Origin of the sequence: Salmonella sp. NW1250 (genome assembly GCF_051812965.1) — a bacterium.
GTDB classification, from domain to species: domain Bacteria; phylum Pseudomonadota; class Gammaproteobacteria; order Enterobacterales; family Enterobacteriaceae; genus Salmonella; species Salmonella enterica.
In genome coordinates, this window is record NZ_JAMNDD010000005.1 from 228684 (window position 1) to 284775 (window position 56092).

General features: G+C 50.7%; 60 protein-coding genes, 6 tRNA genes and 4 pseudogenes. 34 read left to right on the forward strand and 36 right to left on the reverse strand.

Annotated features, from left to right (window positions below):
- Positions 1-134 precede the first annotated feature (134 nt).
- The 9 genes from NBA72_RS11075 to uvrY all read right to left on the reverse strand — a co-directional run bounded on the left by NBA72_RS11075 (position 135) and on the right by uvrY (position 6450).
- A complete protein-coding gene (locus NBA72_RS11075) occupies positions 135-461 on the reverse strand; it encodes a glucose-6-phosphate dehydrogenase (RefSeq protein WP_000240837.1) in 327 nt (108 codons plus the stop codon).
- Between the two features lie 212 nt (positions 462-673).
- Entirely contained in the window at positions 674-2113 is a 1440-nt protein-coding gene (locus tag NBA72_RS11080) for an SH3 domain-containing C40 family peptidase (RefSeq protein ID WP_077917567.1), read from the reverse strand.
- A gap of 213 nt (positions 2114-2326) precedes the next feature.
- Positions 2327-2659, reverse strand: coding sequence for a hypothetical protein (locus NBA72_RS11085; protein ID WP_052324018.1), 333 nt, complete (start codon positions 2657-2659; stop codon positions 2327-2329).
- Between the two features lie 249 nt (positions 2660-2908).
- A tRNA-Leu gene (locus NBA72_RS11090) sits at positions 2909-2995 on the reverse strand.
- 11 nt (positions 2996-3006) lie between these two features.
- Positions 3007-3080 (reverse strand) — tRNA-Cys (locus NBA72_RS11095).
- 52 nt (positions 3081-3132) lie between these two features.
- Positions 3133-3208, reverse strand: a tRNA-Gly gene (locus tag NBA72_RS11100).
- Positions 3209-3359: 151 nt separating this feature from the next.
- On the reverse strand, positions 3360-3908 hold the full coding sequence (gene pgsA / locus NBA72_RS11105; protein WP_001160192.1) for a CDP-diacylglycerol--glycerol-3-phosphate 3-phosphatidyltransferase: 549 nt from the start codon (positions 3906-3908) through the stop codon (positions 3360-3362).
- 56 nt (positions 3909-3964) lie between these two features.
- Positions 3965-5797: an excinuclease ABC subunit UvrC gene (gene uvrC, locus NBA72_RS11110; protein ID WP_001289468.1), complete on the reverse strand. Its 1833-nt coding sequence runs from the start codon at positions 5795-5797 to the stop codon at positions 3965-3967.
- Complete coding sequence (gene uvrY, locus NBA72_RS11115; protein WP_000611323.1) at positions 5794-6450, reverse strand: UvrY/SirA/GacA family response regulator transcription factor; 657 nt, start codon at positions 6448-6450, stop codon at positions 5794-5796. Before uvrY ends, uvrC begins: the two co-directional genes overlap by 4 nt.
- 311 nt (positions 6451-6761) lie before the next feature.
- Here uvrY and NBA72_RS11120 point away from each other — a divergent pair, with 311 nt between their 5' ends.
- Complete coding sequence (locus tag NBA72_RS11120) at positions 6762-6917, forward strand: hypothetical protein (protein ID WP_000546186.1); 156 nt, start codon at positions 6762-6764, stop codon at positions 6915-6917.
- Positions 6914-7138: a DUF2594 family protein gene (locus NBA72_RS11125; protein ID WP_000106483.1), complete on the forward strand. Its 225-nt coding sequence runs from the start codon at positions 6914-6916 to the stop codon at positions 7136-7138. Before NBA72_RS11120 ends, NBA72_RS11125 begins: the two co-directional genes overlap by 4 nt.
- Before the next feature lie 66 nt (positions 7139-7204).
- Here the strand turns inward: NBA72_RS11125 and sdiA are convergent, their stop codons facing one another.
- From sdiA to NBA72_RS11175, 10 genes are all read right to left on the reverse strand, one after another.
- A complete protein-coding gene (sdiA, locus tag NBA72_RS11130; protein ID WP_042949103.1) occupies positions 7205-7927 on the reverse strand; it encodes a transcriptional regulator SdiA in 723 nt (240 codons plus the stop codon).
- Between the two features lie 233 nt (positions 7928-8160).
- Entirely contained in the window at positions 8161-8913 is a 753-nt protein-coding gene (tcyN, locus tag NBA72_RS11135; protein WP_001273033.1) for an L-cystine ABC transporter ATP-binding protein TcyN, read from the reverse strand.
- Positions 8910-9578, reverse strand: a complete 669-nt coding sequence (tcyL, locus tag NBA72_RS11140; RefSeq protein ID WP_001158234.1) for a cystine ABC transporter permease — start codon at positions 9576-9578, stop codon at positions 8910-8912. Before tcyL ends, tcyN begins: the two co-directional genes overlap by 4 nt.
- A gap of 20 nt (positions 9579-9598) precedes the next feature.
- On the reverse strand, positions 9599-10585 hold the full coding sequence (gene dcyD / locus NBA72_RS11145) for a D-cysteine desulfhydrase (RefSeq protein WP_001128188.1): 987 nt from the start codon (positions 10583-10585) through the stop codon (positions 9599-9601).
- A 153-nt stretch (positions 10586-10738) separates the two neighbouring features.
- On the reverse strand, positions 10739-11539 hold the full coding sequence (gene tcyJ, locus NBA72_RS11150) for a cystine ABC transporter substrate-binding protein (RefSeq protein WP_000761634.1): 801 nt from the start codon (positions 11537-11539) through the stop codon (positions 10739-10741).
- A gap of 146 nt (positions 11540-11685) precedes the next feature.
- The gene (fliZ, locus tag NBA72_RS11155; protein WP_000218080.1) at positions 11686-12237 is read right to left on the reverse strand and encodes a flagella biosynthesis regulatory protein FliZ; all 552 of its coding nucleotides are present in this window, start codon (positions 12235-12237) and stop codon (positions 11686-11688) included.
- A 58-nt stretch (positions 12238-12295) separates the two neighbouring features.
- Positions 12296-13015, reverse strand: coding sequence for an RNA polymerase sigma factor FliA (locus NBA72_RS11160; RefSeq protein ID WP_001087453.1), 720 nt, complete (start codon positions 13013-13015; stop codon positions 12296-12298).
- Positions 13016-13211: 196 nt separating this feature from the next.
- Positions 13212-14417, reverse strand: coding sequence for a flagellin lysine-N-methylase (gene fliB, locus NBA72_RS11165; RefSeq protein ID WP_042949096.1), 1206 nt, complete (start codon positions 14415-14417; stop codon positions 13212-13214).
- A 78-nt stretch (positions 14418-14495) separates the two neighbouring features.
- A complete protein-coding gene (locus NBA72_RS11170; protein ID WP_023253743.1) occupies positions 14496-16013 on the reverse strand; it encodes a flagellin N-terminal helical domain-containing protein in 1518 nt (505 codons plus the stop codon).
- Between the two features lie 17 nt (positions 16014-16030).
- The gene (locus tag NBA72_RS11175) at positions 16031-16270 is read right to left on the reverse strand and encodes a hypothetical protein (protein ID WP_042949093.1); all 240 of its coding nucleotides are present in this window, start codon (positions 16268-16270) and stop codon (positions 16031-16033) included.
- Between NBA72_RS11175 and fliD the strand changes: the two genes are divergently transcribed.
- From fliD to amyA, 4 genes are all read left to right on the forward strand, one after another.
- Entirely contained in the window at positions 16269-17675 is a 1407-nt protein-coding gene (gene fliD / locus NBA72_RS11180) for a flagellar filament capping protein FliD (RefSeq protein WP_023137969.1), read from the forward strand. The two genes, NBA72_RS11175 and fliD, sit on opposite strands and share 2 nt — an antisense overlap.
- A 14-nt stretch (positions 17676-17689) precedes the next feature.
- Complete coding sequence (gene fliS, locus NBA72_RS11185; RefSeq protein ID WP_000287764.1) at positions 17690-18097, forward strand: flagellar export chaperone FliS; 408 nt, start codon at positions 17690-17692, stop codon at positions 18095-18097.
- Positions 18097-18465: a flagella biosynthesis regulatory protein FliT gene (gene fliT / locus NBA72_RS11190; protein WP_000204899.1), complete on the forward strand. Its 369-nt coding sequence runs from the start codon at positions 18097-18099 to the stop codon at positions 18463-18465. The genes fliS and fliT overlap by 1 nt, the downstream gene beginning before the upstream one ends.
- 71 nt (positions 18466-18536) lie before the next feature.
- Positions 18537-20021: an alpha-amylase gene (gene amyA, locus NBA72_RS11195; protein WP_042949088.1), complete on the forward strand. Its 1485-nt coding sequence runs from the start codon at positions 18537-18539 to the stop codon at positions 20019-20021.
- A 39-nt stretch (positions 20022-20060) separates the two neighbouring features.
- On the opposite strand, the gene yedD is transcribed toward amyA, so the two are convergent.
- Positions 20061-20474 carry a lipoprotein YedD gene (yedD, locus tag NBA72_RS11200; protein WP_000754694.1) on the reverse strand — a complete coding sequence of 138 codons (414 nt, stop codon included), beginning with the start codon at positions 20472-20474 and terminating at the stop codon, positions 20061-20063.
- Between the two features lie 185 nt (positions 20475-20659).
- Here yedD and yedE point away from each other — a divergent pair, with 185 nt between their 5' ends.
- The 3 genes from yedE (at position 20660) to NBA72_RS11215 (ending at position 22747) form a co-directional block, all read left to right on the forward strand.
- Positions 20660-21865 carry a selenium metabolism membrane protein YedE/FdhT gene (gene yedE / locus NBA72_RS11205; protein ID WP_001531105.1) on the forward strand — a complete coding sequence of 402 codons (1206 nt, stop codon included), beginning with the start codon at positions 20660-20662 and terminating at the stop codon, positions 21863-21865.
- Positions 21862-22095 carry a sulfurtransferase-like selenium metabolism protein YedF gene (gene yedF, locus NBA72_RS11210; RefSeq protein ID WP_000790504.1) on the forward strand — a complete coding sequence of 78 codons (234 nt, stop codon included), beginning with the start codon at positions 21862-21864 and terminating at the stop codon, positions 22093-22095. Before yedE ends, yedF begins: the two co-directional genes overlap by 4 nt.
- A gap of 265 nt (positions 22096-22360) precedes the next feature.
- Positions 22361-22747: a hypothetical protein gene (locus tag NBA72_RS11215; protein WP_077917566.1), complete on the forward strand. Its 387-nt coding sequence runs from the start codon at positions 22361-22363 to the stop codon at positions 22745-22747.
- A gap of 119 nt (positions 22748-22866) precedes the next feature.
- Here the strand turns inward: NBA72_RS11215 and fliE are convergent, their stop codons facing one another.
- Positions 22867-23181: a flagellar hook-basal body complex protein FliE gene (gene fliE, locus NBA72_RS11220; RefSeq protein WP_000719039.1), complete on the reverse strand. Its 315-nt coding sequence runs from the start codon at positions 23179-23181 to the stop codon at positions 22867-22869.
- Between the two features lie 216 nt (positions 23182-23397).
- Here fliE and fliF point away from each other — a divergent pair, with 216 nt between their 5' ends.
- The 14 genes from fliF (at position 23398) to rcsA (ending at position 34915) form a co-directional block, all read left to right on the forward strand.
- Positions 23398-25080, forward strand: coding sequence for a flagellar basal-body MS-ring/collar protein FliF (gene fliF / locus NBA72_RS11225; protein ID WP_001276828.1), 1683 nt, complete (start codon positions 23398-23400; stop codon positions 25078-25080).
- Positions 25073-26068: a flagellar motor switch protein FliG gene (gene fliG / locus NBA72_RS11230; RefSeq protein WP_042949081.1), complete on the forward strand. Its 996-nt coding sequence runs from the start codon at positions 25073-25075 to the stop codon at positions 26066-26068. The genes fliF and fliG overlap by 8 nt, the downstream gene beginning before the upstream one ends.
- On the forward strand, positions 26061-26768 hold the full coding sequence (gene fliH, locus NBA72_RS11235; RefSeq protein WP_000064158.1) for a flagellar assembly protein FliH: 708 nt from the start codon (positions 26061-26063) through the stop codon (positions 26766-26768). The genes fliG and fliH overlap by 8 nt, the downstream gene beginning before the upstream one ends.
- The gene (gene fliI / locus NBA72_RS11240; protein ID WP_000213257.1) at positions 26768-28138 is read left to right on the forward strand and encodes a flagellar protein export ATPase FliI; all 1371 of its coding nucleotides are present in this window, start codon (positions 26768-26770) and stop codon (positions 28136-28138) included. Before fliH ends, fliI begins: the two co-directional genes overlap by 1 nt.
- A gap of 21 nt (positions 28139-28159) precedes the next feature.
- Entirely contained in the window at positions 28160-28603 is a 444-nt protein-coding gene (gene fliJ / locus NBA72_RS11245) for a flagellar export protein FliJ (protein ID WP_023254644.1), read from the forward strand.
- Positions 28600-29823, forward strand: coding sequence for a flagellar hook length control protein FliK (fliK, locus tag NBA72_RS11250; RefSeq protein ID WP_042949077.1), 1224 nt, complete (start codon positions 28600-28602; stop codon positions 29821-29823). The genes fliJ and fliK overlap by 4 nt, the downstream gene beginning before the upstream one ends.
- A gap of 104 nt (positions 29824-29927) precedes the next feature.
- Entirely contained in the window at positions 29928-30395 is a 468-nt protein-coding gene (gene fliL / locus NBA72_RS11255; RefSeq protein WP_000132169.1) for a flagellar basal body-associated protein FliL, read from the forward strand.
- Between the two features lie 4 nt (positions 30396-30399).
- Entirely contained in the window at positions 30400-31404 is a 1005-nt protein-coding gene (gene fliM, locus NBA72_RS11260) for a flagellar motor switch protein FliM (RefSeq protein ID WP_000502811.1), read from the forward strand.
- Positions 31401-31814, forward strand: coding sequence for a flagellar motor switch protein FliN (fliN, locus tag NBA72_RS11265; RefSeq protein WP_001282111.1), 414 nt, complete (start codon positions 31401-31403; stop codon positions 31812-31814). Before fliM ends, fliN begins: the two co-directional genes overlap by 4 nt.
- Entirely contained in the window at positions 31814-32191 is a 378-nt protein-coding gene (gene fliO / locus NBA72_RS11270; protein WP_001648874.1) for a flagellar biosynthetic protein FliO, read from the forward strand. The genes fliN and fliO overlap by 1 nt, the downstream gene beginning before the upstream one ends.
- Complete coding sequence (gene fliP, locus NBA72_RS11275) at positions 32191-32928, forward strand: flagellar type III secretion system pore protein FliP (RefSeq protein WP_001253411.1); 738 nt, start codon at positions 32191-32193, stop codon at positions 32926-32928. The genes fliO and fliP overlap by 1 nt, the downstream gene beginning before the upstream one ends.
- A 9-nt stretch (positions 32929-32937) precedes the next feature.
- Complete coding sequence (gene fliQ / locus NBA72_RS11280) at positions 32938-33207, forward strand: flagellar biosynthesis protein FliQ (protein ID WP_000187355.1); 270 nt, start codon at positions 32938-32940, stop codon at positions 33205-33207.
- Between the two features lie 8 nt (positions 33208-33215).
- Complete coding sequence (gene fliR, locus NBA72_RS11285; RefSeq protein ID WP_000616953.1) at positions 33216-34010, forward strand: flagellar biosynthetic protein FliR; 795 nt, start codon at positions 33216-33218, stop codon at positions 34008-34010.
- Between the two features lie 281 nt (positions 34011-34291).
- A complete protein-coding gene (gene rcsA, locus NBA72_RS11290; protein WP_000103971.1) occupies positions 34292-34915 on the forward strand; it encodes a transcriptional regulator RcsA in 624 nt (207 codons plus the stop codon).
- 38 nt (positions 34916-34953) lie between these two features.
- Here rcsA and dsrB read toward each other — a convergent pair whose 3' ends face one another.
- The gene (gene dsrB, locus NBA72_RS11295) at positions 34954-35148 is read right to left on the reverse strand and encodes a protein DsrB (protein ID WP_042949072.1); all 195 of its coding nucleotides are present in this window, start codon (positions 35146-35148) and stop codon (positions 34954-34956) included.
- Between the two features lie 128 nt (positions 35149-35276).
- On the opposite strand from dsrB, the gene yodD reads away from it, so the two are divergent.
- Together yodD and NBA72_RS11305 are read left to right on the forward strand one after the other, a co-directional pair.
- Positions 35277-35504, forward strand: a complete 228-nt coding sequence (yodD, locus tag NBA72_RS11300) for a YodD family peroxide/acid resistance protein (RefSeq protein WP_000844798.1) — start codon at positions 35277-35279, stop codon at positions 35502-35504.
- 309 nt (positions 35505-35813) lie between these two features.
- Positions 35814-36629, forward strand: coding sequence for a mannosyl-3-phosphoglycerate phosphatase-related protein (locus tag NBA72_RS11305; protein ID WP_000948794.1), 816 nt, complete (start codon positions 35814-35816; stop codon positions 36627-36629).
- On the opposite strand, the gene dgcQ is transcribed toward NBA72_RS11305, so the two are convergent.
- From dgcQ to NBA72_RS11320, 3 genes are all read right to left on the reverse strand, one after another.
- Entirely contained in the window at positions 36608-38320 is a 1713-nt protein-coding gene (dgcQ, locus tag NBA72_RS11310; protein ID WP_001119828.1) for a cellulose biosynthesis regulator diguanylate cyclase DgcQ, read from the reverse strand. The two genes, NBA72_RS11305 and dgcQ, sit on opposite strands and share 22 nt — an antisense overlap.
- Before the next feature lie 164 nt (positions 38321-38484).
- Positions 38485-38670 carry a YodC family protein gene (locus tag NBA72_RS11315; RefSeq protein WP_000232161.1) on the reverse strand — a complete coding sequence of 62 codons (186 nt, stop codon included), beginning with the start codon at positions 38668-38670 and terminating at the stop codon, positions 38485-38487.
- 76 nt (positions 38671-38746) lie between these two features.
- Complete coding sequence (locus tag NBA72_RS11320) at positions 38747-39664, reverse strand: DUF808 domain-containing protein (RefSeq protein ID WP_085920526.1); 918 nt, start codon at positions 39662-39664, stop codon at positions 38747-38749.
- Between the two features lie 168 nt (positions 39665-39832).
- Here NBA72_RS11320 and yedA point away from each other — a divergent pair, with 168 nt between their 5' ends.
- On the forward strand, positions 39833-40753 hold the full coding sequence (gene yedA / locus NBA72_RS11325) for a drug/metabolite exporter YedA (RefSeq protein ID WP_001212264.1): 921 nt from the start codon (positions 39833-39835) through the stop codon (positions 40751-40753).
- On the opposite strand, the gene NBA72_RS11330 is transcribed toward yedA, so the two are convergent.
- From NBA72_RS11330 to drpB, 4 genes are all read right to left on the reverse strand, one after another.
- Positions 40742-41212 (reverse strand): very short patch repair endonuclease, encoded by a 471-nt coding sequence (locus tag NBA72_RS11330; RefSeq protein ID WP_000785978.1) that lies wholly within the window; start codon positions 41210-41212, stop codon positions 40742-40744. The genes yedA and NBA72_RS11330 overlap by 12 nt on opposite strands.
- Positions 41193-42623, reverse strand: coding sequence for a DNA cytosine methyltransferase (locus NBA72_RS11335; protein WP_042949068.1), 1431 nt, complete (start codon positions 42621-42623; stop codon positions 41193-41195). The genes NBA72_RS11330 and NBA72_RS11335 overlap by 20 nt, the downstream gene beginning before the upstream one ends.
- Before the next feature lie 73 nt (positions 42624-42696).
- The gene (locus tag NBA72_RS11340) at positions 42697-43392 is read right to left on the reverse strand and encodes a phosphohydrolase (RefSeq protein ID WP_000377038.1); all 696 of its coding nucleotides are present in this window, start codon (positions 43390-43392) and stop codon (positions 42697-42699) included.
- Positions 43393-43471: 79 nt separating this feature from the next.
- On the reverse strand, positions 43472-43783 hold the full coding sequence (gene drpB, locus NBA72_RS11345) for a cell division protein DrpB (RefSeq protein ID WP_000107439.1): 312 nt from the start codon (positions 43781-43783) through the stop codon (positions 43472-43474).
- Positions 43784-44432: 649 nt separating this feature from the next.
- Here drpB and ompS1 point away from each other — a divergent pair.
- Entirely contained in the window at positions 44433-45611 is a 1179-nt protein-coding gene (gene ompS1, locus NBA72_RS11350) for a porin OmpS1 (protein WP_001080668.1), read from the forward strand.
- A 260-nt stretch (positions 45612-45871) separates the two neighbouring features.
- Here ompS1 and ymcF read toward each other — a convergent pair whose 3' ends face one another.
- The 7 genes and pseudogenes from ymcF to NBA72_RS11385 form a co-directional block, all read right to left on the reverse strand.
- Positions 45872-46060 carry a cold shock small protein YmcF gene (gene ymcF, locus NBA72_RS11355; protein ID WP_024131109.1) on the reverse strand — a complete coding sequence of 63 codons (189 nt, stop codon included), beginning with the start codon at positions 46058-46060 and terminating at the stop codon, positions 45872-45874.
- 10 nt (positions 46061-46070) lie between these two features.
- Positions 46071-46283: a transcription antiterminator/RNA stability regulator CspE gene (gene cspE, locus NBA72_RS11360; protein ID WP_000208509.1), complete on the reverse strand. Its 213-nt coding sequence runs from the start codon at positions 46281-46283 to the stop codon at positions 46071-46073.
- Between the two features lie 454 nt (positions 46284-46737).
- Complete coding sequence (locus NBA72_RS11365; protein ID WP_042949062.1) at positions 46738-48006, reverse strand: Y-family DNA polymerase; 1269 nt, start codon at positions 48004-48006, stop codon at positions 46738-46740.
- Positions 48007-48008: 2 nt separating this feature from the next.
- Entirely contained in the window at positions 48009-48428 is a 420-nt protein-coding gene (locus NBA72_RS11370) for a translesion error-prone DNA polymerase V autoproteolytic subunit (RefSeq protein ID WP_000394197.1), read from the reverse strand.
- A 749-nt stretch (positions 48429-49177) separates the two neighbouring features.
- Entirely contained in the window at positions 49178-49996 is an 819-nt protein-coding gene (locus NBA72_RS11375) for a hypothetical protein (RefSeq protein ID WP_042949060.1), read from the reverse strand.
- A 481-nt stretch (positions 49997-50477) separates the two neighbouring features.
- Positions 50478-50723, reverse strand: a pseudogene (locus NBA72_RS11380) (hypothetical protein); the annotation flags it as partial.
- Positions 50724-51013: 290 nt separating this feature from the next.
- A tRNA-Ser gene (locus tag NBA72_RS11385) sits at positions 51014-51103 on the reverse strand.
- An 88-nt stretch (positions 51104-51191) separates the two neighbouring features.
- Between NBA72_RS11385 and mtfA the strand changes: the two genes are divergently transcribed.
- The 7 genes and pseudogenes from mtfA to NBA72_RS11420 form a co-directional block, all read left to right on the forward strand.
- Positions 51192-51989 carry a DgsA anti-repressor MtfA gene (gene mtfA / locus NBA72_RS11390; protein WP_000598921.1) on the forward strand — a complete coding sequence of 266 codons (798 nt, stop codon included), beginning with the start codon at positions 51192-51194 and terminating at the stop codon, positions 51987-51989.
- 100 nt (positions 51990-52089) lie between these two features.
- Positions 52090-52165 (forward strand) — tRNA-Asn (locus NBA72_RS11395).
- Positions 52166-52332: 167 nt separating this feature from the next.
- Positions 52333-52638, forward strand: a pseudogene (locus tag NBA72_RS11400) (Arm DNA-binding domain-containing protein); the annotation flags it as partial.
- A gap of 421 nt (positions 52639-53059) precedes the next feature.
- Positions 53060-53135 (forward strand) — tRNA-Asn (locus NBA72_RS11405).
- Between the two features lie 163 nt (positions 53136-53298).
- Positions 53299-53823 carry a peptidase gene (locus NBA72_RS11410; RefSeq protein ID WP_001219023.1) on the forward strand — a complete coding sequence of 175 codons (525 nt, stop codon included), beginning with the start codon at positions 53299-53301 and terminating at the stop codon, positions 53821-53823.
- Between the two features lie 474 nt (positions 53824-54297).
- A pseudogene (locus NBA72_RS11415) lies at positions 54298-55161 on the forward strand (integrase domain-containing protein).
- Positions 55162-55184: 23 nt separating this feature from the next.
- A pseudogene (locus NBA72_RS11420) lies at positions 55185-55463 on the forward strand (transposase); the annotation flags it as partial.
- Between the last annotated feature and the right edge of the window lie 629 nt (positions 55464-56092).

A 56092-nucleotide genomic window follows, 5' to 3' on the forward strand; every position in this document is an offset into this window, starting at 1 on the left:
ATTAACACGAAATGAGGAGGATTCCGGAAGTTAACGCACAAAAGGAGGATCAGGGCGCAGATTTTCCGCCAGGAAGCACTCGCCCCACACAAAAGCGAGAGATGGGTTTCTCGCTATATTATACTCATGCTAACTTATACCACCGCCGCGGACAGATAAAACCGCCCTCTCAAATAGAGCTTATTTTCAGTAAAAAAGTGTTTAATGAGTTCGTCTACCGCTTCTCTGTCAGCAGAAAAGGTTATTTCCATAAACAGCGTATCGTACCCTATTTTGATATTTTTTTTCTTACAGTAAACACGGATCTCATCCTGCACACTCAGCAACGGCAGGCTAAATGTGTATAGCGGTTGCGGTTCTTTTTTCGCCGCTTTCTCAAAAACTTTAGTGACCAGATCCCCAAGATCGCGCTCTGACCGGGCACCGTTATTAAAATGCAATAAATTACGTCTTTTTACCACCCAGCCTCCAGCCAGATACCGCCAACAATAACTCTCACTTCAATGTGTGAGGCACATAATCACATCCAGAATCAGCTCCAGATAGTATTTCAAATAAACAGCCCGCACTATAGCTCATACTTTTTTCAGACACAGTTTACAGGGATACTCTCTTTATATCCACGCGCACGGTTGCCTTAATCATGTCTTCCGCGATAACACAGTTTGTCAACCTATTCTATATAACCAAGCTTAAACAGAACCTTACCAGCCAGCGATATCAGCTCAGGATTTTCAGGATAAAAACGCAGTAACGGCAAAAATACTGCCTCACCGATAATGCTCCGGCTATTAGCATGGTTTGGGCGCAATCCCCAGATATTCTGATAAGTCATCGGTACGACCTGCCCATTCATGGTTGTGTTACCGATATACAGCATAATATGCCCTGGAATATAGACCAGCGTAGTAAACGGTTTTCCGTATCTGGTGAGATAATCGATCCGCATTTGGGGACTTTTATGACTAAGATCGACCACCCGTCCAGCAGCCTCTACCTGCGCGGATGAATGTCTGGGCAGGAATATGCCAAACGGCATTAACAGGCTGCGGACTTCGGCTGAACAATCATTATAAAAGTTAAAATCTCCCCAACCGTAGGGGGCGCCGTGCATTGCTTTCATTAGCACGGCGATATTTTCCGGCGCCATTTTCCACGGCATAGCCGTAAACTCGTTACCGCTTAGCCAGACCCAATGGATAAACGCACGACCATTGCTGTCGCGAACTGGCGCCGCAATCAGGAACTGGCCCGCCCGTTGATGTCGGAACGGTAAAATAGTGCCCGGTCGCCCGGTGAAATAATAGACGCCTGCGGCATGGACAGAAACCGGCGCGTTGATAAATGCCCCCAGTTGCTTATGAGCAAGCAAAACCCACTGTGTTATAAATTTCTGATCCGTACTGGCAATATCTTCACTATGAACCCAGCCAGTTACCGCTGGTGAAACGACATATTGCCAGCGTTGGTCTTTGCTCTTAGTCAGCGTATAGACCGGCGTACCGGGACGCAGCGAAGACATTTGTAAATTATCAAACGGATACCCCTCGCCCGCCTGACGGGGATCGTTAAAGAGCGGGTCGTCCGTTGGCAGCGCTCTGACTAAACTTTCTCTGACCATAATGCCTCGCCGGGAGGCATGATAGATATTGTCAATCTGCGTATCCGTATTCCCTCTAACCTCCTCTTTCCAGCGAGAGGTATAAAGTCTGAAGTTTTCCCCCCAATAAGCACTGCCGTCGCTAAGAAACTGCTTAATACTGGCATCCCGGGCCTGTGCTGCGTTTTTTTTCAGCAATGCGGTAATATAAAAATCATTCCACGGCGAGTGCGTTTCACTGTCCATTCCGAAATAATGAGATTTTAGTGCGTTAAAGTAGCGTTGTTGGGTAGCACTATCAATAACCGGAATAGTGTAATCAGCCGAGTCCGGAGGTATCCATTTATCAACCGACTGTGAATAATCCGCTAACGGAAAGCGTGTTTTTGTCGGGTCAATATAGCTCCCTGTGAGAATTTCATCTTTGGCTGTTGATCGGTTGGTCGTCTGGTGGCAAGCGGTGAGGCACAATGGTATCAATAAAACGGCCCAGGTTTTCTTTTGCATCATCATCTCCGTAAAGCGGGGAAAGCATAATATAGAGACTGACCAAAACCGCCATTCACGAAAACCCGAAATTATCTGTAGTTGACCTGTTATTAAGACAATATTGCAAAACGTGATTAAAGCATGAAGCGGATCACATTACCTAGTGATGAATATTAGTTCGCTATCTACCTTTAATTAAATTGTGCAGAAAACACCCCTGAACAGTTATATACTCGTTTAATTTGCATAAATACTCCACTGGCCCGCCCCTGTTTTTTTCAGACAATACATACTGTAGCGCGTCAGTTCTACTTTTTTTATATACTCTGCAAAGTCATTTTCATCGACGTAGCCAATAAAATTACGCGCATCACATGTCGAAGAGGAAAGCTCACCGGGAAGAGAGTAGGTTACGATTGCACTCTCAGGCTCATACAAAATAAAAAAAAGTAAAAAAACGCAACCTACAATCCCAATATTAATGAAGCTAATAAATAATTTTGCATTATCGGTATATTTCACTGGCAGACCTACTCTCTTTAATAAAGCAGGCATAAAACATATCAGCATTTTTTATAGAGATTAATGGATTTTATCGGCTGATTTACCCGACGTTTAGTATTTACCAGCCATAAGTTCTTGCGGGTCGGTAGCACATAACTGCTGTACTGGCAGAAATGCCGCTACCGATGTTTTTTACTGTGTATCGCGCTGGAAAGTTCACGCTCGCGGTCGGCATACAAACTGAAGGCACAAAAAAACCACCCGTAGGTGGTTTCACGACACTGCTTATTGCTTTGATTATTCTTGTCTTTCCCATGGTACCCGGAGCGGGACTTGAACCCGCACAGCGCGAACGCCGAGGGATTTTAAATCCCTTGTGTCTACCGATTCCACCATCCGGGCTCGGGAAAAATTGGAGGCGCGTTCCGGAGTCGAACCGGACTAGACGGATTTGCAATCCGCTACATAACCGCTTTGTTAACGCGCCAAATTTTTTTGGCTTTTCAGCCAGCATCCGCTTTACGCCAATGCTTTTAAACTGGAGCGGGAAACGAGACTCGAACTCGCGACCCCGACCTTGGCAAGGTCGTGCTCTACCAACTGAGCTATTCCCGCAGTATCAAGCAACTTTGTTAATCACTTGATTTTGTTATCGTCTGGCAATCAGTGCTGCCGTTCGATGCGTTGCATTCTACTTACCTGACGCACTGAGTCAACGATATTTTTCGTCACTCACGATCGTTTGCTGAAATTTGCGGCGAAACGATCACTGATCAAGCAAATCTCCGCGTGCAGCGCTCAAATATTGCAACATGGACCACAACGTTAGCACCGCTGCGACAAAGAAAAGCGCGATCCCGGCATACTCTACCCAGATATTCGGACGCCACAAGAGCCACGCCAGCGCCACCATCTGCGCGGTAGTTTTGACTTTACCGATCCAGGAGACCGCTACACTACTGCGTTTGCCCAGCTCCGCCATCCATTCACGCAGAGCAGAGATAATAATTTCGCGGGCTATCATCGTCGCCGCAGGTAACGTCACCCACCAGCTATGATAATGCTCGGTGACCAGCACCATGGCGATCGCCACCAGCACCTTGTCGGCGACGGGGTCGAGGAAAGCGCCGAAACGCGTACTCTGGTTCCAGCGTCGCGCCAGAAAGCCGTCAAACCAGTCGGTAATAGCGGCAATACAGAAAATCAGCGCGCTGACCATCGGCGCCCAGGCGAACGGCAAATAAAACACCACGACAAAGAATGGAATCAGGATGACGCGAAACAGCGTGAGCAACGTAGGGATATTAAATTGCATAGTGACGGGTAACTATCTGTTGTCAGTGAAATTACCCCTATGTTGCTACAGTGGCCTCAATGTTTCAACGACCAGAAGATCTTTTCTGCCAGACCTTGCGAAATACCCGGCACTTTTGCAATTTCTTCTACGCTGGCGTTACGTAGCCCTTGCAAACCGCCCATATATTTCAGCAGCATCTGGCGACGTTTAGGCCCAACGCCTTCAATAGTTTCCAGCGTACTGGTATTTTTAACCTTCGCGCGTTTTTTACGGTGCCCGCCGATCGCGTGATCGTGCGACTCATCGCGAATATGTTGAATAACATGCAGCGCCGGCGAGTCCGGCGGCAGGCTAAACCCCTCGCCTTCCGGTTCAAAAAAGAGTGTTTCCAGACCGGCCTTTCTGTCCGCGCCTTTGGCGACACCGAGCAGCAAAGGGCGATGCTTATCCCAGGGGACATCCAGCTCAGCGAAAACGGCTTTCGCCTGGGCGAGCTGCCCTTTTCCGCCGTCGATCAGAATAACGTCCGGAATCTTACTTTCTTCTATGGCCTTGCCATAACGCCGGCGTAGCACCTGATTCATCGCCGCGTAGTCATCACCCGGCGTGATGCCCGCGATATTATAACGACGATACTCGGCGCGTAACGGCCCGTTAGCGTCAAATACCACACAGGATGCGACCGTTTGCTCCCCCATGGTATGGCTGATGTCAAAACATTCCATCCGCTTGATCGCAGGAAGTTTTAATACCGCCGCCAGCGCAGTCAAACGCTGCGTGATGGTGGACTGCTGCGAGAGTTTAGTGATTAAGGCCGTTGCCGCGTTGGTCCGCGCCAGCTTGAGATAACGGGCGCGATCGCCGCGCGGTTTTGTCTGGACATGAATACGCCGTCCGGCAAGTTCCGACAACGAATCGGCCAGCAGCGTTTTATCGCTAAGATTAAAATCGAGCAGTATCTCGCCCGGTAGCGTGCGCATCTGGCTACCCTGCAGGTAAAACTGCCCGACAAAGGTTTCCACCACTTCGCCCAGTTCCGTACCGCCAGGTACTTTTGGAAAATAGCTGCGGCTGCCCAGCACCTTACCCTGGCGAATAAACAGCACATGCACACAGGCCATACCCGCATCAAAAGCCACGCCGATAACGTCGAGATCGTCGCCCGCATTGGAGACAAACTGTCTCTCCGTGACCCGGCGTACCGCCTGGATCTGATCGCGAATACGCGCCGCCTCTTCAAATGCCAAATCCTGGCTGGCCTTTTCCATCCGGGCAATCAGTTGTGTTAAGACCTGGTCGTCCTTGCCGGACAAAAACAACCGGACATACTCCACCTGTTGCGCATACTCCTCCTCGCTGACCAGTCCTGCAACGCAGGGGCCTAAGCAGCGGCCAATCTGGTATTGCAGGCAAGGACGCGAGCGGTTGCGATACACGCTGTTTTCGCACTGGCGGATAGGGAAAATTTTCTGTAACAGCGCCAGCGTTTCCCGCACGGCATAGCCATTAGGAAATGGGCCGAAGTACTCGCCTTTCGCATGTTTGGCGCCACGGTGCATCGCCAGACGCGGATGGGTATCGCCGCTCAGAAAAATAAAAGGATAGGATTTATCATCACGCAACAACACGTTGTAACGCGGTTGGTACAACTTGATGTAATTATGCTCAAGCAGCAGCGCTTCCGTTTCGGTATGCGTTACCGTGACATCAATGTGTTGAATTTGCGCAACTAGCGCTTCGGTTTTACGCGAAGCCAGGTTGCTGCGAAAGTAGCTGGAAAGACGCTTTTTCAGGTCTTTTGCTTTACCGACATAAATAACCGTACCGCCGGCGTCATACATACGATAGACACCGGGTTGGCTGGTAACGGTTTTCAAAAATGCCTTTGCGTCAAATATTTCACTCACTGGCTTGTTAACGTCTCCGCATTACACAGGCCATGGCGGATTGCCAGGTGAGTCAGCTCAACATCACCATGAATGTTTAATTTACTGAACATGCGATAGCGATAGCTGTTCACCGTTTTAGGACTGAGATTCAGCTGTTCTGAAATCTCATTGACCTTCTGACCCTTGGTGATCATCAGCATAATCTGCAACTCGCGTTCAGACAAACTGGCGAACGGCGTTTCCGTTTTTGCAGGCTCGATCTGACTGAGCGCCATCTGCTGAGCGATATCGGAGGCGATATAACGTTGTCCGGAATACACCGAACGGATAGCGCTCACCACCTCCTGAGGCGCAGCGCCTTTGCTGAGATAGCCAGCTGCGCCAGCCTGCATCACTTTGGCGGGCAACGGGTTCTCCGTATGGACGGTCAGCATGATCACTTTGATATCCGCTGTCGATCGGGCAATTTTACGCGTCGCCTCAAGGCCGCCAATACCGGGCATGTTCATATCCATCAGCACGACGTCAACGGCGTTAGTACGGCACCATTTTACCGCATCCTCTCCGCAGCACGCTTCACCGACAACTTTAATGCCCTTTATATCTTCAAGAATGCGTCGTATCCCTGCGCGCACCAGTTCGTGGTCATCAACAAGAAGAACGTTGATCAAAGGAATATCTCCAGAATAGGGATAACGCTACTGATAGTTAATCGCCCTTATATTAGCTGGTTTTATCTCAACTTTGAAACGTAAAAAAACACCGGGTATTCGATTTTGCTCTCGTTTTTGGAAATTATGTTGTACGTCGTGTGGCAACTGCCAACGTTGTAGCCCCTTCTGACGGCGCTGTCCCGGGCTGCTATTTCATAATGGTGACAAAAATTTCACGTTCCGCTGTCTAAACACTAATTAGGGAATCAACTTTGTAACAATAATTAACGAGTAAAATACGCGTAATAAACAAAGAATGAAGAAAATATATGCATCACGCGGCAACGTTTATTTTGTGGGTAACCCCTCCGCTTTTTGATCAAAAAACAACCACTGCTATTTTTAGCGTAGCTTATGGTATACTCCGCCGCCTTAACATCTGCTATCGCACATTTTCACTGAAACATAACGAGGAAAATAAATGAGTACGCCTGATTTTTCCACCGCTGAGAATAATCAAGAACTGGCTACTGAAGTCAACTGCCTGAAAGCCATGTTAACGCTGATGCTGCAGGCGATGGGCCAGGCCGATGCAGGGCGCGTGATTCTTAAAATGGAAAAACAGATCGCGCAGATGGATGATGAAGCACAAGCGGCGGTATTTTCCAGTACGGTTAAGCAAATTAAACAGGCTTACCGCCAGTAGTAAAAAACCGGCTGTTAGCATCGCTTTCAGCCGGTTTCGCGTCTGGCGCGAAGCATCGTCAGCACGTCATATCAGACCTGTCGCCGCAGCGTAGCAGGCAATCTGTGTTTTATTTGGCGCATTGAATTTCTTCTGCATGTTTTTCTGATGGAAGTTAACGGTATTTTCAGAAATCGACAGAATAATGGCGATCTCCGATGAGGTCTTCCCTTCCGCCGTCCACTTCAGAATCTCTTTCTCACGTTTACTGAAACGCATCTCAGGCGCCATCACCATGTCGTCTTCAAATCTTGTCAGCGCCGAAAGACTCTCCCGCGCCAGCAGTTGCAACCTCAGCTCCACTTCATCGTAGGTAAACGAGGAGCAGCGTAAACTGCTACGAGAGAAAGATAAAAAGCCCAGCGCCCGGTTCGGCAACATCACACACTGGGTTACGCCTCTGCGTAATCCGAAACGCTGGGCGGCATCCCACATCGCCTGCGCTTCATGAAATAGCACGTCATCCCAATGTAAATGACCCTGTCTGAAATTTTCCGGCTTTAATACTGGATCGATCGCGAAATAGTTTTCGGACTGATAATGCGTTACCCACGCCGGAGGATAAGTGGTACGAAGCGATATTTTAGGCCGGGTAAAGGGGACGGGATGACGAACACACAGGGCATAATAATCAAATTCCAGCCGCTGTGTCTGATATTGCAATTCAGTATAAACATCCTCTGCTGTCGCCATCTCCTGAAAGCGTAACAACATTGCGCGTCGCCAGGTGAAGAAATCATTTTCCTGCATATTTTATGGTCACGCCTTTGATATTGATAATCATTATTATGAATAGCTTAAATTAACACATAAATAGTATTTATATATAAGAAATATCGGACGAAACGTAGAATACTTGAGCGGCATTACAGTTTTTTTGGCTTCCGCCAGAGAGCGAGGTTAATAATCTGGCAGAATGACTTCATAATTATTCATTGCGCTCGCCCGAGGCGCGGCTAATTCGGGCGAGCGTTGAAAAGGTATTATTTCACTAAAAATTTCTCAAGGAACTGGCGGGTACGCGGATGCTGAGGGTCGGCGAACAAGGTTTTCGCCGGCCCCTGCTCGACGATTTGCCCCTGATCCATAAATATTGCCCGGTCAGCCACGTCACGCGCAAAGCCCATTTCGTGAGTAACGATCACCATCGTGCGCTTTTCCTGCGCCAGCTGGCGAATCGTATTAAGCACCTCGCCGACTAATTCAGGATCAAGCGCCGACGTGGGCTCATCAAACAGAATCACTTCCGGGCGCATCGCCAGCGCGCGCGCAATCGCTACGCGCTGCTGTTGCCCGCCCGACAGGCGGCGCGGATAACGGGTCTCTTTACCGGCCAACCCGACTTTGGCTAACAGTTCCCGCGCCAGCGCCGTCGCCTCGGCTTTCGGCTCTCCCTTTACAATCACCGGACCTTCAATGATATTTTCCAGCACGGTACGATGCGGGAACAGGTTAAAACTCTGAAAGACAAAGCCGACATGCTGACGTAGCTGGCGAATCAACCCTTTTTGCTGGCTGAATGGGCGGGCGGTATCGATGATAATATCGCCCACTTTAATGGTGCCCGCTTCCGGTTGTTCCAGCAGGTTAATGCAGCGTAATAACGTTGTCTTCCCTGAGCCGCTCGGGCCGATAATGGCGACGACTTCTCCGGGCTTTACCTCAAGGTCGATACCGTGCAGCACCGTTTGACCATGAAATTTTTTGACCAGGTTGGTGACTTCGATCGCACTCATTTTGGCTCTCTCTCCTGGCGGTTAAGCTGGTTTTCAAAATAGTTTTGCAGTGCCGATAAGACGGTCGCCATTACCCAGTAGATTAACGACGCGGCCAGATACATGGTAAACACCTCCAGCGTTCGCGAGGTAATTAACTGCGCCTGGCGGAACAACTCCGGCACCTGAATCGTCGCGGCGAGCGACGTATCTTTCACCAGGCTGATAAAGCTGTTGCTCAACGGCGGAAGCGCGACGCGAGCCGCCTGCGGCAAAATAGCGCGACGTAGCGTTTGCCACGGCGTCATGCCAATGCTCGCCGCCGCTTCCCATTGTCCCTTGTCGATAGCCGAGATCGCCGCACGCAGCGTCTCGGACGTATAAGCCGCGGTGTTGAGCGATAAACCAATCATCGCCGCCGGGATAGGGTCCAGCTCAATCCCAAATTGCGGCAGGCCGTAATAGATCATAAATAACTGGGCGATAAGCGGCGTACCGCGAAAAATCGAGATATAAAAGCGCGCCAGCCAGCGAACCAGCCATAGCGGAGACATCCGCATCAGCGCCAGCACAAATCCCAGCAGCAGACCAAAAAACATACCGCCAATACTCAGTTGCAGGGTAAAGACGGCGCCTTTAAGCAAATACGGCAGCGATTCAATAACCAGTTGGATACTTTCTTGCATTCGCGTTGATTACCTGGAGGTTATACATGAGGATGGTAGGCAAACAGCGCAGGCGCCCCACCGGTGTGAATAAAGAGAATCGGCCCGTCATCGTTAAAGCGTTTCTGGCTGATGCCGTCTATCAGACCCGCCATCGCTTTGCCGGTATATACCGGATCCAGCAACACCCCCTCCAGGCTCGCCAGCAGTTTCACCGCCTCCATCCCCGCGTCATTTGGCACGCCGTAACCCGGGGCAAAATAGTCATCCCATAAATGGATATCCGCCGTCGCCGTCAGCGCCAGCTGACCGGCAATAGCCTGCTGCAAGGCAATCACTTTGGGTTTCTGCTCGGCGACAGAACGTGAAACGGTCACGCCAATCAGTTCGACATCCGGCATCAGATGTTCCAGCCCGACAGCTAACCCGGCGTGCGTTCCGGCGCTGCCGGAGGCCACCACCACCGAAGAGAGCCCGACGACCTCTTCACACTGCTGGGCGATTTCCAGGGCGCTCTCTACGTATCCCATTGCCCCCAGCGCGCTGGAGCCGCCGACCGGAATCACATAGGGCCTGAACCCTTGCGCTTCAATGCGCGTCGCCAGCGTTTGCAGCTGCGCATCCGGATCGGTTAGCGCATCGCACATCTCAATTTGCGTATTAAATAAATCCAGTAACAGGCGATTACCATTCGTCAGGTAATTTTCCGCGGTGGTACCGATTGGATTTTCCAGCAAGGCGACGCAATGTAGTCCCAATTTGGCCGCGACCGCCGCCGTCTGACGGACATGGTTCGACTGAATCGCCCCTGCGGTTATCAGCGTATCCGCCCCTTCTCGCAGCGCGTCGGCCACCAGAAACTCCAGCTTGCGCAGTTTATTGCCGCCCATTGCAATGGGCGTAACGTCATCGCGCTTAATGTAAATCTCACGGCCAAGATAATCAGACAATCGCGGCAGGTATTCGAGCGGGGTCGGCGCGCCGATAAGCTCCAGGCGAGGGAAGCGCGTTAAGTGATGTAGTGGCATTGAGCCTCCGGTAACGTTGTGGTGTGTTCTTTTTATTATGCACGTTGATCTAACGGAAATAAAAAAGGCGCCGATTCACGCGCCTCCGTTTGCTGACATAGTATGAGGTTGATATTGCCCGGCGGCGCACTGCCTGCCGGGCAACGTAGAGCATTATTGGGTCACGTCAGCGCCAAACCATTTTTCAGAGAGCGCTTTTAAGGTGCCATCTTTTTGCATTTCCGCAATGGCGTTATCTACCGCCTTCAGCAAGTCTTCGTTGCCTTTACGTAACGCAACGCCGGACTCCTGACGCGAAAACGCATCACCGGTGACGGCCAGCGTACCTTTGGTTTTTTTCACCAGATCCAGCGCCGCCAGACGATCGACTAAAATCGCGTCAATACGGCCTACGCGCAGATCCTGATATTTTGTAGGATCATCGTCATAGGTACGGATATCCACGCCCTGCACATGTTGACGTAGCCACTCTTCATAGTTAGTCCCCAGCCCAACGCCGACTTTTTTGCCCTGCAGATCGGCAGCCGTTTTGATCGTGCCTTCATTGCCTTTTTTCACCAGCGCCTGAACGCCGGAGACAGTATAAGGCGTAGAGAAATCATATTTTTTCTTGCGGACGTCTGAAATCGTGACCTGGTTTATCACCACATCAATGCGTTTAGCGTCCAGCGACGCCAGTATTCCGTCCCATTTGGTCGGCTTCAACGACGCTTTAACGCCCAGATGTTTTGCCAACGCCTCGGCGAAATCGACTTCAAAACCGGTTAATTTGCCGTCTTCGCCCTGAAAACTAAACGGCGGATAGGTACCTTCCAGCCCTACCAGCAGCGTGCCACGTTCTTTAACTTTGTTCAGCAAACCCTCATCGGCAAAGCTCTTCGCGCTCATTCCCGCCACCAGCGCTACAGCCATTACTCCCATCAGTGCCTGACGTCCCAGCAGTGCTAATTTCATAGTAACCCCGAATATTGCCGTTAATGACCATAGACTGTGTCCCGCCATGGCGCATCGTCACGTCTCGCGAACCTTTGGGGGACTCAGCCTAATGTAGAAGGTTTGCCACGTTTCACCAACACGACTCTGCTACATCTTATGCTTTTTTAATATATATCAGAACTGGCGGTAAAGGGGGATTTCTGTCTGGGCGCAATCTGCTGATGCGCTTTATATTGCTGGTATTTACGTAGTGCGATACGGTAATTATTGGTGCTGGTTTCCGGCAACCATGGCGCCAGGCTTTCATCGAGAAAACCGTCCTGCAGCAGATCGTGGGAAATGTTTTGCTCGCTGAGGTAATTGCCAAGACGTCGTAAACGCACGACATATTCCCGCACCGTGCCATGGCTCATCTCGGTTTGTTCAAACAAATACTGTTTGAAACCGATAATATCGAAAAAATCACTCTGCTTTTTGCAGTGCAAATCGCCGCAAAAGCGACACAGCGCCACCCACTCCTTCTGCTCCCGCTGCCAGGCAGCGTCGTCAAGTAGCATATCCAGCTGTGAAATAGCGATTTTATTAACGATCTTGCCACGGCGAACCAGCGTAATGCGGTCGAGCAATTTGTGACAATGCGCGCAATGCGTCTGGCTGTGTTTAAAGTCTTTAAGATAGCGGCTCAAGGGCCGCCTTTTAGGTTGCTGCACCGTCATGAGAACTCCTGGTAGTCTATACGTTGTGCGGCACTTTTCGGGTGCGATCATGCGCTACCTATAACTTACCCAGTTTGGTGCGTAATCGTTTGATGGCCTGACTATGCAACTGGCTGACCCGCGATTCGCCGACTTCCAGTACCGCGCCAATCTCTTTGAGGTTGAGCTCTTCCTGGTAATACAGCGTTAACACCAGTTGCTCGCGTTCCGGCAGCGATTCAATCGCGTCCATTACCCGCTGTCGCAGGTCGCCCTCCAGCAGTTGATGTAACGGGTTTTCCTGTTGATGTTCTTCAGTCACCAGTTCGATGCTATCGCCATGCTCTTCCCGCCACTCATCGTAAGAGAAAAGTTGGCTGTTGTTGGTATCGAGCAACATCTGACGATACTCCGCAACAGGAATGCCAAGACGTTCCGCCACTTCGGTTTCCGTCGCATTACGCCCCAGTTCCTGCTCCAGTTGTCCCATCGCCTGCGCCACTTCGCGGGCATTACGCCGGACGCTACGCGGCACCCAATCGCGGCTGCGTAATTCATCCAGCATCGCCCCACGAATACGCTGCACTGCGTAAGTGGTAAATGCCGTTCCTTGCAAAGCGTCATATCGGTCGACCGCATTTAATAACCCGATGCCGCCCGCTTGTAGCAGATCGTCCAGTTCCACGCTCGCCGGCAATCGCACCTGCAGGCGCAATGCTTCGTGACGCACCAGCGGTACATAACGCTGCCACAGCGAGTGTTTATCCATTACACCTTCAGCGGTATACAGTGAATTCACGATAAACAGCCCTGCGTTAAATGAGTTATCGGCATGATTATCCGTTTCTACAGAGGGTTCTATCGAAGGAATAAGGCTATAAAAGAAGGGTTATTTCACTTATGTAACCTGTAGCGCCTTTTTAGCGGCTCAAAGAGCAGAATAAAATCAGCCAGATAGAATAAACGGGATGCGCAAAAGCCCACCCCGAACAAAACTATGTCAGAAGATGAATCATCGACAGATCGTCGCCAGTACGCACCGTTTCTATATGGCGATGAAAATTCTTCGCCACCTCGCTGTTATGCTGGCTGCGGGAGTGAAAACTATACACAATATTAGTAACGTCATCCCACTCAAGCCGCCCGCGCTCATGCACGCTGGCTGCCGTTAATAGCTTAATAAAGGCATATTCCGCCACGATAATATACAGCGCGCGTAACGGGTCGACATTCGGCTGGTTGGGGAAATTATTTTCCCAAATTTTATAGAGAATTAAATTTCTGAAGGCCCAGTTCTTCTGCTGCTCATCCGTCTGTAAACAGCGCGCTAATGAGGACTCAATATCGCTAACCTTCTGCTCCATTGAAACGCCCTCTTCCGCCGTCAGCACCCGCAGAAGACACTGGATATAGTGATCGAGGACATAGCTTCCTCTGCTCGGTGGGAGCGCCCTGAAATAATCCTGCATCAACAGTACCAGGGATGTTTTGAATTTCTTATCCGGCGTAATATTAGCGAGTTCCTGAGTTAACGAACCGGACTGCAGCTGGGAAACTAACGTGCCATACACTTGCTCAATCTCCCCTAATGCAGCGTCATCAATCCGGGGAAACTTCTGCACATACATTACAAACTTGATCAACGCGTATAATGCCGCATCCGGATTGTTGGCAGCATGGTTAATCAAACTCAGGCAAAACAAGTTAAGTAGTTTTTGCTGTGGGGAGAATAGCGGCGCGGTATTGTACTTCTGCTGAATGATCGCCTTTTCATTGAGTGTTACCGCATCGGGGTCGTTTAAAAGATGGGCTGTCACTTCCGGGCAGGCAAGGCTTAGAGAATGTCGTACCTCGTTTTTATAAGTATGGAACACCCGCGGAAACGTAGTGCAGGTATAACTTAATGCTTTAGCTCCCAGTGTTTTTTGTACCCTGCACAGACGATCGTCATCCAGATAAGGGCAGCTGCCTGTCCCAGATGGTAATTTAATCTCCCCCCAGTTATTTGGGTCTTTCTTTAAAAGAATAATACTATTTTTGGCAATCTCTCTGATGGTTACATCCTTGCTGGTAAGGTACTTTTTGACCGTCGTCTTATCCAGCGTGATTTTCCAGCCCTTACAACAGTGGTCGCGGCAGGCCGAGCCAGAACAGGAAAAGCGGGTGACAAAGGCAGGTTCAGTGACGGTGATTTCTTTCATTACACAGGCTCCGGAATTAAAAAAGGCAGCTTTCGCTGCCTTGATTGTGTACCACGTGTCGGTGAATCAATCGCCGGATTAACGCAGTAAAGAGAGGACGTTTTGCGGAACCTGGTTAGCCTGCGCCAGAACGGAAGTACCAGCCTGCTGCAGAATCTGCGCTTTAGACATATTAGAAACTTCCGTTGCATAGTCAGCATCTTCGATACGGCTACGCGCGGAGTTCAGATTGGTTACCGTATTGCCAAGGTTGGTAATGGCTGAATCAAAACGGTTTTGAATTGCCCCCAGAGAAGAACGAACTGCGTCCACTTTTGACAATGCAGAATCAATTGAAGCCAGTGGGTTAGCGGTACTTTTCTTAGCAGCGGCAGCGTCTTCATTGATTAATGTACTAACGCCAGAAGCTGTTTTGTCAATAAACATGGTTTTGCCTGCTAAGGTGACCTTATCACCCGTGGCGTTAGCAGTATATTCAGCCCCATTTACTGTAATTTTACTTTCGCCTTTAACAGCATTGTTTGCTTCCAAATCAGAAAGTTTCGCACTCTCGTTTTTGGTTTTATCATCAAAAGTAAACTGACCGTTCACTACAGATGTAAAAACATTTTTGCTTGATTGTAAGGTAGCAGCATCAACATTCGCCGCACCACCGGTAATATCAGCGACAGTTAACGTAACTTTTTCACCATTGATGGTAGTAGAAACCTTACCATTACCGTCATTACCAGTTTTTGTATCAATAGTAAAAGTCACGCCTTTATAATCAAAGGTATCTCCTTCCTTACCACCCTTAATGGCACCAGCTATCGCTTTGGCTTCAGCGGTACCAGCAGTAGATTTAGTGGTCTTAAAGAGGTCAACCGCAGTGTTATTTTCCGCATCGTCAGTTGTTAACTGACCGTTTGCTGCATTTACATATACTTTATTCGGTGCTGCTGCATCAGTCACTACAGCACCGGAATTAATATCTACACGATATTTATCGGCACCCGCTGCATAGGTGTCGTAACCCGTAACATTCTTGAAGCTGGACTTCAGATCACCCACTGTCGCTTCTTTTGGCCCATTAACATTGAACCCATCAAGGCCAAGGCTTTTCACATCAATTTTTTGCAGATCGATGGTAATGGTTTCACCATCGTTAGCACCAACCTGGATTTTCATCTGGTTGTCCTGAGACAGGACTTTAACACCGTTAAATTGAGTCTGATTAGAAACGCGATCGATTTCTTCCAGACGTTGCTGAATTTCATCCTGGATAGATTTCAGATCGGAATCAGAGTTAGTCCCGTTAGTGGCCTGAACAGACAACTCACGCACACGCTGCAGGTTGTTGTTGATTTCATTCAGCGCACCTTCAGTGGTCTGCGCAATAGAAATGCCGTCGTTAGCGTTACGGGAAGCCTGAGTCAGACCTTTGATATTAGAAGTGAAGCGGTTAGCAATCGCCTGACCTGCCGCATCGTCTTTCGCGCTGTTGATACGCAGACCAGAGGACAGACGCTCAATAGCGGAACTCAGTGAGGACTGAGATTTGTTCAGGTTATTCTGGGTCAACAGCGACAGGCTGTTTGTATTAATGACTTGTGCCATGATCTTTTCCTTATCAATTACAACTTGATGTTATTGGGCTGTTGCCCACGGTTTCTCACCGTAACCCTTGTATCGGCACCTGAATTTCGAACTTTAGAAAATTTTTCACTTCCCCCGATCTTTTTCTTAGCCTGCGAAATAGCCGCTTTATGCATCATTATTCCACGCATTATTTTTGCAAAATTATCATTAAACTTTACCTCCAGATTGCCGATAACGCGTTTAACTACTGTTTGCAATCGAAAGGAAGATGGCATGGCTTCAATTTCATCATTAGGTGTAGGGTCAAACTTACCTCTGGATTCACTGCTGACTAAACTGACCAACGCTGAAAAAGGACGCTTAACGCCGATCACACAGCAGCAGAGCGCTAATACGGCCCGTCTAACGGCATACGGTACTTTAAAAAGTGCACTGGAGAAGTTTCAAACAGCAAACACGGCGTTAAATAAAGCCGATCTGTTTAAAAGTACGAATGTCACCAGCAGTACAGAAGACCTGAAAGTCTCGACGGAAGCTGGGGCCGCACCTGGAACTTATGTGGTTAGCGTAACTCAGTTAGCACAAGCACAATCTTTGAGTACAGCAACCAAAATTACATCTACCAAAGAAGTGCTGGGAGATACCACATCTGACAGCCGTACCATAAAAATTGAACAGAAAGGCCGTAAAGAACCACTTGAAATCAAGCTCACTAAAGATCAAACCTCTTTAGAGGGTATCCGTGACGCCATTAATGATGCTGACAGTGGTATTTCCGCCAGTATCGTTAAAGTTAAAGAAGGCGATTATCAGCTTGTACTGACCGCAGATAGTGGCACGGATAATCAAATGACTATCTCTGTGGAAGGCGATAGCAAACTCAGCGATCTGTTGTCCTATGATAGTAATACTGGCACGGGCAAAATGAAGCAACTGGTTGCTGCAGATAATGCTTTGTTAACCGTTAACGGCATTGATATTGAGCGACCGAGTAATAAAATCACTGACGCTCCACAAGGCGTGACGCTTGAACTAACCAAAGAAGTAAAAGATGCCCGTATTACCGTCACAAAAGATAATGAAAAGGCGACCGAAGCCGTCAAAGGTTGGGTTGATGCCTACAACTCACTGCTTGATACCTTTAGTTCATTAACAAAATATACAGAGGTTGATCCAGGGGCTGAAGAACAGGACAAAAACAACGGTGCACTACTTGGAGATACCGTGGTGCGAACGATTCAAACTGGAATCCGCGCTCAGTTCGCTAATGGTGCAAGTACAGGTACATTTAAAACCCTGAATGAAATTGGTATTACTTCTGATGGTACCACCGGAAAACTAAAAATTGATGATACCAAGCTTAAAAAAGCGCTGGATGAAAATACCGCTTCTGTACGTGAGCTGCTGGTAGGTGATGGTAAAGAAACGGGGATCACCACCAAAATTGCCACCGAAGTGAAAGGTTATCTGGCCGATGACGGCATTATTGACAGCGCCCAGGACAGTATTAACGCCACGCTGAAAAAGCTGACTAAGCAATATCTGACCGTCAGCAGTAGCATTGACGACACCGTTGCCCGTTACAAGGCCCAGTTTACCCAACTGGATACCATGATGAGTAAGCTGAATAACACCAGTACTTATTTGACCCAGCAATTTAATGCTATGAACAAGTCCTGATAACAGAGGTTACCATGTACACCGCGAGCGGTATCAAAGCTTATGCGCAAGTCAGCGTGGAAAGCGCCGTGATGAGCGCCAGCCCGCATCAGTTGATTGAAATGTTGTTTGATGGCGCGAATAGCGCTCTGGTGCGCGCTCGCCTGTTTTTAGAACAAGGCGATGTTGTCGCGAAAGGTGAAGCGTTAAGCAAAGCCATCAATATTATCGATAACGGGCTGAAAGCCGGCCTCGATCAGGAAAAAGGCGGTGAGATTGCGACGAATCTTTCCGAGCTATACGACTATATGATTCGCCGTTTACTGCAGGCTAATTTGCGTAACGACGCTCAGGCCATCGAAGAAGTGGAAGGGTTACTCAGCAATATTGCAGAAGCCTGGAAACAGATTTCACCGAAAGCATCTTTCCAGGAGTCTCGTTAATGACCTCAACCGTGGAGTTTATCAACCGTTGGCAGCGTATTGCGCTGCTCAGTCAATCGCTGCTTGAACTTGCGCAGCGAGGTGAATGGGATCTCTTATTGCAACAAGAGGTCTCCTATCTGCAAAGTATTGAAACGGTGATGGAAAAGCAAACTCCACCGGGCATTACGCGAAGTATTCAGGATATGGTCGCCGGATACATCAAACAAACGCTGGATAATGAGCAGCTCCTGAAAGGGCTGCTGCAACAGCGACTGGATGAACTGAGTAGTTTGATCGGACAATCCACCCGCCAAAAATCACTCAACAACGCTTATGGCCGTCTTTCCGGTATGTTACTCGTGCCAGACGCGCCTGGCGCCTCATAATATTTTCCCGTCTCGTATGAAAATTCTTCCATACTCCAGAGGTCGGCTAAACGACTTCTGGAGCACGGAAGATGAAAAACCCCACGTTATTGCAGTACTTCCACTGGTATTATCCCGACGGCGGTAAACTCTGGTCTGAGCTGGCGGAACGTGCTGATGGGCTGAATGATATCGGTATCAATATGGTCTGGCTACCGCCCGCCTGTAAAGGCGCCTCCGGCGGCTATTCCGTAGGCTATGATAGCTACGACCTGTTTGACCTCGGCGAATTTGACCAAAAAGGAACTATCGCGACAAAGTACGGCGATAAACGCCAGTTACTGACGGCGATAGACGCGCTCAAAAAAAATAATATTGCGGTGCTGCTCGACGTCGTCGTGAACCACAAAATGGGCGCAGACGAAAAAGAACGTATTCGCGTTCAGCGCGTGAATCAGGATGACCGCACGCAAATCGATGACAACATCATTGAATGCGAAGGCTGGACGCGCTACACCTTCCCTGCCCGCGCGGGCCAGTATTCCAACTTTATTTGGGACTATCACTGTTTCAGCGGCATTGATCACATCGAGAATCCCGACGAAGACGGCATTTTTAAGATCGTCAATGACTATACCGGCGATGGCTGGAACGATCAGGTTGATGATGAGCTGGGTAATTTCGACTATCTGATGGGTGAAAATATCGATTTTCGCAATCACGCGGTTACGGAAGAGATTAAACATTGGGCCCGTTGGGTCATGGAACAAACCCACTGTGACGGCTTTCGCCTGGACGCGGTAAAACATATACCCGCTTGGTTTTATAAAGAATGGATTGAGCATGTACAGGCGGTTGCGCCAAAACCGCTGTTTATTGTCGCAGAATACTGGTCGCATGAAGTGGATAAACTGCAAACGTACATCGATCAGGTCGACGGGAAAACCATGCTGTTCGACGCGCCGTTGCAGATGAAATTTCATGAAGCCTCGCGCCAGGGCGCGGAGTATGACATGCGCCACATTTTCACCGGCACGCTGGTAGAAGCCGACCCTTTTCATGCGGTGACGCTGGTCGCTAACCACGATACACAACCGTTACAGGCGCTGGAAGCGCCGGTAGAACCCTGGTTCAAACCATTGGCCTATGCGCTGATCCTGCTGCGTGAAAACGGCGTGCCGTCGGTGTTTTATCCCGATTTATACGGCGCCAGCTATGAGGATAGCGGCGAAAATGGCGAGACCTGTCGGGTCGACATGCCGGTGATTAACCAACTGGATCGGCTGATCCTCGCTCGTCAGCGTTTTGCGCACGGTATACAAACTCTCTTTTTCGATCATCCTAACTGTATCGCCTTTAGTCGCAGCGGTACTGAAGAGAATCCGGGCTGTGTGGTTGTACTTTCCAATGGCGACGACGGTGAAAAAACCCTCCTGCTCGGCGACAATTACGCTAACAAGACCTGGCGTGATTTTCTGGGAAACCGCAATGAGCATGTTGTAACTAATGATCAAGGCGAAGCGACGTTCTTCTGCAACGCAGGCAGCGTCAGCGTGTGGGTCATTGAGGACATGTGATGAGCGTTCCCGGCGGCAGAGCGCTGCCGGGAAGCGAAATTACGGCAGCGGCGTCGGCAGCGGCGTTTTTTCTAACGCGGCGGCGCACTCCGGCGTCGGACGAGCGACCCGTTGCAGTGTCATGCCATCATATTCCAGGGTATTCCCGTCGCGCTCAATCTCATAGAGCTCACGCTTAACCGTAACATTGGTTAAGTCATCGGAGAGCATGGTCAGCTTGCCCGGCAGAGCAATAACGCGCTGCCACTGGCGGCAGTCCAGCGTATCGCCTTCTTTAGTCACTACCAGGCTGGCGATAGCTTCAGGGCTCACCAGCTTACGTTGCGGGCCTTTTGACTGCCAGTACCCTTCCAGACCGGCCGGCGCGGGCGTTTTCACCACATCATTATAGTTTTCCACCTCGGCGCATCCGGCCAGAACCAGCAATGCGCCAACGATCGCTACTTTTTTCATCATTCATCCTGCATCAGAAGAAAGAAGAATTGTGGCATTAAAGCCCTGACGCCGCCAGCCTTTCCAGGCGCTGGCCGCAATTTGATCCAGTCGGTATTACCGCTTATTAGGTGTAGGCAAATTCTGTGATCGGTGTAGTATGCGCACTTCTTGTTTCACACCTTCTGAGTTCAGAGGCTAAACACATGTCATGGCAACACTTCAAGCAAACCTGGTTAATTAAATTCTGGGCGCCGGCCCCTGCGGTGATCGCAGCCGGTATTCTCTCTACCTACTATTTTGGCATCACCGGCACGTTCTGGGCCGTGACGGGCGAATTTACCCGCTGGGGCGGTCAAATTTTGCAGCTTTTTGGCGTTCATGCCGAACAGTGGGGCTACTACAAGCTGATTCATCTGGAAGGTACGCCGCTGACGCGTATCGACGGCATGATGATCCTCGGCATGTTCGGCGGCTGTTTCGCCGCGGCGCTGTGGGCCAACAACGTAAAACTGCGTATGCCGCGCAGCCGAATCCGTATCGTACAGGCGGTGGTCGGAGGCATGATCGCTGGCTTCGGCGCGCGTCTGGCGATGGGGTGTAACCTGGCCGCCTTTTTTACCGGAATCCCGCAGTTCTCCCTACACGCGTGGTTCTTTGCGCTGGCGACCGCTATCGGCTCCTGGTTCGGCGCCCGCTTTACGTTGCTGCCAATATTTCGTATACCGGTGAAAATGCAAAAGGTCTCCGCGGCTTCGCCACTGACGCAGAAACCGGATCAGGCAAGACGGCGTTTCAGGCTCGGTATGCTGGTCTTTATCGGCATGATTGGCTGGGCGTTATTAACGGCAATGCATCAGCCGAAACTGGGGCTGGCGATGCTGTTCGGCGTCGGGTTTGGGCTGCTGATCGAGCGCGCGCAAATCTGCTTTACTTCGGCCTTTCGCGACCTGTGGATCTCCGGACGCGCCCATATGGCGAAAGCGATTATTTTCGGCATGGCGGTCAGCGCCATTGGTATTTTCAGCTACGTGCAGTTGGGCGTTGCACCTAAAATTATGTGGGCTGGCCCGAATGCGGTCATTGGCGGACTGCTGTTCGGTTTTGGCATCGTGCTGGCGGGCGGCTGCGAAACCGGCTGGATGTACCGCGCCGTAGAAGGCCAGGTGCATTACTGGTGGGTGGGCCTCGGCAATGTCATCGGTTCGACCATCCTGGCTTACTACTGGGATGATTTCGCGCCCGCGCTGGCGACCAGTTGGGATAAAGTTAACCTGCTGAATACCTTTGGTCCGCTGGGGGGGCTGCTGGTCACCTACCTGTTATTATTTGCCGCGCTGATGTTAATTATCGGCTGGGAAAAACGTTTTTTCCGCCGTGCGGGGCTGACGCCTGCTAAGGAATCTGTATGAAAAATATCGTCCCTGATTACCGTCTGGATATGGTTGGCGAACCTTGCCCGTACCCGGCGGTCGCCACTCTGGAAGCGATGCCGCAGCTAAAAAAAGGTGAGATCCTGGAAGTGGTGAGCGACTGTCCGCAGTCCATTAATAATATTCCACTGGATGCGCGCAATCACGGCTATACGGTGCTGGATATCCAACAGGATGGCCCAACAATTCGTTATCTGATTCAAAAATAAGCGCATACTCCCGCTGTACGTTACGGCGGGAGACCTTTTTACGGCATAACCGGCAAAAATCTAAAACGCATAAAAGAAATCAGACAAGGTCGTCTTGTGCGCCGTGGCATAAATCTATTATATAACGTATACCGTTTTAATTTTGTTTGAGCCGATGAAAAAACCATGACTATTTTAAGCAAAACATAAAATAATTATTATTTTCCCTCTACGTCATAAAAGACTATCAGGTATTTATATTTTTACTCACTGACATTATCAGGTGATGATTTATTTATGCACAGCAGAAGCCAAAAAAATGATAAAAATTATTTTCATCTCCATTATTGGAGTCGTCTGTCTTGCCGCTGCCCGTTACTCACCCATCACAGTGGTCAATGCACATCCGAGCGCCATTGCCCGCTGTCTCGCTGATAATCTGTCCCCGTATGGGTATATACTGGATCTCCATGAAACAGATATTCCAGGCATTAATAAAGAATTTACCGTGTATTATCGCAACGGCGCATATATTGCAGGAACATTCTGGATTGCAAACTCAATGACAATAGCGTCAGAACGAATAGTAGGAATGAATGGCGTCAGTAAACAGGCGTACCCTATTTTTAATAAGTCCCTGCAACAATGTGCAACCCGCTTATCAATAAAATGAGCGCGCCTCGCAAAAAACAAGCCCACATAATCACGCACTGGTTGCATGGGCGTCGCGTCCCCGTCGCTGACGTAGGTAAGCGCCCGGGAGTCCGCTGCGGATGTGTTGTCAGCCCTGTCTTAAACCTGCATGGACATGACTTCCTGATACGCGGCGACCAGCTTGTTGCGCACCTGAATCCCCATTTGCATAGAGACGGACGCTTTTTGCATATCGGCCATCACGTCATTAAGCGCAATGCCCGGCTCACCCAGAGTGAATTTTTCCGCCTGAACGCGCGCCGCCGTCTGTCTGTCGCTAATACGATCCAGCGCAGCATGTAGCTGGCCGGCAAAACTCACCGTCGACTGCGAGTGCGTTTCTTGCCCGCGCGCGGCCATCGCCGTCGCCTGTAACTGGCTAATAACCCCTTCAATCCCCTGTATTGCTGCCATGCTATTCCCCTGGATGATTTTTTACGCAGCAGAGATTACCAGTTTGTCAATAAGATAAAGGCGTTAAATAACGATAAAAAACCTCGGTTTTTAGCGCATAGAAAAATTCGAAACCACAAATAATGAGACCGTCAATTTTTCGAGTTTGCTGACCCGGGAGTGAGTCTTGTTCCACTTTGCAAAAAACGCCGTCCACGATCAGTCACGAGGTGCGAGATGAGTGCGACTGCATCGACTGCAACCCAACCTAAACCTCTCGAGTGGCTTAATCGCCTACGCGCGAATCCCCGAATTCCGTTAATTGTGGCGGGTTCCGCTGCCGTGGCGATCGTCGTTGCGATGGTGCTGTGGGCCAAAACGCCCGATTACCGCACGCTATTTAGCAACCTTTCCGATCAGGACGGCGGCGCGATCGTCGCGCAGTTGACCCAGATGAATATCCCCTATCGCTTTGCCAATGGCAGCGGCGCGATTGAAGTGCCCGCCGACAAAGTGCATGAACTGCGTCTGCGTCTGGCGCAGCAGGGGCTGCCTAAAGGCGGCGCGGTAGGCTTTGAACTGCTTGATCAGGAAAAATTCGGTATCAGCCAGTTCAGCGAGCAGGTGAATTATCAGCGCGCGCTGGAAGGTGAACTGGCCCGGACGATCGAGACGCTGGGGCCGGTAAAAAGCGCCCGCGTTCACCTGGCGATGCCAAAGCCGTCGCTATTTGTGCGGGAACAAAAATCCCCTTCCGCCTCCGTCACCGTCACACTGGAACCGGGTCGGGCGCTGGATGAAGGACAAATTAGCGCCGTGGTACATCTGGTTTCCAGCGCTGTCGCCGGTTTGCCGCCAGGAAACGTCACTCTGGTCGATCAATCCGGTCATCTACTCACGCAATCCAATACCAGCGGTCGCGACCTTAATGACGCGCAATTAAAATTTGCTAATGATGTGGAAAGCCGCATCCAACGCCGTATCGAAGCCATTCTGTCGCCTATCGTCGGGAACGGTAATGTTCACGCTCAGGTAACCGCCCAGTTGGATTTTGCCAATAAAGAACAGACGGAAGAGCACTACAGCCCGAACGGCGATGCGTCGAAGGCCACCCTGCGTTCACGTCAGTTGAATATTAGCGAACAGGTAGGCGCGGGCTATCCCGGCGGCGTGCCTGGCGCGCTGTCGAACCAACCAGCGCCGCCTAACGAGGCGCCGATCGCCACGCCGCCGACCAATCAACAAAACGCGCAGAATACGCCACAAACCAGCACCAGTACCAACAGTAACAACGCTGGCCCGCGCAATACGCAGCGTAATGAAACCAGTAACTACGAAGTGGACCGCACCATTCGTCACACCAAAATGAATGTGGGCGATATTGAGCGCCTCTCCGTGGCCGTCGTGGTGAATTACAAAACGCTGGCGGATGGCAAACCGCTGCCATTAACCGCCGATCAGATGAAACAGATCGAGGATCTAACCCGTGAGGCGATGGGTTTTTCTGATAAACGCGGCGATACGCTAAACGTGGTGAATTCACCGTTTAGCGCAGTGGATAACACCGGCGGCGAACTGCCCTTCTGGCAACAGCAGTCCTTTATCGATCAGTTGCTCGCGGCAGGTCGCTGGTTGCTGGTGCTGGTGGTGGCCTGGATTCTGTGGCGCAAAGCGGTACGTCCGCAGTTGACGCGCCGCGTTGAAGAAGCGAAAGCGGCGCAGGAACAGGCACAGGTTCGCCAGGAAACCGAAGAAGCCGTGGAAGTACGCCTTAGCAAAGACGAGCAGCTCCAGCAACGCCGGGCTAACCAGCGTCTGGGCGCCGAGGTGATGAGCCAGCGTATTCGCGAAATGTCAGACAACGATCCGCGCGTGGTGGCGCTGGTCATTCGCCAGTGGATGAGTAACGATCATGAGTAATCTTAGCGGTACCGATAAAAGCGTCATTTTGTTGATGACCATTGGCGAAGACCGGGCGGCAGAGGTGTTTAAACACCTCTCCACCCGCGAAGTACAGGCGTTAAGTACGGCGATGGCTAACGTGCGTCAGATCTCCAACAAACAACTGACGGACGTACTATCAGAGTTTGAGCAAGAAGCGGAGCAGTTCGCCGCGCTGAATATTAACGCCAACGAATACCTGCGCTCCGTACTGGTTAAAGCGCTGGGCGAAGAACGCGCCTCCAGCCTGCTGGAAGATATTCTGGAAACGCGCGATACCACCAGCGGTATCGAAACGCTCAACTTTATGGAACCGCAGAGTGCCGCCGACCTGATTCGCGACGAGCACCCGCAGATTATCGCCACCATTCTGGTCCACCTCAAACGCAGTCAGGCCGCCGATATTCTGGCGCTGTTTGACGAGCGTCTGCGTCATGATGTGATGCTGCGTATCGCGACATTTGGCGGCGTACAGCCGGCGGCGCTGGCGGAGTTGACCGAAGTGCTGAATGGCCTGCTCGACGGTCAGAACCTGAAACGCAGCAAAATGGGTGGCGTAAGAACCGCGGCAGAAATTATCAACCTGATGAAAACGCAGCAGGAAGAAGCGGTTATTACCGCTGTGCGCGAATTCGACGGCGAACTGGCGCAGAAAATCATCGACGAGATGTTCCTGTTCGAAAATCTGGTGGATGTGGACGATCGCAGTATCCAGCGTCTGCTGCAGGAAGTGGATTCCGAATCGCTACTGATCGCTCTGAAAGGCGCCGAACAGCCATTACGCGAGAAGTTCCTGCGCAATATGTCCCAGCGCGCCGCCGATATCCTGCGCGACGACCTTGCCAACCGTGGCCCGGTTCGTCTGTCTCAGGTGGAAAACGAGCAGAAAGCGATTCTGCTTATTGTGCGTCGTCTGGCGGAAACCGGCGAAATGGTGATTGGCAGCGGCGAGGATACCTATGTCTAATGAATTGCCGTGGCAAGTCTGGACCCCCGACGATCTCGCCCCGCCGCCGGAGACGTTTGTGCCGGTTGAGGCTGATAACGTGACCTTGACAGACGATACGCCGGAGCCCGAACTCACTGCCGAACAGCAGCTGGAGCAGGAGCTGGCGCAGCTAAAAATACAGGCCCATGAACAAGGTTATAACGCCGGACTGGCGGAGGGACGGCAAAAAGGACACGCGCAGGGATACCAGGAAGGGTTAGCGCAGGGGCTGGAGCAAGGACAAGCCCAGGCGCAGACGCAGCAGGCACCGATTCATGCCCGTATGCAGCAGTTAGTGAGCGAGTTTCAGAACACGCTTGACGCGCTCGATAGCGTTATCGCCTCACGGCTGATGCAAATGGCCCTGGAGGCTGCGCGTCAGGTCATCGGCCAAACGCCGGCGGTGGACAACTCGGCGCTGATTAAACAGATTCAACAACTGTTGCAGCAAGAGCCGCTCTTTAGCGGCAAGCCGCAGTTGCGCGTGCATCCGGACGACTTACAGCGGGTGGAAGAGATGCTGGGCGCCACGCTCAGTCTTCACGGATGGCGGTTGCGCGGGGACCCAACGTTGCATCACGGCGGGTGTAAAGTCTCTGCCGATGAGGGCGATCTGGACGCCAGCGTCGCTACTCGCTGGCAAGAGTTGTGTCGCCTGGCGGCGCCGGGAGTGCTCTGATGACCACGCGCCTGACCCGCTGGCTTACCGCGCTCGACAACTTTGAAGCCAAAATGGCGTTATTGCCGGCGGTGCGTCGTTATGGACGTTTAACTCGCGCCACTGGCCTGGTACTGGAGGCCACCGGTCTCCAGCTTCCGCTGGGCGCCACCTGCATTATTGAGCGCCAGGACGGCCCTGAAACCAAAGAGGTGGAATCGGAAGTCGTCGGTTTTAACGGCCAGCGACTGTTTTTAATGCCGCTGGAAGAGGTCGAAGGCATTCTGCCCGGTGCCCGCGTTTACGCCCGTAACGGGCATGGCGACGGTCTGCAAAGCGGCAAACAGCTACCGCTCGGCCCGGCCCTGCTTGGTCGGGTGCTGGATGGCGGCGGTAAACCGCTCGACGGACTGCCTGCGCCGGATACGCTGGAAACCGGCGCGTTAATCACGCCGCCGTTTAACCCGCTACAGCGAACGCCAATCGAACATGTGTTGGATACCGGCGTACGCGCTATCAACGCGTTGTTAACCGTAGGGCGCGGTCAGCGTATGGGACTCTTTGCCGGTTCCGGCGTCGGTAAGTCGGTTCTGCTTGGCATGATGGCGCGCTACACACGGGCGGACGTGATTGTCGTGGGACTTATCGGCGAACGTGGCCGCGAAGTTAAAGATTTTATCGAAAATATTCTCGGCCCCGACGGTCGCGCGCGTTCGGTGGTGATCGCCGCCCCGGCGGATGTTTCGCCACTGCTGCGAATGCAGGGCGCCGCCTATGCCACCCGCATCGCCGAAGACTTTCGCGATCGCGGACAGCATGTGTTGCTGATTATGGATTCGCTGACGCGCTATGCGATGGCACAGCGTGAAATTGCGCTGGCAATCGGCGAACCGCCAGCCACCAAAGGTTATCCGCCCTCGGTGTTCGCAAAGCTGCCGGCGCTGGTCGAACGTGCCGGTAATGGCATCCACGGCGGCGGCTCTATCACCGCGTTTTATACCGTATTGACCGAGGGGGACGACCAACAAGATCCCATTGCCGACTCGGCACGCGCAATCCTCGACGGGCACATTGTCTTGTCCCGCCGTCTGGCGGAGGCCGGGCACTATCCGGCCATTGATATCGAGGCGTCAATCAGCCGGGCGATGACCGCGCTCATTACCGAGCAGCACTATGCGCGGGTACGGCTATTTAAACAGTTGCTTTCCAGTTTCCAGCGTAACCGCGATCTGGTCAGCGTCGGCGCCTATGCCAAAGGTAGCGATCCGATGCTCGATAAAGCCATTACCTTATGGCCGCAACTGGAAGCGTTTTTACAGCAAGGCATTTTTGAACGGGCCGACTGGGAGGACTCTCTGCAGGCGCTCGATTTAATTTTCCCGACGGTGTGATAAAGCAGGAGGGCGACGATCATGACACAACATGGCGCTCTGGAAACACTCAAAGATCTGGCCGAAAAAGAGGTAGATGACGCGGCGCGTTTACTGGGCGAAATGCGTCGCGGCTGCCAACAGGCGGAAGAACAGCTCAAAATGCTGATCGATTATCAGAATGAGTATCGCAGTAATTTGAACACCGATATGGGCAACGGCATCGCCAGTAATCGCTGGATTAACTATCAGCAGTTTATTCAGACACTGGAAAAGGCGATAGAGCAGCATCGCCTCCAGCTTACGCAGTGGACGCAAAAAGTCGACCTGGCGCTGAAGAGCTGGCGTGAGAAAAAGCAGCGACTTCAGGCCTGGCAAACCTTACAGGACCGACAAACCGCGGCAGCGCTGTTAGCTGAAAACCGCATGGATCAGAAAAAGATGGATGAATTTGCTCAGCGTGCAGCAATGAGGAAACCCGAATGATCACCCTGCCCCAACTGATCACCACCGATACCGACATGACCGCGGGTCTGACGTCAGGAAAAACCACCGGTACAGCCGAGGACTTTCTGGCGCTCCTGGCGGGCGCGTTAGGCGCAGACGGCGCACAGGGCAAAGACGCCCGCATCACGCTGGCCGATTTACAGGCGGCAGGCGGCAAATTATCAAAAGAGTTACTGACCCAACATGGCGAGCCGGGCCAGGCGGTGAAGCTTGCCGACCTGCTGGCGCAAAAAGCGAATGCGACGGATGAAACGCTTACCGATCTGACACAAGCGCAGCATCTACTGTCTACGCTAACGCCATCGTTGAAAACCAGCGCTCTGGCCGCATTGAGTAAAACGGCGCAGCATGATGAGAAAACGCCCGCGCTGAGCGATGAGGATCTTGCCAGTCTGAGCGCCTTATTCGCCATGCTGCCCGGACAACCTGTCGCGACGCCTGTCGCCGGAGAGACGCCGGCTGAAAATCACATCGCCTTGCCGTCACTGTTGCGCAGCGACATGCCATCGGCGCCGCAGGAAGAGACACATACGCTCTCTTTTAGCGAGCATGAAAAAGGGAAAACCGAGGCGTCGCTTGCGCGCGCCAGCGACGATCGCGCCACGGGGCCATCACTGACGCCGCTGGTGGTCGCTGCCGCCGCGACCAGCGCGAAAGTGGAGGTGGATAGCCCACTCGCGCCAGTAACGCATGGCGCGGCAATGCCGACGCTCAGCAGCGCCACGGCGCAACCGCAACCGCTACCTGTCGCCTCAGCCCCGGTACTCAGCGCGCCGTTAGGCAGCCATGAATGGCAGCAAACGTTCAGTCAGCAGGTCATGTTATTTACGCGTCAGGGACAGCAAAGCGCGCAGCTTCGATTGCATCCGGAAGAGTTAGGTCAGGTGCATATTTCGCTCAAGCTGGATGACAATCAGGCGCAGCTCCAGATGGTATCGCCGCACAGCCATGTCCGCGCCGCGTTGGAAGCCGGCCTGCCCATGTTGCGCACTCAGTTGGCGGAAAGCGGCATTCAGTTGGGACAAAGCAGCATCAGTAGCGAAAGCTTTGCCGGACAGCAGCAGTCTTCATCGCAACAACAGTCTTCCCGCGCCCAACATACGGACGCGTTTGGCGCTGAAGATGACATAGCGTTAGCGGCGCCGGCCTCGCTTCAGGCCGCCGCGCGCGGCAATGGCGCAGTGGATATCTTCGCCTAACGCCAGAGGTAGCATGATTATCCGCGTCTTTTCCACGCTTTGTCGTGGACAGGACACGGGATAATCAGCCAATAAGCAGTACCGAAACAGGAAGCCCGTATCAGATGACTGACTCCGCGATTAACAAAAAGAGCAAACGCTCGATTTGGATACCTTTGCTGGTGTTGATTACCCTCGCCGCCTGCGCGACCGCCGGTTATAGCTACTGGCGTATGCAGCAGCAACCGACCACGAACGCTAAAGCGGAACCGGCTCCGCCGCCCGCGCCGGTATTTTTTGCGCTGGATACGTTTACCGTCAATCTGGGCGATGCGGATCGCGTGTTGTATATCGGCGTGACTCTGCGTCTGAAAGACGAAGCGACGCGCGCGCGATTAAATGAATATCTGCCGGAAGTGCGCAGCCGTCTGCTGTTGTTGTTTTCCCGTCAGAATGCCGCCGAGCTCTCAACAGAAGCTGGCAAACAAAAACTGATTGCCGCCATTAAAGAGACGCTGGCCGCGCCGCTCGTTGCCGGACAACCAAAACAGGTCGTCACTGACGTGCTTTATACAGCTTTTATTCTGCGGTAACGATATGGGCGATAGTATTCTTTCTCAGGCTGAAATCGATGCGCTGTTGAACGGCGACAGCGACACCAAAGACGAACCCACTCCCGGTATCGCAAGCGATAGCGATATTCGCCCTTACGATCCCAATACCCAGCGTCGCGTCGTGCGTGAACGCTTGCAGGCGCTGGAGATTATTAACGAGCGTTTCGCACGCCAGTTCCGTATGGGATTATTTAACCTGCTGCGCCGCAGCCCGGATATTACCGTGGGCGCCATACGTATTCAGCCGTATCACGAATTTGCGCGTAACCTGCCGGTACCGACCAACCTGAACCTGATCCACCTGAAGCCGCTACGCGGCACCGGGCTGGTGGTGTTCTCGCCGAGTCTGGTGTTTATTGCCGTCGATAACCTGTTCGGCGGCGACGGCCGTTTTCCGACCAAAGTCGAGGGCCGCGAGTTTACCCATACGGAACAGCGGGTCATCAACCGTATGCTGAAACTGGCGCTGGAAGGCTATAGCGACGCATGGAAAGCCATTAATCCGCTGGAAGTGGAGTATGTGCGTTCCGAAATGCAGGTGAAATTTACCAATATCACCACCTCGCCGAACGATATCGTCGTCAATACGCCGTTTCATGTGGAGATCGGCAATCTGACCGGTGAATTTAACATCTGCCTGCCATTTAGCATGATCGAGCCGCTGCGTGAGCTGTTGGTGAATCCGCCGCTGGAGAACTCGCGCCATGAAGATCAGAACTGGCGTGATAACCTGGTACGCCAGGTTCAGCACTCTGAACTGGAGCTGGTGGCCAATTTTGCCGATATTCCGTTACGTCTTTCCCAAATTTTGAAGCTGAAACCTGGCGATGTACTGCCGATTGAAAAACCCGACCGCATTATTGCTCATGTGGACGGCGTTCCGGTACTCACCAGCCAATATGGCACCGTAAACGGACAGTATGCGCTACGCGTAGAACATTTGATCAACCCAATTTTGAATTCGCTGAATGAGGAACAGCCCAAATGAGTGACATGAATAATCCGTCCGATGAGAATACTGGCGCATTGGATGATCTGTGGGCTGACGCGTTAAACGAGCAAAAAGCGACCACCAATAAAAGCGCCGCCGACGCGGTTTTCCAACAGCTTGGCGGCGGCGATGTCAGCGGTGCTATGCAGGATATCGATCTGATTATGGATATCCCGGTCAAACTGACCGTAGAGCTGGGCCGCACGCGAATGACCATTAAAGAACTGCTGCGTCTGACGCAGGGGTCGGTCGTCGCGCTGGACGGGCTGGCGGGCGAGCCGCTGGATATCCTGATTAATGGCTACCTGATTGCCCAGGGTGAAGTGGTCGTCGTGGCGGATAAATACGGCGTACGTATCACCGATATTATTACGCCATCCGAGCGTATGCGTCGTTTGAGTCGTTAATGATGAAGACAGAGGCCACGGTTTCTCAGCCCACCGCGCCAGCCGGATCGCCGCTCATGCAGGTGAGCGGCGCATTAATTGGCATTATTGCGCTCATTCTGGCGGCGGCCTGGGTGATTAAGCGTATGGGATTCGCGCCCAAAGGAAATAGCGTCCGGGGGCTCAAGGTGTCAGCCAGCGCCTCGCTTGGCCCGCGCGAACGCGTGGTGATTGTCGAGGTCGAAAATGCGCGCCTGGTACTGGGCGTGACCGCCTCGCAGATCAACCTGCTGCACACCCTACCGCCCGCGGAGAATGACACGGAAGCACCCGTTGCCCCACCGGCGGATTTCCAGAACATGATGAAGAACTTACTCAAGCGTTCCGGGAGATCCTGATGCGCCGTTTGTTATTCCTTTCTCTGGCGGGTCTGTGGCTTTTTAGTCCCGCCGCCGCTGCGCAACTGCCGGGGCTTATCAGCCAACCATTAGCGGGCGGAGGCCAAAGCTGGTCATTATCCGTCCAGACGCTAGTTTTCATCACCTCGCTGACGTTTCTGCCGGCGATTTTACTGATGATGACGAGCTTCACGCGTATCATCATTGTTTTTGGCCTGTTGCGTAACGCGCTGGGCACGCCCTCGGCACCGCCAAATCAGGTGTTACTCGGACTGGCGTTGTTTTTGACCTTTTTTATTATGTCGCCCGTCATTGACAAGATTTACGTGGATGCTTACCAGCCGTTTAGCGAGCAGAAAATTTCTATGCAGGAAGCGCTGGATAAAGGCGCGCAACCGTTACGCGCGTTCATGCTGCGCCAAACCCGCGAAGCCGATCTGGCGCTGTTTGCCCGTCTGGCCAATAGCGGTCCGTTACAGGGACCGGAAGCAGTACCGATGCGTATCCTCCTGCCCGCTTATGTCACCAGCGAATTAAAGACGGCATTTCAGATCGGTTTTACGATTTTCATCCCTTTTTTGATTATCGACCTGGTGATCGCCAGCGTATTGATGGCGTTGGGGATGATGATGGTGCCGCCAGCGACAATCGCCCTACCGTTTAAGCTGATGCTGTTTGTGCTGGTCGATGGTTGGCAATTGCTTGTGGGGTCGCTGGCCCAAAGCTTTTACAGTTAGAGGCGCAAAATGACTCCTGAATCCGTCATGATGATGGGCACCGAGGCGATGAAAGTCGCTCTCGCCCTGGCTGCGCCGCTGTTACTCGTCGCGCTGATTACCGGCCTCATTATCAGCATCTTACAGGCCGCGACTCAGATTAATGAAATGACGCTGTCGTTTATCCCTAAAATCGTCGCGGTATTCATCGCAATTATCGTTGCCGGCCCGTGGATGCTCAACCTGCTGCTGGACTACGTACGCACTCTGTTCAGCAATTTACCTTATATCATCGGATAAACAGAACGATGATCCAGGTTACAAGCGAGCAATGGCTATACTGGCTGCATCTCTATTTCTGGCCTTTGCTGCGCGTACTGGCGCTGATTTCAACGGCGCCAATCCTCAGTGAGCGCGCTATTCCCAAGCGGGTAAAACTGGGGTTGGGAATAATGATTACCCTCGTTATCGCGCCGTCGCTACCGGCAAACGATACGCCGCTTTTTTCTATTGCCGCCTTATGGCTGGCGATGCAACAAATTCTGATCGGTATTGCGCTGGGATTTACCATGCAATTCGCCTTTGCGGCGGTGCGTACCGCAGGTGAGTTTATCGGTCTGCAAATGGGGCTTTCCTTTGCCACCTTCGTCGACCCGGGCAGCCACCTGAATATGCCGGTTCTGGCGCGTATTATGGATATGCTCGCCATGCTACTGTTTCTCACCTTTAATGGCCATTTGTGGCTTATTTCGCTGCTGGTCGATACCTTCCATACTCTGCCCATCGGTAGTAACCCGGTGAACAGTAATGCATTTATGGCGCTCGCCAGGGCCGGAGGGCTCATTTTCTTAAACGGACTGATGCTGGCATTGCCGGTCATTACCCTCCTGCTTACGCTCAACCTGGCGCTGGGGCTATTAAACCGCATGGCGCCGCAGCTCTCGATATTTGTTATCGGTTTCCCGCTTACCCTCACCGTCGGCATTATGCTGATGGCCGCGCTAATGCCATTAATTGCGCCGTTTTGCGAACATTTATTCAGCGAAATTTTCAATTTGCTTGCTGATATTGTTAGCGAGATGCCGATAAATAATAACCCATAATTTTTATCCTGTTTTACTAAGGTTTATCCGAAAATAAATTTTAAAAAACATTCACCAGGATATATCCGCTGCCCCTTATTTGTTTTTACTTCACTCACATAACGCAACATTCACTTTACTTTAAGATGATTCCTGGCAAATTATATGTAACTTTACGGGATAGTAAGTTCGCCTGAAAAACCGCGTAAGCGTTGTCTAAGGTGACTATTCGTGTTCCGTCTGATTATGGTGAGTTATTCAGGTAAGGGGAATTATCGTTACGCATTGAGTGAGGGTATGCCATGTCAACGATTATTATGGATTTATGCAGTTACACCCGGCTAGGGTTAAGCGGGTATCTGGTCAGCAGAGGGGTGAAAAAAAGGGAAATCAACGACATCGAAACCGTTGACGAACTCGCTATCGCTTGTGGCGCGCATCAGCCTTCGGTGGTGTTTATTAATGAGGACTGTTTCATTCATACGCCTTCAGACAGTCAACAAATAAAGCAAATCATTAATCAACATCCTGACACGTTATTTATTGTTTTTATGGCAATTGCTAATGTGCATTTTGATGAATATTTGTTAGTAAGAAAAAACTTATTGATTAGCTCGAAATCGATTAAACCTGACTCGCTGGATACCATTCTTGGCGATATTCTGAAAAAAGAGTCGGGTATTTCAGGAACCATAAATTTACCAACATTATCGTTAAGTCGAACTGAATCCAGCATGTTGCGAATGTGGATGGAAGGTCAGGGAACCATTCAGATTTCTGACAGAATGAATATTAAAGCAAAAACAGTATCCTCCCATAAGGGGAATATAAAAAGAAAGATAAAAACGCATAATAAACAAGTGATCTATCACGTAGTGCGGCTGACAGATAACGTCACTAACGGCATTTTTGTTAACATGCGCTGAGATATCCGGACTGGCAATGTACCTCCAGTCCGGCTCAATTAGTCCTGCTCCGCCTTCTCGACAAAAATACCATCCTTGTGACCTGACTCATTGAAGAACCAGATGCCGAGCGGGTAATCCTCCAGCGAAACCAGGTACATTGTGCCTTCACTAAATTCTTCCACTGCCAGTACCACGCCCGGTCGGCGGGGACCGCCGTCCGTTTTAACGGTTACCCGATCATTCACCTTCATCATTTTCCTCCTGTCGCTTTGTGCCAGTGTAGAACAATTTTCTGCGTCTGACAGCGCCTTGCCGGCGTGTTTGCTGGTTTTCTCAACGGTCTATACTTAGGCTGTCAGGAACCCGTGAGGTAGTGAAGATGAAAACGGCAAAAGAGTACAGTGATACGGCCAAGCGCGAAGTGAGCGTCGATGTAGATGCGCTACTGGCGGCCATCAATGAAATCAGCGAAAGCGAGGTTCACCGTAGCCAGGAAGATCCTGAGCGGGTGAGCGTAGACGGACGGGAATATCATACATGGCATGAATTAGCTGAAGCATTCGAGCTGGATATTCATGATTTTAGTGTAACAGAAGTAAACCGTTAAAAATGGCCGAAAAAAATCCCGGCCCTACGGGTCGGGATCAAACTTGCTTATGCAAGAAGCACTTGAAAATTCGTTACACCAGGAAATCTGATGTGAGATTTACCTTATCTGCAATTTTTTTGCATGACAAGTAAATATTTTTTACATGAATGATTAAGCGCGCTAATAGTTTGGTAGCAAAAGTGTGACAACGCATGTGCTGCCTGGAAGCGACGGGATCGGTTCCAGTTAGCGTTCGACTTCTTTCGGGTGTGCTTTAGGACTTTTCCTGGAAATAAGCCCGCCGTTGCAACGGAAAATGAGGAAAAAATGCTCTCAATCCATGACCCCTTGCTGATTTTTACCGATCTGGACGGCACATTGCTGAACAGCCACACTTTTGAGTGGCAGCCCGCGGCTCCCTGGCTTACACGCCTGCATGAAAGCGGCGTGCCCGTGATCCTCTGTAGCAGTAAAACCGCGGCTGAAATGCTCCAGCTCCAGACGACGTTAAATCTACAGGGACTGCCGCTGATTGCGGAAAACGGCGCGGTGATCCAACTGGACGTTCATTGGGAAGACCATCCCAACTATCCCCGTCTGATAGCCGGTATTTCTCACAACGAAATCCGCCTCGTCCTGCATAAATTGCGTGAAAAGGAACAGTTTAAGTTCACCACGTTTGATGACGTTGACGATCAGGTGATAAGCGAATGGACGGGCCTAAACCGGGCACAGTCTGCCCTAACCCGTCTGCATGAAGCGTCGGTGTCGCTGATCTGGCGCGATAGCGATGAACGCATGGCGCAGTTTGTCGCCCGTTTAAATGACCTGGGACTGCAATTTGTCCATGGCGCCCGTTTCTGGCATGTGCTGGACGCCTCCGCCGGTAAAGATCAGGCTGCTAACTGGCTGATAGAAGCATATCGTCGGCAGTGGCGCGCGCGTCCTCTGACGTTGGGGCTAGGAGACGGCCCCAATGATGCGCCTTTACTGGATGTGATGGATTATGCGGTTGTCGTTAAAGGGCTAAACCGGGAGGGCGTACACTTGCGTAACGACGATCCTCAGCGCGTCTACCGTAGCCAGAACGAAGGGCCGGATGGCTGGCGCGAAGGAATGGACTATTTCTTTTCCCGCTCCTGAGTCGCGTCGCTGGCGCAAATACGGTTACGTCCGGACTGTTTGGCGTAATAAAGCCGTTTGTCGGCCAGCGACTGCAACTGCTCAAAATCATAGTCGCCGTATTCCTCCGCGCTACTGATCCCCATTGACGCGCTGATACGAAGCGTCGTGCTTTTCGTCACCAGAATCTCTTTGTCATTAATGCGCTGGCGTATGCGTTCGGCAATCTGCAGCGCCTGCGCTTTCGTCGCGCCGGGCAGCACGATACAAAACTCTTCGCCCCCTACCCGTCCGGCAATGTCGTGCGCTCGAATGGTGCTGCCAATGAGCCCAGCGGCATGGGACAACACGCGATCGCCTGCCTGATGACCAAAGCGATCGTTAACGCTTTTAAAATAATCTAAATCCAGCTGTATCACAGAAAATGGCTGGCGGGCTTCCCGGTAGCGCTTTGCCAGCCTGGACGCTTTTTCAAACAGCGCGCCACGGTTATATAGCCGGGTCAGCGGATCGTGCCATGCCTGCCATTGCAGCGAATTTTGCAGAACAAACATGTTTTTGACCATATGTCGAATAACGCCCCAGGAGATCAACAGCATCGCCGTAAAAAGCACCCATAACAGCGTCAGCGCGATACTAATACTGCCAAAATTCCCTTGTATGCCTTCACGTAATGTATGCACGCGCAGCAGGACGCCATCAAAATGATCCAGCCGCTCCCAGCTTACATAATGCGTTCCTAAACGCAGCCCGCCCAGGGTATCTTTTTCTATTTCACGCGCCAGTAAGGCGCGCTCACGGTCATTTAACGTATTCGCGGTTTGTTGTTCCGGCGCGGAGTCCGTCAACAAACGGAGATGGTTATCGTATAGCTGATATTCCCCTTCAATATCCTTTTCGGCCGCATCGCGCAGGAACCGCTGTAATGACGCGACGGGAATATCCATTGCCAGTACGCCATACCAGTAATTATCGTGATCCAGCGGTAGACTGGCTGTCACTTTTTTCTGCTCGTCAGCAACATAGGGCTGTGCGGAGGTAAACCACCGCACGCCGCGCTGTGGGTTACGCCGTTGGCTTTGCTCGATAAACCAGGGCTGGGTCACGTACTGATAGTAACGGGAGACAATATCGCTACCGTACGCCGTAGGGAGAGTTGAGAGGTAAAACCCTGAGCGAGAAACATACATCGTCTCCAGCGTCAGCATGGCGGATGAGCGCGCCAGACGCGCCAGATACCCTAACTCCAGCGTGGCGGTTAATTCATTTGCCAGGTCACGACTCTCCCGCGAAAGAAGCGTCGTCCGGGCGACAAATTGATCGGAAACGCCATATAACGGCAATGTCCGCCGCTTATCCAACTCCAGTTGCCAGAAATGTCTGACGCGTCGTTGCTCAAACTGCGTCACCGCGCTTTGCAATGCGGAAAAAGCCAGCGGCGCCACCAGCGCTTCATGCATACCGTTGCGTAAAAAGATCAACCTGTCCATGTTGAATTGCAGTTGGCGGTCAAGGACATTCGCGACGCTCCCCAGATGATTGCGCTGACTGGCGACATACGCGTCTTTCAGTATCATCACTTCCCGCCAGGTAAGTAGCGTCGAGAACAGCATCACGATCAGAAAACAGGTGTTGACGACATGACCGGGACCAAAACGCCGCGCCAGCTTTTTAAACCAGCCTTGATTGTCTAACAGTGTTTCGTGCGGCACCCTGGTAACTCCTGGTTATTGATACAACTCCCCCTGATGGCTTACGGTAGCCAGACCTCATCAAGGGATACCACTCAATCCTGGCATAACCAGGTAGCAGCATGTCGCAGCGCGACGACTCTTTTTCTCCACAGCAAAACGCCCGGCATTAACCGGGCGTTTTGTCATCGGGCTTCGTCCCGCACGCGCCTTTCCTTGCCTGGCACGAGCTCATTCTCATGGAATGCCTCCCGCTTTACGCCAAAACCATCATACCAGCGACACTCTACCATTCCGCTGGAATAACCGGTGACGATCATCCGGGGCCCACCCTCTTTCACGGTAACTTCCTCACTGACAGAAAAGACCATACCTGCCTCCTGTATCAGATGAAACGTTTTCACCTTAGACGAGGATGGACAATTTTGCATAATTCATTCTAGAAAATCAGTGCGAAACACCGCGAATTTTCGCCACACCTTTCACCAGCGCCACCACAATGGCGCCGATAATAAAGCCGAGCACCAGATTCAGCCCCGCAGGGATCGTATGCGCCATGAAAGCCCCCTGCTGCTGCGCAAAATGTTCAATGGCATGGTGTAGCGGCGCAATACCGTGTACGACAATCCCGCCGCCGACCAGAAACATCGCCAGCGTACCAACAATGGATAATGCTTTCATTAACCAGGGCGCGATAATCAGTAATCCTTTACCGACGCCCTGCGCCAGCACGCTACGCTTTTCCGCCAGCCAGTACCCCATATCATCCAGTTTAACAATAATACCCACCAGGCCATACACGCCAATAGTCACAACCAACGCAATCCCCGCCAGCACCAACACCTGATTAAGCAGCGGCGCCTGCGCGACAATCCCCAGGGTAATGGCCACAATTTCAGCGGAAAGAATGAAATCGGTACGGACCGCCCCTTTTACTTTATCTTTTTCAAAGGCCAAAGGATCTTGCGCAGCCAGCGCCTCAAGACGTTTTTGCCGCTCCGCCGGGTCTTCTTTGTGTTTTCGCGCCTCAAAGGTATGCAGGACTTTTTCTACCCCTTCAAAGCAGAGAAACGCGCCGCCTAACATTAATAAAGGCGTGATGGCCCACGGGATAAATGCGCTTATCAGCAGCGCCAACGGCACCAGAATAACCTTGTTGATTAATGATCCTTTCGCCACGCTCCATACCACTGGCAGCTCGCGATTAGCGCGAACGCCGGTCACCTGCTGCGCATTGAGCGACAGGTCGTCCCCCAGTACGCCCGCGGTTTTTTTCGCGGCCAATTTGCCCATTACCGAAATATCGTCCAGCAGCGTGGCGATATCGTCGAGTAATGTCAGTAAGCTACTTCCTGCCAAAATGATTTCCTCGGTCTTTTCTTCTAAGACGTTAAGTATGTAGCAAAACGCGCAATGCCGAAACCGGCGGCGCGGGTCAACGCCTTTTTATTCCAAAAGGACAATTATAATACTCGCCAGCATAATAATTTTGACGTTTACTATATTACCCTTTTTATTTCACCGTGAGTGATTATGCGTTTCCGGCAGTTATTACCTCTTTTTGGCGCGCTTTTTGCCTTGTACATCATTTGGGGGTCTACCTATTTTGTTATCCGCATAGGCGTTGAAAGCTGGCCGCCGCTGATGATGGCAGGCGTACGTTTTCTCTCGGCGGGGATGTTGCTCATGGCGTTTTTGCTGTTGCGCGGCGAAAAACTTCCGCCGCTGCGCCAGACCATCAACGCCGCGCTGATTGGTCTACTGCTGCTAGCGGTGGGTAACGGTCTGGTGACGGTGGCGGAGCATCAAAACGTGCCATCGGGCATTGCTGCCGTCGTGGTCGCCACTGTCCCGCTATTTACGCTGTGCTTTAGCTACTTTTTTGGTATTAAAACGCGCAAATTAGAATGGGTGGGGATTGCCATTGGACTTGCCGGGATTATTCTGCTGAACAGCGGCGGCAACTTAAGCGGCAATCCGTGGGGCGCGATTTTGATCCTGATAGGTTCGATGAGCTGGGCATTTGGTTCCGTTTACGGCTCGCGCATCGCCCTCCCTGTGGGCATGATGGCGGGCGCGATTGAAATGCTGGCGGCGGGCGTGGTATTGCTTTGCGCGGCGTTTCTTTCCGGCGAAAAGCTCGCCACGCTGCCTGGCTTATCGGGGTTTATGGCCGTCGGCTACCTGGCGTTGTTCGGTTCTATTATCGCCATTAATGCCTATATGTACCTGATTCGCAACGTCAGTCCGGCGCTGGCGACCAGCTACGCCTATGTGAATCCGGTTGTCGCCGTGTTGCTTGGCACCGGCCTGGGTGGCGAGAGGTTATCGCCCGTTGAATGGGCCGCGCTGGGTGTGATTGTGTTTGCCGTAGTGCTGGTGACTCTGGGTAAGTACCTGTTTCCTGTCAAGGCGGTGGTCACGCCGTGTAAAACGGAAGATTCACGCCAGTAGATGAATCCCCTGGGTGTCGATCTGCGCGCTGGCGCCGCCGCCGCAGATCCACTCTTCCAGGCGCTCCGCCAACGCCGCGTCGCTCAATTTCGCTCGTCCGCGCAAGGCGCACTCCCAGACGATCAGCACCCGCCAGCCAAGCGCCTGTAAACGCTGAATATCGCGCTCATCGCGCTCAACGTTCTTACCGATTTTTTCCAGCCAGAAAGCCGTCCGCGTGGCCGGTACTTTGAACAGATAACAGTGGTGATGATGCCAAAAGCAGCCGTGAGTAAAAATCACACAATCATAGTCATTCACCACAAAGTCCGGCTTGCCCGGTAATGTCGCGTCCTGAGTATGAAACGTAATCCCCTGCGCGCTTAGCAGGCCGGCAAGACGTTTTTCAATAGCCGTATCGCGGGTTGCTATCGCGCGCATATTTTTACTGCGCGTGGCTTTATCGTGAACGTCCGCCATCTACCGTCTCTCTCTGACGCAGCGCCACCGCCTGGTGAATTTTGGGTTCCAGCAGCTTTGCTACCGCGGCAAATACCGGCACCACCACGGAGTTGCCAAACTGGCGATAGGCCTGCGTATCCGAGACAGGTATCCTGAACTGGTATGTTTGCGGCGCCTCAAATCCCATTAAACGCGCGCACTCTCTCGGCGTGAGTCGGCGGGGACGATGTTGTTGGTTGCCAGCATCGTCGAAATTCACTTCGCCTTTCGCCATATCCCAACCACGATCGATCAGAATTTCGGCGCCATCTTTGTAGTAGCGAGCAGATAACGTGCGCGCCACACTTTCCGGATTGTCAGGATAAACCATGCCATAGCCAAAACCGTTTCCCCGCGCCTGGTGCTTTTTCGCGTAGCGATATAAATATTTCCACAGCACCGGCGTCAGGATATATTTGGCTTCGACGACGGGCTCCAGCAGTTCTGCCAGCGTCGGACGGCGCGGTGGATAACAGCGGGCGATATTGCGTAACGTAAAATCGGTTTTCAGGTTTAAATCGCGACGGAATCCCACCAACACAATACGTTCCCGATGCTGAGGAAGAAAGTGCTGCCCGTCGATAATTTTCGGATCGTCCGGGCCATTGTCAGCGGCATCCGCCACGTCATACCCCAGTTCATCGAGCGTTTGCATAATAATGCGGAAGGTGTTGCCCTGGTCGTGACTTTTAAGGTTTTTCACGTTTTCCAGCACAAACAGCGCGGGGCGGCGGGCGTCGATAATTCTTACGACATCAAAAAATAACGTCCCCTGAGTCTCGCAGGCAAAGCCGTGGGCGCGGCCCAGCGCATTTTTCTTGGAAACGCCCGCCAGAGAAAATGGCTGACAGGGAAAGCCCGCCAGCAGGACATCATGTTGCGGAATATGCTGGCGAATGTGTTCCGCCGCCTCATCATCGCTGACCCCTTCCCGGTGGCTCAATGTGATATCGCGGATATCTTCATTAAAGCGATGTTGCAGCGGATCGCAAAAATAGTTCGCTTTATATGTCCGTACCGCGTGCTTATTCCATTCGCTGGTAAACACGCACTGTCCGCCTATCGCTTCAAATCCGCGGCGAATACCGCCGATGCCCGCGAAGAGATCGATAAAACGAAAGGCGTAATGTGGATGATGCGCTGGCGGCGTCGGCAACTCTGTTTTAAGACAGGTGAGTTCATTGTCGCTCAAACGATGCCATGCCGCGTTCATCATTACGCGCTTTAAGATGGCCGGGCTCCAGTGCTGTTCGCCCAGGCCGTTAAGGTGCGCCACCAGCGTTTTAACATCGTAGATTTCCAGCAATTGACTCAGCATCGCCTGGATCTCGCTTCCGGCGTCGTCGGCGATGAGGTTCCGGGCGTGTGTTACTGAAATATTTTCCTGCATACATTTAACCGGCCAAAAATAATTGCCGACAGACTAACATAAAATGACGCGGTTTACGTTTCAGCGGCAGGGGTTACTGATGCGTAGCAAACATCTGGATGACCGCCTCATCCCGTGTTTCATAGTCGCCTTTCAGCTCAGCGCTCAGTTTCGCCATGTACGACACCAGAAAATCCGCATTACGCTGCGCCAGGCACTTGCCCCGTTCAGTCTGCATCGTCAGCGGCAGTTTCAGCAGTTTGGTTTGAAAATGGTCGAGCGCGAATTGCTTATCGTTAAGAGGCCGTCTGTCGGCAAAGGGATCGTCGGCATCAAACAGCGCGACGCCCAGCGCGCCGGAAACCGCGAAGACCCGCGCCAGACCAATGGCGCCCAACGCCTCCAGCCTGTCTGCATCCTGTACGATTTTTGCCTCTGGCGTGGTAGGCGCAATTTTTGCGCTGAAGCTATGCGCTTCGATAGCATGACAAATGCCCGCCAGTTTTTCTGCCGGAAAGTCAGGAAAATCCCGCAGAAAAATACGTCGGGTTTCTGCCGCCGCCAGAATGGAAGAACGATGCCGCTGCGGATGATTTTTCGCCAGGCTGACGATGTCATGGAAATAACATGCCGATAGCACCACCAGCCAGTCGACAGGACTGTTTTCCCCGAGCGTTTGCGCGGTTGCCCAAACACGACGAAAATGGAAGATGTCATGGGCGGCATCCTGTTCCTGGTGGTGGTGACGTAGCCAGTCTTCAAACTGCGATTGCCAGTATCCTGAGTCCATACGCCCTCTCTTTATAGCAGACCATTTTTATTACATGCCTGAGCACAGGGTTCGCTATCCTGACATATCCGCCACCACTTTACATCCCTGCGTGCTTGCGCGTTTCTGGCTGAGTGTCGGCGGGATACCCCCTGTTTTTGCGAGGCCGGGTGTACCAGGCAATACTCCCCAGAATAAGCCAGACGACGCCCAGCGAAAGCGCGTTAAGCCATTTTTCCGTTGTGCTGCCAGGAGTGCTGATTGGGCCGAGAACCGGCTCGGTTTGTATGGCGGACATCAGCCACACGCAACGCGCCATCGCCCAGATGAAGTAGCCGCAAAAGGTATAAAAAACCCATAACGCTAATTTGCCGCCCATGCTACGGGTGGCGTTGTCCTCCCTGGTACTCAAACTTTACTCCGCTTTTGTGATGTAAGTCATATGACATTAATTACATTATAATGTGACATTAGTCACATTTCGACCATAAAATACCTTATCCACCTGTTCTGGTTATTCATTCCACAAATAGTTTATTCTCAGATAATGTTACGCTTGGCGCTGAACCTGCTGTTAAATAAGGGAATGGTGATTGAATCGCACTCTGATGCAGAATAACCCATAACCAGAACAACTTATTTTTACGCACCGCGATAGCGTTTTATTTTATTAGCATTAAGTGTCAGAATGATTCGGTTATTAGCCTTTTATCATTTATTTTATCATTACCCACATTACCGGCATTTATGCCGGTTTTTTTTATGATTTTTCATAATCAAATCATGAAATACATATAAAAAACAAATTATATTCACGCCAAAAAACATCAAACCAAAACACATAACCCATTGATAAAAAATGATAATTATAGAATATATATTCTTAGTTACTTATATTGCCTGTATTATAAAAAACCAAACAGAAACAAATTGAAATATTTTAAATACCTTTGTTACATGTTATTTTTTAAATTCCATGAACTTCATAGAATAGTATCAATTTGTAGTTTTGTTGAAGTGGCTACATATTCATATAAATTATTATCATAAGGGAATACATAATGAACAGAAAAGTTCTGGCACTGCTTGTCCCGGCGTTATTAGTGGCAGGCGCAGCAAATGCGGCTGAAATTTATAATAAAAATGGCAACAAACTCGACCTGTACGGCAAAGTTGATGGTCTGCGTTACTTCTCTGACAATGCAGGCGACGATGGCGACCAGTCCTACGCCCGTATTGGCTTTAAAGGCGAAACGCAGATCAACGATATGCTGACCGGCTATGGTCAGTGGGAATACAACATTAAGGTGAACACCACCGAAGGCGAAGGTGCAAACTCCTGGACTCGTCTGGGCTTTGCCGGTCTGAAATTCGGCGAGTACGGCTCTTTCGATTATGGCCGTAACTATGGTGTTATCTACGACATTGAAGCCTGGACCGATGCGCTGCCGGAATTCGGCGGTGATACTTATACCCAGACCGATGTCTATATGCTGGGCAGAACCAACGGCGTTGCCACCTACCGTAATACCGACTTCTTCGGTCTGGTGGAAGGCCTGAACTTCGCGTTGCAGTACCAGGGTAATAATGAAAATGGCGGTGCTGGTGAAGGTACAGGTAACGGCGGCAGCCGCAAACTGGCCCGTGAAAACGGCGACGGTTTCGGTATGTCTGCCTCCTACGACTTTGACTTCGGGTTAAGCCTGGGTGCGGCCTACTCTTCCTCTGACCGTACGGACAATCAGGTTGCTCGTGGTTATGGCGACGGCATGAATGAGCGCAACAACTATGCTGGTGGTGAAACCGCTGAAGCCTGGACCGTAGGTGCCAAATATGACGCCTACAATGTTTACCTGGCGGCGATGTACGCTGAAACCCGCAACATGACCTATTATGGCGGCGGCAATGGCGAAGATAATGGCGGTATTGCTAACAAAACCCAGAACTTTGAAGTGGTTGCGCAGTATCAGTTCGATTTCGGTCTGCGTCCGTCCATCGCCTACTTGCAGTCTAAGGGCAAAGATTTAGGCGGTCAGGAAGTCCATCGTGGCAACTGGCGTTACACCAACAAAGATCTGGTTAAATATGTTGACGTCGGTATGACTTACTACTTCAACAAAAATATGTCCACCTACGTTGATTATAAAATCAACCTGCTGGACGAAGATGATGACTTCTACGCAAGCAACGGTATTGCAACCGATGATATCGTAGGTGTTGGTCTGGTCTACCAGTTCTAAGACGCTTTATGTTATTCAAGCCCGTGCTTAGCGCGGGCTTGTTATTATAGGGCAAGAATTAAATAACGGATAACGGCGCAAAGACAGGTGACCTGGCTTCATCGGATAGATGAGGACAACGTCGCTCTTTTCAGGCGCTGCCTGCAAGAGAAATAACACCTTTGGGGAAAGGAAAATGCCACTATAGATGATGGATGTCAGCGTCTATAGATGATAATCATCCGGGCATAAAAAAAGCTCCTGTACGGAGCTAATATGAATTATTTTCTAAAATCTGGCGGAACCTGTCCTGAGCGAATGTATAATCCAACATTATCAAAAGTGATCATGGTTGACTTACAAAAAATACATTTCGCGCCAAATGGGTTTTGCTCAGTAACATCGAATGTCGATGTTCTGTATTGTGAACCATGGCAACATGGACACCGGAAGTGAATTTTATTAGTAATATCAGATACCTTAAAGCGCCACAACGTTGACCGCTGATGGACCTTTTGGTCCCTGCTCTACTGAAAACTCCACTTCCTGATTTTCATTCAGAGTGCGGAATTCATTACTTTGAATGGCGGAAAAATGCACAAACACATCTTTGCTGCCATCTTTAGGCGTAATGAAACCAAAGCCCTTTTCAGGGTTAAACCATTTTACTAAACCAGTGATTTTCGTCGTCATAATATTGTTACCTTTCGAATGAGCCCTTGGGCAAAATGGCCTGAAGAAAATTATCAGAGAGAAAAAAACCTAAAGGAGATCTCAAGAGGAACAAATGATGAGAAATATTACAATCACTACTTCAGATAAGTTTGTATCAAACCGCACAACCATTAACGCATGGTTAACTGAACATAGCAAGCTTTAGTTTTGTTAAAAAAATATTAATTGTTTTTTAGCATTATCACGCTGATTGCCATACTCTTTTTATCCATGCCCGTCGCTACGGCTGAAACCTGGCGTAAATAAGTGACGTCTCACAACGCCTACCTGGCAATAAATGCGCCACATTTCCTGATGTCGTAAACCAGGATACATGCGCCTCATCGTGAGAGGTTCCTGTGATCTTGTGTGACCAAAACTGGTTAGAGAACGGGGATGATTTGGCAACTATCTCAGGCATTGATCGCACAAGTTACTTAACACGCAGTAGATCAGAGTATCTTGTGGTGTACCGAGGCGAAAGCATTTCTCGCTTCATAGCCCACTGTTGCGACATCCCCTGCCCGGCGAAGTACAGCGTCCCCTTCCCGTCTTTTGCGTTAAGATGGTCCAGTACTTCCATCAACTTCGCACTACCGGCGCGCGGCGCGTTATCGTCGAAAAGGTTGAGTTGCGCTACGCCCTGACTGAAGAAGTCACCCAGCATCACCCCCGCTTTCTGGTAGCGATGGCCGTCGCGCCAGATTTTATCCAGGCATTTCACAGCCGCATTGATAATGTCGCGTGAATCCTGCGTGGGGGTGAGAAGCGTCACCGCGGAGCTGTTACCGTAGTAGGGCTCGTTCAGGGCAAAGGGTGATGTTTTGACGAATGTTGAAATGAAACGGCAGTACTGGTGCTCGCCGCGGAGTTTTTCTGCCGCGCGCGCAGCGTAGCTGTAAATAGCCTGGCGCATTTCCTCATAGTCTGTGACCCGCTCGCCGAAAGAGCGGCTACAAACGATTTCCTGCTTTGCCGGCGCAAACTCTTCAAGCTCCAGACATGGCTCTCCGCGAAGCTCTCTCACGGTACGCTCCAGCACGACATTGAAGTGTTTCCTGATGATCCAGGTACTTTGTTCAGAGAGATCGAGAGCAGTTTTGATGCCCAGGGCATTGAGCTTCTTACTGATGCGCCTGCCGACACCCCAGACATCCTCTACGGGTATCAGGGCCAGCAGCCGACGCTGGCGGTCAATGTTCGACAAGTCAACCACCCCGCCGGTCTGGCGCTGCCACTTTTTCGCAGCATGGTTAGCCAGCTTGGCAAGGGTTTTCGTCTGGGCAATGCCTACACCGACAGTCAGGTGCGTGCGCTTCAGGACCGTCGCTCTTATCTCGCGCCCGAAATCTGTCAGATCCCGGCAGTTTCGTACCCCCGTCAGATCACAAAAGGCCTCATCAATGCTGTAAATTTCTACCCGCGGCACCATCTCCTCGAGTGTGGTCATTACCCGGTTCGACATATCAGCGTAAAGCTCGTAATTACTGCTGAAGCAAACAACACCGGATCGCCGGAAGCGTTCTTTCTGTTTGAAGTATGGCTCACCTGGTGCGATACCGAGCTGTTTCGCCTCGGCGCTACACGCGATAACGCAGCCATCATTGTTTGATAACACCACCACCGGTCGGCCACATAAATCAGGACGAAAGACCGTTTCGCAGGAGGCGTAAAAGCTATTAACATCGCAGAGCGCGAACATAATCAACTGACCGCTTTAATGATAAAGGTCACCACCCCGAATATGTCGAGCGTGTCTTCACTGCCGACAGGTATGGGTCGATAGGCGCCGTTCATGGGGATTAACTGCACTGTCGGGCGCAACTGCAACCGTTTTACGGTGAACTCTCCTTCAATTGCCGCAATTACAATGTCACCGTGGTCAGCGTTCCGTGAGCTATCCACCACCAGCAGGTCGCCGTCGCTGATGCCTGCTTCAATCATTGAATCACCCGTGGCTTTGACAAAATATGTTGAGCTGGGATGAGAAACGAGCAACTCATTAAGATCGATACGCTGCTCAATGTAGTCCGCCGCGGGGCTGGGGAATCCACACGGCACTAAGTAACTGAAAAATGGGAGAGGAATAATTTCGCGCAACTCTGTAGGTCTGAAAAATTCCATAATCCATACCTCGAATACTGTTTTTATATACAGTAGTATTATTTGAACATGCGCGCAAGATACCGGAGTCGCTACGGCTGTTTAAATCTTCGTCGCTTCGTTTGTAAGTTTCTCTCTCAGTTCAAATTATGGGTTTTGTAAATTTTCCGGTTGTATTGTCATGTGAGCATATTTAAGCCAGTCTGGAGGCCAGATTTTCTGTACAGCGTCGACAGTCCCGCAGCGTAAGTTATCGCCACGCGCCAGCGCGTTTCCCTGACAGCAATTAATCTTCTGCCCAGCGCCCATGTCTACAGGGGAACATTTCGGGCAACAGGCCGGGTGCGATGATTACCGAGGACGACGGCGTTAAGTCGCCGCGAGTGACATCACTGTGAATCCCGATGGGGTACAGCGAGCTTCATGGATTTACTAAAAATATAACAGACACAAAAAATAGTTTTATTTTTCATTATGATTAATATCAGTTTGCATATTGGAAATAAGGATAACTGACCAGAACACCATGATAAACACTGACAACAAATTAAAAGCGTAGTATTTTTGATTTGCGGCAACAAAATTAATAAGAGTCATGGTAGCTAAAAAAACTCTTTTTCTTTTCCTGTACAAATAAGATAAAAATCGCTTCATCCACCACCGCAAGAATATGTATATTATCTGTTATTACTATTTCGATAACACAATATCAAATTAAATATATCTCTATTACCTATCCATTAGTGTAATTTTCTTAAACTGAAAATTTATCATTTACAGCCCAAACTCTTACGCATTTTTTCTTTTAATGGCTCGGCTACTTCTGGACGTAATTTTGAATATAAATTTTGTACATTTTCACAGCCAGTAGGTTGGCCTGATGATAAAGGCTCTATTTTTGTCAGGATATTCCACAAAATATAAATTGCAAATGCGATTAGCATTATACTTAAAAAACAAATACGGATACCCCGAGCATTAAACAACGCTGGGACATTTGATGCTTCTTGTTTAACGGATGACACATAATTTACGACTGGAGCAGTAACCTCAGGAATAACAAGTTGTTTTCCATACGGAACGAAGTATGCAGAAATATGCTCTGGACTATAATGCTGTTCAACACGTTTCCACTCATCTGACGGAATGAGTAAGAACGATAATGTATCACTAAAAGTGCTGTTCTGATATACCCGCAAACTATATCCACTATTAGCCAATATATGCTCAATGCGCACCAGTTCTGTATCAAAACCATCACTTCCCATTGGGTAGTGATGAAACACATACTGCGTATCAACCAAATTTATCGTTGCTGTTTCAATCTCACTATCATAATCGAATTTGACCGTGACAGGCCTCTCTCCCTGATTATCTGAAAGTGCCTCAAGCAGGCTAAAAGTTCCCTCTTTCCAGTCAATATTAATTCCGTAGATACTCATAAACAGCGCCTGATAGTCCTCTAATGCAGACTCAGACAGCCACGGCTCTTTATGTTTCTCCAAAAAAAACTTACGCCTTAAAGAGGCTTGTTCATCATCATTGGCAGCAAAAAAATCAAAAAACTCATCCTGTTCTGGTAATTGCATCGTGGTTCCATCCAGTATTTTATTAATCAAAAATCGATCCCAGCAGCTAATTTCCTCTGCTGTCTATGATAGAATAGAATATGTGATCTCAAAGCGTCAAGATGACAAGACCAAACGAGCACGCATCCATTCAATAAATGAATAAACCCTGTTAATACAAATAGTTTTAAAAATGATTTATCTGGACAACTGAAATTATCTTTATACTGATAGCAGTACAGCCATTTCTGTAAGTTTAAATGACAAATAAAAAACACGGACAAATCGTTTTACGTTATTTCCAATATTTTTCAATGTCTGCCCTCTGTTTTTTTACGTAATCTCTATGTTGTCGCGACGGGAACAATAATAGCGAATTCGCGTATGACGTTTTAGGGGCATCCATAAAAGAGTTTTTTGAAAAACATGAAGGGAGATGAACGGAAAAAGGTTCGTTAAGGCTGGATGCGATCACGTTCGCTTACGGCGAACGTAACCCTTTTTACCTGGCTGCATTTTTCTTCTTCTTTTCGTCCTCAACATGCTTATCAACAGGTGAGTCTTTTAAGCGATTGTTTTGCATGATGTCATCTTCAAGCGATTTTAGATAGCTTGCATCAGTCAGCAAGGCTATTGCCAGCGTTTTCGCATAAAATTGCGCGTGGCTTCGTGTCGTAGGATTTACCGCGTAGGTTCTGGCAAGCTCATGTCCAGGGGAGGCGGTATCACCACTGAAAATGATTTCGCCTCTTTTCCTCCATCCTCCAGCAATCCATTTCCTTTAAGATACCCTTACAAGATCCGTGTGAAGCAACGGCAGTTAAACTGTTTTGTCACCAGAGATGTGAGATGGGCGTTGCAAAAGAGTGTGAGCTTGTGAGCTAAAGAAGATAAAAGTGGATGCCCGACGCGCAGCAAAATGGTAAAAAACAGCATCAGTAGTAAGAAAAATCGAGCGAGTGAAAGAAATTTTAATGCAGGGATTTATGTATGACGAAATCAAAAACGCTTTGTCAGTGATTGATTTTGTTGAATGATTGGCGGAGAGAGGGGGATTTGAACCCCCGGTAGAGTTGCCCCTACTCCGGTTTTCGAGACCGGTCCGTTCAGCCGCTCCGGCATCTCTCCGTATATTGCAATGATGCCAGGTAATTTGGCATTTTAACAGACCCTATTCGGGTAATTTTGTTCAAGTGACGAGTTTACGAGCAAAACGATGATTAAGTGGCCCTGGAAAGCACAAGAAATAACCCAGAACGAAGACTGGCCGTGGGATGATGCGCTGGCTATACCTCTTCTGGTAAACCTCACCGCGCAAGAACAGGCTCGGCTTATTGCGCTAGCCGAACGTTTTTTGCAGCAGAAAAGACTGGTAGCGCTACAGGGATTTGAGCTCGACTCGTTAAAAAGTGCACGTATTGCGTTAATTTTTTGCTTACCGATCCTGGAGCTCGGTATTGAGTGGCTTGATGGTTTTCATGAAGTGCTCATTTATCCCGCGCCCTTTGTGGTAGATGATGAATGGGAAGATGACATAGGTCTGGTGCACAGCCAGCGTGTCGTACAGTCGGGGCAAAGCTGGCAACAAGGGCCCATCATTCTGAACTGGCTGGATATCCAGGACTCGTTCGATGCTTCGGGTTTCAACCTCATTATTCATGAAGTCGCGCACAAACTGGATATGCGTAATGGCGATCGCGCCAGCGGCATCCCTTTCATCCCGTTGCGCGATGTGGCTGGCTGGGAACACGATCTCCACGCGGCAATGAATAATATTCAGGATGAAATCGACCTTGTTGGCGAAAGCGCTGCCAGTATAGATGCCTATGCCGCCACCGACCCTGCAGAATGTTTTGCCGTGTTGTCAGAGTATTTTTTCAGCGCGCCAGAACTGTTTGCTCCACGTTTCCCGGCGCTATGGCAGCGTTTTTGCCAGTTCTATCGCCAGGATCCTTCTCAGCGCTTACGGGTAAGCGCTGACGAAGGCGACTACGGCGAGGAATCCGAACATTAATTCCTCACTTTGTGGGTTAATTAACCAATTGAATTGGCGCGTTAATTTTACTGTTGACACGTTATAGCGGGCCCAGTATTATGCGCCTCGTTGAAACAATTCCTCTGTAGTTCAGTCGGTAGAACGGCGGACTGTTAATCCGTATGTCACTGGTTCGAGTCCAGTCAGAGGAGCCAAATTAAGGAAAGCAGACGTTTACTGACGTCTGCTTTCTGCATTTATATCAATCGATTATCCCTTTCTTCAGGTTCACTCTCGTTCACTAAAAACCACTCGCAGCCATACCCTTTTGCTGGTAAAGCTGGTTCGATTTGCGTTTTACCAGCACGCGGAGGGAACCGTCATGTCACTGACTGATACTAAAGTAAAAAATGCCAGACCAGCGGAAAAGGCCGTCAAGCTCGCTGACGGGTTTGGCCTCTATCGATTCAAAATACTGGCAGACAGGCTATCGCTTCGATGGCAAACAGAAGGTGTTTTCTATTGGGGTTTACCTTGCTGTATCGCTTGCTGATGCCAGACAACGCCGTGACGAGGTCAAAAGGCTGCTGGATCAGGGGATTGACCCGAACGCAAAAAACAGGCTGATGAAAAAATCCTTCAGGAAAAGCGCGATAAAACCCGCTCGTTCCGTGTCGTCGCCAAAAGCTGTTGCGCCATAATTCTGCCTATGATATTGACGGAAATCTTTTCGCCTGCACCAGAAATTTATCTGCCATTTCCGCTACCGGCGTCAGACTGCCTGTATCAACCATTTTCACAAAATATTTCACGTCTAAAGTTCATTCTGCCCCCTGCCCTTAATCTCTACGGCGTTATGTCTCAGAATTATTTGCCAAGTGCCTGCCAGTTTTTCAGGCCTCATCAGGCGCTGGTACATAGCCATTGCGGTAAGGTCACAGCATTTGACTTGTGCAATTACAGACAAAGTTGCGCCATGCTGGGGCAAAGTAGAAATTAGATCAAAACTTCAACGCTTTGTTGTTTTTGTCAGCAAACAAACGCGCAACCTTATTTCCCCCTTTGACAAGCCGATCGCACATCGTTACTATGCGCCCCGTTCACACGATTCCTCTGTAGTTCAGTCGGTAGAACGGCGGACTGTTAATCCGTATGTCACTGGTTCGAGTCCAGTCAGAGGAGCCAGATTTTAGTTTCGGGACATCCTGGCGAGTCCGGAGACGTTTAAAAAACAAGAATTTATCTTTACCCGGTTGATCTGATAAGGTTTGCCGGGTTTTTTGACATCCATGGTTTTTGGGGCTTAATCGGGGCCTCACGGTTCGTTGAGTAAATAGAGCCCCCTCCTATGGCATTAACCGATACCGCTGGCGGCACGCAGACCGATCCGGGTACAGGAAAACCGTCAGAAAATCCACCCGCCGATCCACCGTCAGATGGTCCCGCTTCTGAAAAACCACACGACCCACCCGCCGATCCCAATAAGCCCACTCCACCGAAAGAAGAAACGCCGCCCGGCGCGCCGGAGAAATACGCGTTCACCGCCCCTGAAGGTCAGGAACTCGATACCAGCGCGCTGGCGCAGTTCGAACCAGTGGCGCGTGAACTGAACCTGACGCAAGAGCAAGCGCAGAAGCTGGTGGACGTCTATCCGAAAGTGCTGGCGGGAGTGCAACAACAGCAAGCGGAGTCATGGCAGAAGCAAACAGAAGACTGGGCTGCGGCAGTTAAAGCCGATAAAGACATTGGCGGTGACAAGCTGGCGTCTAATCTCGGCGCAGCTCAGCGGGCTATCGACACGTTCGGTACCAAAGAACTGAAAGAGTATCTCGATGGTACCTGCGCCAGATCTCTGGTCAATGCTGCACCGTGACGGAAGCGATTCCACCCGGCACCCGTTACCACATCAACGCCTTTTACTTTACGGGCTGCGGCCTGCAAAGACGTCCGGCTTTGCTGCCGCGTGACCGTAAAACAACACCAGAGTCTGCGATCTTTCGCGTACTGCACTCGACCAGTGCGTCGCTTTCGTCGCGCAAAGCGACAAAGTGACGCACAACCACTACACCGCGCCATGCCCCTGTTTTCGGGGTTCCGGCGTTCCTTCCCGAATCTGACGCGCCTTTTTGGGGCCGCTGTCAGCAAGAAAGAAGAGAAAAAGATCGATACCGAGGGGGGGCATGATGCCCCGGAGAATTCCTGCTCACGCAGGCAGCCTGTACCGCGTACAGTCTGAAACTCCCTATACCTCAACAAACTACCACTCCGGCGTAAAGGTATCGTTCTGGCGCAGCCAAAAAGCATACGCCGGAGACTGTTTGTGTTCTCAAAATCACAGGAGAAGTGTATGGGCAAGTTAGGTGGTGAAATGAAGGCACTGGCAAAGCACTGTGGCGGTAGCCATAAAACGGTGCACGATCGCATTCATATCGTGCAACGTTTCGATCACCACTTACGGGCTTTGAACGTCCATATCCAGCGGGTTGCGCAGATTAAGGTGCGCCACATTGAAAGCTATATTCATGAAAGGTTGGCGCAGGGGATCGGCAAACGCACGCTGCAGAATGAAATGGCCTCGCTGCGCGCTGTTCTGCAACAGGCCGGGCGTAAACAGGTGGCAGAGCATGAGTGGCTGACTAATAAATCGCTGGGCCTGGCTGGTGCATCGCGCAGCGGGACGCGACAGGCGATCACGCCGGAACATTATCATCATGTGCTGGAGACGGCCCGCATGAAAGATCCGGGACTGGCGGCGGCGCTGGAACTGGCGAGGCTGATGGGCTTACGTTCACAGGAAGCGGTGCAGAGCGTGCAATCGCTGAAAACGTGGAAACAGGCCATTGAACGCAGCGATACGCGCTTAACCGTGGTGTTCGGCACCAAAGGCGGGCGGCCCGCGAAACGGTGATTCTGGATACTATGGCTGTCAGAAAAGCGCTGGATAATGCGCTGGCTATTACAGAAAGCCGTCATGGCCGACTGATCGACAAACCGGATCTGAAAAGCGCGATGGACTACTGGCACAACCAGGCGGCGCGTATTGGTCTGACTGGCGCATATTCTCCGCATTCCCTGCGTTATGCGTGGGCGCAGGATGCCATTAGTCACTATCTGGCGCAGGGGGTCAACAGGAAAGAAGCGCTGGCAATTGTGGCGATGGATCTGGGGCATGGAGACGGGCGATGTGGCGCAGGTGTATGGGCAAATTTGACAGTTGGCTAAGAGCGAGCAGCGGATGGAGCTGGTTACCACAGTTCACAGTTAGTGAAAGACTGGGCGGAGGTGGTAAATATCAGGCTGCATTACCTTCCCCCTTACAGTCCAAACCTGAATCCGATAGAACGAATGTGGAAATTAATGAACGAACATGCCCGGAATAATCGCTACTTCAGCAGTACGCGAGAGTTCAGGGACGCAATATCTGTCTTTTTTAACCAGACGCTGCCGGATATAGCGGACTCACTGACATCTCGAATTAAAGATCACTTTCAGGTGCTCACTCCCGCATCTTGAGGTTTATTGGGTATATAATCGTTAATAATCATCAGCGCGTTATTATCAAATTAAAAACAACGCGCTCGTAATACTTAAATTATTCTTACTGGTAACTGAAGCAAACTCTCCTGCCAGAATATGCTCCTCGCATCTTTACATTAACTCTTTGTTTCTATAGCATGAAATAAGTTTCAGGGAGTTATTATTCATACAAGGAGAACATCTTGAAGAAAATATTCATAACAATTATAGTTTCATTATATTGCGCGAATATATGTGCAAAACAATCCCCCAGTACAGAATCCAAACCCGTTAATTTCATCGCCCAAATTGGAAATATCGATTTTAATAAAACTGCCATTAGCAGTGACCTGAAACTTTTACTCGCCGACCGTTATTATTTTAAAGATAAAACACCCTGTAATACTAATACCCTTTCTGCGCGCGCAGAATCAATGGGACTGACGACAGAGGAATATATTAATAAAATACGCAGTTTAAGACCGGCTATTCTCGATGACCGTTATTTTTACCTGACGGTCGATCAGTGCGATGCTGGCGGCACGCCCATGCTGACTGGAATCGAGCTATGTACCGAAGCGCTGTGCGGTGCCGAATACATGAAAAGATCGTCTGACTTGTGGCTG

Excerpts from the sequence above, each read along its gene's own strand:
- NBA72_RS11080 (WP_077917567.1), bottom strand. The coding sequence starts at position 2,113 with ATGATGATGCAAAAGAAAACCTGGGCCGTTTTATTGATACCATTGTGC.
- NBA72_RS11085 (WP_052324018.1), bottom strand. The coding sequence starts at position 2,659 with ATGCTGATATGTTTTATGCCTGCTTTATTAAAGAGAGTAGGTCTGCCA.
- pgsA (WP_001160192.1), bottom strand. The coding sequence starts at position 3,908 with ATGCAATTTAATATCCCTACGTTGCTCACGCTGTTTCGCGTCATCCTG.
- NBA72_RS11120 (WP_000546186.1), top strand. The coding sequence starts at position 6,762 with ATGCATCACGCGGCAACGTTTATTTTGTGGGTAACCCCTCCGCTTTTT.
- NBA72_RS11125 (WP_000106483.1), top strand. The coding sequence starts at position 6,914 with ATGAGTACGCCTGATTTTTCCACCGCTGAGAATAATCAAGAACTGGCT.
- sdiA (WP_042949103.1), bottom strand. The coding sequence starts at position 7,927 with ATGCAGGAAAATGATTTCTTCACCTGGCGACGCGCAATGTTGTTACGC.
- tcyN (WP_001273033.1), bottom strand. The coding sequence starts at position 8,913 with ATGAGTGCGATCGAAGTCACCAACCTGGTCAAAAAATTTCATGGTCAA.
- tcyL (WP_001158234.1), bottom strand. The coding sequence starts at position 9,578 with ATGCAAGAAAGTATCCAACTGGTTATTGAATCGCTGCCGTATTTGCTT.
- dcyD (WP_001128188.1), bottom strand. The coding sequence starts at position 10,585 with ATGCCACTACATCACTTAACGCGCTTCCCTCGCCTGGAGCTTATCGGC.
- tcyJ (WP_000761634.1), bottom strand. The coding sequence starts at position 11,539 with ATGAAATTAGCACTGCTGGGACGTCAGGCACTGATGGGAGTAATGGCT.
- fliZ (WP_000218080.1), bottom strand. The coding sequence starts at position 12,237 with ATGACGGTGCAGCAACCTAAAAGGCGGCCCTTGAGCCGCTATCTTAAA.
- fliB (WP_042949096.1), bottom strand. The coding sequence starts at position 14,417 with ATGAAAGAAATCACCGTCACTGAACCTGCCTTTGTCACCCGCTTTTCC.
- NBA72_RS11170 (WP_023253743.1), bottom strand. The coding sequence starts at position 16,013 with ATGGCACAAGTCATTAATACAAACAGCCTGTCGCTGTTGACCCAGAAT.
- fliD (WP_023137969.1), top strand. The coding sequence starts at position 16,269 with ATGGCTTCAATTTCATCATTAGGTGTAGGGTCAAACTTACCTCTGGAT.
- NBA72_RS11175 (WP_042949093.1), bottom strand. The coding sequence starts at position 16,270 with ATGCCATCTTCCTTTCGATTGCAAACAGTAGTTAAACGCGTTATCGGC.
- fliS (WP_000287764.1), top strand. The coding sequence starts at position 17,690 with ATGTACACCGCGAGCGGTATCAAAGCTTATGCGCAAGTCAGCGTGGAA.
- fliT (WP_000204899.1), top strand. The coding sequence starts at position 18,097 with ATGACCTCAACCGTGGAGTTTATCAACCGTTGGCAGCGTATTGCGCTG.
- amyA (WP_042949088.1), top strand. The coding sequence starts at position 18,537 with ATGAAAAACCCCACGTTATTGCAGTACTTCCACTGGTATTATCCCGAC.
- yedD (WP_000754694.1), bottom strand. The coding sequence starts at position 20,474 with ATGAAAAAAGTAGCGATCGTTGGCGCATTGCTGGTTCTGGCCGGATGC.
- yedE (WP_001531105.1), top strand. The coding sequence starts at position 20,660 with ATGTCATGGCAACACTTCAAGCAAACCTGGTTAATTAAATTCTGGGCG.
- yedF (WP_000790504.1), top strand. The coding sequence starts at position 21,862 with ATGAAAAATATCGTCCCTGATTACCGTCTGGATATGGTTGGCGAACCT.
- NBA72_RS11215 (WP_077917566.1), top strand. The coding sequence starts at position 22,361 with ATGATTTATTTATGCACAGCAGAAGCCAAAAAAATGATAAAAATTATT.
- fliE (WP_000719039.1), bottom strand. The coding sequence starts at position 23,181 with ATGGCAGCAATACAGGGGATTGAAGGGGTTATTAGCCAGTTACAGGCG.
- fliF (WP_001276828.1), top strand. The coding sequence starts at position 23,398 with ATGAGTGCGACTGCATCGACTGCAACCCAACCTAAACCTCTCGAGTGG.
- fliG (WP_042949081.1), top strand. The coding sequence starts at position 25,073 with ATGAGTAATCTTAGCGGTACCGATAAAAGCGTCATTTTGTTGATGACC.
- fliH (WP_000064158.1), top strand. The coding sequence starts at position 26,061 with ATGTCTAATGAATTGCCGTGGCAAGTCTGGACCCCCGACGATCTCGCC.
- fliI (WP_000213257.1), top strand. The coding sequence starts at position 26,768 with ATGACCACGCGCCTGACCCGCTGGCTTACCGCGCTCGACAACTTTGAA.
- fliJ (WP_023254644.1), top strand. The coding sequence starts at position 28,160 with ATGACACAACATGGCGCTCTGGAAACACTCAAAGATCTGGCCGAAAAA.
- fliK (WP_042949077.1), top strand. The coding sequence starts at position 28,600 with ATGATCACCCTGCCCCAACTGATCACCACCGATACCGACATGACCGCG.
- fliL (WP_000132169.1), top strand. The coding sequence starts at position 29,928 with ATGACTGACTCCGCGATTAACAAAAAGAGCAAACGCTCGATTTGGATA.
- fliM (WP_000502811.1), top strand. The coding sequence starts at position 30,400 with ATGGGCGATAGTATTCTTTCTCAGGCTGAAATCGATGCGCTGTTGAAC.
- fliN (WP_001282111.1), top strand. The coding sequence starts at position 31,401 with ATGAGTGACATGAATAATCCGTCCGATGAGAATACTGGCGCATTGGAT.
- fliO (WP_001648874.1), top strand. The coding sequence starts at position 31,814 with ATGATGAAGACAGAGGCCACGGTTTCTCAGCCCACCGCGCCAGCCGGA.
- fliP (WP_001253411.1), top strand. The coding sequence starts at position 32,191 with ATGCGCCGTTTGTTATTCCTTTCTCTGGCGGGTCTGTGGCTTTTTAGT.
- fliQ (WP_000187355.1), top strand. The coding sequence starts at position 32,938 with ATGACTCCTGAATCCGTCATGATGATGGGCACCGAGGCGATGAAAGTC.
- fliR (WP_000616953.1), top strand. The coding sequence starts at position 33,216 with ATGATCCAGGTTACAAGCGAGCAATGGCTATACTGGCTGCATCTCTAT.
- rcsA (WP_000103971.1), top strand. The coding sequence starts at position 34,292 with ATGTCAACGATTATTATGGATTTATGCAGTTACACCCGGCTAGGGTTA.
- dsrB (WP_042949072.1), bottom strand. The coding sequence starts at position 35,148 with ATGAAGGTGAATGATCGGGTAACCGTTAAAACGGACGGCGGTCCCCGC.
- yodD (WP_000844798.1), top strand. The coding sequence starts at position 35,277 with ATGAAAACGGCAAAAGAGTACAGTGATACGGCCAAGCGCGAAGTGAGC.
- NBA72_RS11305 (WP_000948794.1), top strand. The coding sequence starts at position 35,814 with ATGCTCTCAATCCATGACCCCTTGCTGATTTTTACCGATCTGGACGGC.
- NBA72_RS11315 (WP_000232161.1), bottom strand. The coding sequence starts at position 38,670 with ATGGTCTTTTCTGTCAGTGAGGAAGTTACCGTGAAAGAGGGTGGGCCC.
- yedA (WP_001212264.1), top strand. The coding sequence starts at position 39,833 with ATGCGTTTCCGGCAGTTATTACCTCTTTTTGGCGCGCTTTTTGCCTTG.
- NBA72_RS11330 (WP_000785978.1), bottom strand. The coding sequence starts at position 41,212 with ATGGCGGACGTTCACGATAAAGCCACGCGCAGTAAAAATATGCGCGCG.
- NBA72_RS11335 (WP_042949068.1), bottom strand. The coding sequence starts at position 42,623 with ATGCAGGAAAATATTTCAGTAACACACGCCCGGAACCTCATCGCCGAC.
- NBA72_RS11340 (WP_000377038.1), bottom strand. The coding sequence starts at position 43,392 with ATGGACTCAGGATACTGGCAATCGCAGTTTGAAGACTGGCTACGTCAC.
- ompS1 (WP_001080668.1), top strand. The coding sequence starts at position 44,433 with ATGAACAGAAAAGTTCTGGCACTGCTTGTCCCGGCGTTATTAGTGGCA.
- cspE (WP_000208509.1), bottom strand. The coding sequence starts at position 46,283 with ATGACGACGAAAATCACTGGTTTAGTAAAATGGTTTAACCCTGAAAAG.
- NBA72_RS11365 (WP_042949062.1), bottom strand. The coding sequence starts at position 48,006 with ATGTTCGCGCTCTGCGATGTTAATAGCTTTTACGCCTCCTGCGAAACG.
- NBA72_RS11370 (WP_000394197.1), bottom strand. The coding sequence starts at position 48,428 with ATGGAATTTTTCAGACCTACAGAGTTGCGCGAAATTATTCCTCTCCCA.
- NBA72_RS11375 (WP_042949060.1), bottom strand. The coding sequence starts at position 49,996 with ATGCAATTACCAGAACAGGATGAGTTTTTTGATTTTTTTGCTGCCAAT.
- mtfA (WP_000598921.1), top strand. The coding sequence starts at position 51,192 with ATGATTAAGTGGCCCTGGAAAGCACAAGAAATAACCCAGAACGAAGAC.
- NBA72_RS11410 (WP_001219023.1), top strand. The coding sequence starts at position 53,299 with ATGGCATTAACCGATACCGCTGGCGGCACGCAGACCGATCCGGGTACA.